This is a genomic window from Pseudomonas sp. SLFW (genome assembly GCF_009905615.1).
GTDB classification, from domain to species: domain Bacteria; phylum Pseudomonadota; class Gammaproteobacteria; order Pseudomonadales; family Pseudomonadaceae; genus Aquipseudomonas; species Aquipseudomonas bambusae.
Window position 1 is genome coordinate 1 of sequence record NZ_JAAAKW010000021.1, and the last position, 57671, is coordinate 57671.

The following is a 57671-nucleotide window of genomic DNA, read 5'->3' on the forward strand; positions in this document are numbered from 1 at the left end:
ACTTGAATCGCGAACGTGATCCTGTGAATAGACAGGCTGCTTGAGATCTGAAGCGACAACTACGTTGACACAGACCGAAAGAAAAGTGACCCGCTGTAAGAGCGGAACCAATATCAGCAACACCCGATTAAATGGATATGCACCTAAAACCCAACGCCCCCTAAATTTGCTGATCAACCCGGGGCAACCGCTGCGACAACTCATCCAGCAGTTTCTGCTCGCGCTTATCTTCCAGCGCCCTCGCCTCGTCGATGTACCGTTGCACCAACTTGCGCAACCCCTCGACCCGGGCATACGCCTTCTGCCACTCACCCCGGGCTTTATTCAGGTTGTTCTGGTGCCAGTTCAGACTCTGCCGCTGCTGACTCACCGCCGTCTCAAGCTGGTTGAGAAAGCGCTGGTAGTTCATCAGCCACTGGCCGGACACGCCATGGGCGCCTTTGTCGATCCATTGCTGTTGATAGTCGGAGCGAAACTTCTCCAGCTCGCCGAGTTTGCTCTCGGCCAGCCGAACCTGTCCTTGAAAATGCCCCAGACGCTGAACGGCGGTCTTTTCGGCCTTTTCGGCCATGTCCACCACCGGCGCCAGTCGGGCGGCGCGACTCTGGGCCATGGGCTATCAGCCCCCGGCCTGAGGATTGAAGATCCTCGCCAGCTGCGCTTCGCTGCTCTCCATGCTCTCGTTGTCGTGCAGCCCTTGACGCAGATAACGCACCAGTTGCGGCTGCAGATTGATCGCCGTGTCCGTCTCGCGATCCCCCCCGGCGACATAGGCACCGACGCTGATCAAGTCGCGACTCTGCTGGTAGCGCGACCACAATTGCTTGAAGTACTGGGCCTGAACCATGTGCTCGGGCGAGACCACGGACGGCATGACCCGGCTGATGGACGCTTCGATGTCGATGGCCGGGTAATGCCCCTCTTCCGCCAGGCGCCGCGACAGCACGATGTGGCCGTCCAGCACGCCCCGCGCCGAGTCGGCAATCGGGTCCTGTTGGTCGTCGCCTTCGGACAAAACGGTGTAGAACGCGGTGATCGAACCGCCGCCCTTCTCAGCGTTACCGGCGCGCTCCACCAGTTTCGGCAGTTTGGCGAACACTGACGGCGGATAGCCTTTGGTTGCGGGCGGTTCGCCGATCGCCAGGGCGATTTCCCGCTGGGCTTGGGCGAAACGGGTCAGGGAGTCCATCAGCAACAGGACGTTCTTGCCCTTGTCGCGGAAATATTCGGCGATCCGCGTGCAATACATCGCCGCCCGCAGACGCATCAGGGGCGCGTCGTCTGCAGGGGATGCGACGACTACAGAGCGCTTGAGGCCTTCTTCGCCGAGGATGTGTTCGATGAATTCCTTCACCTCACGGCCCCGTTCACCGATCAGCCCGACGACGATGATGTCGGCCTCGGTGAAGCGGGTCATCATCCCCAGCAGCACGGATTTACCCACGCCAGTCCCGGCGAACAGGCCCAGACGCTGGCCGCGACCCACCGTCAACAAACCGTTGATGCAGCGAATGCCGACATCCAGCGGCTGGCTGATCGGGTCGCGTTTGAGCGGGTTAATGGTCGGGCCGTCCAGCGGCACCCAGTCTTCGGCCTTCATGCCGCCCTTGCCGTCCAGCGGACGACCGGCGCCATCGAGCACACGACCGAGCATGGTCATGCCCATCGGCAAACGCCCGGTGTCAGGCAGCGGCACCACGCGTGCGCCCGGTGCAATGCCGGCGACGCTGCCCACGGGCATCAGGAACACCTTGCCACCGGCAAAGCCCATGACTTCGGCCTCGACTTCCACCGGTTGATGGCTGTCGTCGTTGATCACTACACAGCGGCTGCCCATCGCCGCACGCAGGCCTTCCGCCTCAAGCGTCAGGCCCACCATGCGCAGCAGGCGGCCTTCGACCACGGGCTGGACGGGCAAGCTGATGGCGTCAGGGTAGGCGCTCAGGCGTTTGCCGAAGCTGGTGCGCTCAAGACGCATCGGACGCGTCCGCGTTTTTCTGCATCAGGTCTTCGGCGCTTTTGATCGCGGCTTCCAGATCGACACTCACGTCCGGCACCGTCGGGTGCAGGGCTTGTTCGTGCAGCTGGTCGAACATCTTGGCGATGGCCACGCTCAAACGTGTCTCGATGGTCGCGTCGATGCGGCTGTGTTCGGTTTCGACCCGGCACCCGCCCGGCTGCAGGGTGTCGTCTTCGAGGATGCGCCAGTTTTCTTCGTGGCGTTCACGCAGCGCTTTGACCTGGGCGAAGTCCTGAGAATTGACCAGAATCCGCACGTTGGTGGCGCCCATGGGCAACAGCCGCAAGGCGTCCTGAAGCACTTTGCCGATCTGGCTGGAATCGGTTTTCAGCTCGCGCTGAATGACCTGCCGGGCGAGGTGCTCGACCAACTGGATCATGGATTTTTCGATCTGCGCGTCCTGCTCGGCGATGGGCTCAAGCAGGTGCGTCATCAGGGTTTCAAGGCTTTCCAACTTGGCCGTCAAAGCCACTTCGGCCTCTTGGCGAACCTTGAGCTGCGTGCTGTGGAAACCCTCTTTCTCGCCGATGGCGAAACCTTCGTTGTAGGCGTCCTGACGGATGCTTTCCAGCTCTTCCAGGGTCAGTGGCTGGACTTCCTCCAGCGGCACTTCTTCGCTTTCCTGAGGCTCCGGCTCAACCACCGGTTCCGGCTCGGGCTCTTCCACATGAGGATCGAAGCTGGGCAATGTCCAGACATCGATCCCACGCAGATCCTTGGCGCGGATAAGCTCGCTGGGTGCTTCTTTATCGGAGCTGAACATCGACTGCACCTACTGTTAAATCATTTCCTCGCCACCTTTGCCGCCGAGAACGATCTCCCCGGCCTCCGCCATACGACGGGCAATGGTGAGGATTTCTTTCTGCGCCGCTTCCACGTCGCTGACACGAACCGGGCCTTTGGCTTCCAGGTCGTCGCGCAACAGCTCGGCAGCACGTTTGGACATGTTCTTGAAAATCTTTTCTTTGATGGCGTCGTCCGAACCCTTGAGGGCCAGCACCAGCACATCGGAAGAGACTTCGCGCAACAGCGCCTGAATGCCACGGTCGTCGACGTCGGACAGGTTGTTGAAGACGAACATGAGGTCTTCGATCTGTGTCGACAAGTCTTCGTCCACTTCGCGGATGGAATCCATGAGCTGGCCTTCGATCGAGCTGTCGAGGAAGTTCATGATGTCCGCTGCACGCTTGATACCGCCCAGAGTGGTACGCGACGTGTTGGCGTTGCCCGAGAACTGCTTCTCAAGAATCTGGTTCAGCTCTTTCAGGGCCGCTGGCTGTACGGTGTTTAACGACGAAACGCGCAGAATGATGTCCAGACGCACTTTGTGGTCGAAATGGCTCAGCACTTCACCGGCCTGGTCGGCGTCGAGGTACGCGACGACGATGGCCTGAATCTGCGGGTGCTCGTAGCGAATGACGTCAGCAACGGCGCGCGGCTCCATCCACTTCAGGCTGTCCAGGCCGCTGGTGTTGCCGCCCAGCAGGATGCGGTCGATCAGGCCGTTGGCCTTGTCTTCGCCCAGCGCCTGCGTCAGCATTTTGCGAATGTAGCCGTCGGAGCCGATGCCCACGCCGGTCTGGTCGCCGATGACGTCGACGAACTCGCTCATCACCTGCTCGACCTGCTCGCGGTGCACGTTGCGCATCTGCGCCATGGCCACGCCCACACGCTGAACCTCTTTAGGGCCCATGTGGCGCAACACCTGAGCGGCGTCCGTCTCACCGAGGGTGAGGAGCAGGATCGCAGCCTTATCGACACGGGTCATTTTGACCGCAGCAGCACGACTATCACTCATCTGTGTTAATCCACTCTTTTACGACCTGAGCCACCCGAGCCGGGTCTTCAGCCACCAGGCTCTTGATTGCGTTGAGCTGCGCGTCATAACCCTCGGTCGGGCTCGGCAGCAGGATACTTTGCGGGCCACCCAGGCTCACGCGGTCATTGGCCAGCTCACCGTCCAGACCGACCATGCCGCCCAGTTCCACGTCACCGTCGGCATGCTTGCCCTTCGGATTGGTGATGTTGTTGAGCACCGGACGCAGCACGCCGAACACCAGCACCAGGATGAAGATCACGCCCATCGCCTGTTTGACGATGTCCCAGAACCAGGGCTGCTGATAGAACGCGATGTCAGGAATCACTTCGCCACGGTCGGTGGAGAACGGCACGTTGATCACGCTCACGCTGTCGCCACGGGCTGCGTCAAAGCCAACGGCGTCCTGCACCAGACGGGTGAAGCGCGCCAATTGATCGGCGGTCCACGGCACCATGGTGGTTTCGCCGTTGGCCGGGTTGAGCTTGACCTGATCGTCCACCACGACTGCGACAGAGAGGCGATTGATCTTGCCCTGCTGTTGCTTGGTGTGGCTGATGGAGCGGTCCAGCTCGAAGTTCTTGGTCGATTGATTACGTTTGTCGGCCGGGTACGGCGCGAGCATCGGCTGACCGGTGGCCGGGTCCATGATCTGCTGACCATTGGCGTCCAGCAACGGTTGGCCCGGGGCGATCGGACCGGCAGCGCCTGCGGCACCGGCGGTGGCGTTCTGTGGCGCAGTGGCCGGGCCCGGTGGCTGGTTGCTCAAGGCACCCGGCACGCCTTGCGGACCGCTGCCGCTGGAGCGTTGTTCGGTGGTGGTCTGCTCGCTGCGCAATGCAGGCTGATCAGGGTTGAAGCTCTCGGCGGTGGACTCGACCGCGCTGAAATCAACGTCGGCCGACACTTCTGCCTTGTAGCGGTCATTGCCCAGCACCGGCTGCAGGATGTTCTGGACACGCTGAGTCAGCATGGTTTCCATGCGCCGGGTGTAGTCGAATTGCTTGCCCGCCATGGTCAGTTCCGAGTTCTCACCCAGGTCCGACAGCAGGTTGCCTTTCTGGTCGACGACGGTGACCTGAGACTTGGTCAGCTCGGGAACACTGGTCGCCACCAGATTGACGATGGCGGTCACCTGACCTGGCTCCAGGCTGCGCCCGGCGTACATTTCAACCAGCACCGAAGCGGTCGGCTTGCGGTCGTCACGGACGAACACCGAGCTTTTCGGAATCGCCAGGTGAACGCGAGCGGCCTTGATGTTGTTAAGGCTGGAAATGGTGCGCGCCAGTTCGCCTTCCAGGCCACGACGATAACGGGTGGCTTCCATGAACTGGCTGGTGCCGAGGCCCTGATCCTTGTCGAGAATCTCGAAGCCGACGTTGCCATCGGTCTGCGCGATACCGGCACCGGCCAGCTTGATGCGGGCACGGGACAGGTCGTCGGACTTGACCAGCAAGGCACCGGAGTTCGGCTCGACGGTGTACGGAATGTCAGCCTGGGCCAGCGTGTCCATCACCTGCTTGGTGTCCATGCCCGACAGACTGCCGTAAAGCGGCTTGTAGTCTGGCTGTTGCGACCAAAGCACGACGGCAAAACCAATCGCCACGCTGGCGGCCAGACCGACCATGAGGCCGACCTGACGCAGCATGGTCATCTCGGAAAGATTTTGCAGGAACGCCAGCCCGAACACCGGGGGCTTGCTTCCTGTCGCACCCGCTTTTGCAGGTACGTTATCGGCGACGGCTTCAGCCATGACTTAAATCGTCCTCAAACCGGCATTTGCATGATGTCTTGGTACGCCTGAACCAGCTTGTTGCGTACCTGGGTCAGCGCTTGAAACGAAACGCTGGCTTTCTGCGAGGAAATCATCACGTCGGTGAGGTCCACGCCGCTCTTGCCCATCTCGAATGCGGTCGACAATTGGTTCGACGCCTGTTGGGTGTCGTTGACCTTGTTAACCGCCATGCCGAGCATGTCGGAAAAACGGGTCCCACTGGCCATTTCCGGGGCTTCAATGCCCTTCGGCTTGGCCATGGCGTCCATCTGCATGGAGCGCATGTCCAACATCAAGCGATTAAATTCAACACCTTGGCTCATGGACTTCTCTCTCAAAGGGGCCGCAAATTTTTGACACCGATTCAGCGGTTACCCATGTAGTAGCAACAACGGTGCCAGACCAATGGCGGCACTGTGCCAGCTTTTGTGAAAGTATTGGGAGGGTTACAGAACATCATGCGCGAGGGCTGCAGGAGCGTGGCTTGTCCCACGATCGGCGGGGAACCCGCCGCAAATCCATGCCACGCGGTGTGTCAAACGATCCGCATGAATACATATTGCTGCCGGTGCCCGGCAGATCGCGGGACAAGCCACGCTCCTACACAGGCCGGTGAAACTCAACTGGCGAACAGATACCCCTCGACGTCCATCCCCGCATCCCTCATCTGCGCCAGCTTGTAGCGCAATGTACGCGGGCTGATACCCAGGCGTTCGGCGGCCTCCTTGCGGCGGCCGCGCTCGGCGCGCAGGGTGTCGATGATCATCTGGAACTCGCGGCGACGCAGGTCTTCACCCAGCGCTCCGGCCAGTTCGCCGCCGATTGCGTCCGACGACGATTCCGTGACACTGGGCATTGTCGGCAGCGGCGGCAGAACCTGAAGCGCCGGCGCAGACGGAATGACCGACGCGAAGCTGATCGGGCCTGCGAGGCAGAAGTCCTCAGCCTGAATCACCCCGCCCTGCTGCAGAATCAACGCACGCTGCACGGCGTTGTCCAGCTCGCGAACATTGCCCGGCCAGCTGTAACCGACCAGGCACTTCTGCGCCTCGGCCGACAACCGCACCGGCGCGTGCTTCATTTTATTGACGTGCTTGGCCAGCAGACGCTCAGCCAACGGCAGAATATCGCCAGGACGCTGACGCAGCGGCTGCCACGCCAGTGGAAACACCGACAAGCGATAGAACAGGTCTTCACGGAAACGCCCCGCCGCCACTTCGCCCGCCAGATCGCGGTTGGTGGTGGCGAGCACGCGGATGTCCAGTTCGATAGGCTTGCGCGCACCGACGCGCTCCACTTCGCGTTCCTGCAAAACCCGCAGCAGCTTGGCCTGCAAGCCCATGGGCATCTCGGAAATCTCGTCGAGCAGAATCGTGCCGCCATCGGCTTGTTCAAATTTGCCCGCCTGGGCCGCGATGGCGCCAGTAAAGGAGCCCTTCTCGTGGCCAAACAGCGTGGCCTCCAGCATGTTGTCCGGAATGGCGGCGCAGTTGATGGCGATGAACGGCTTGCCCGCCCGGGGCGACTGCTGGTGAATGAAGCGCGCCAACACTTCCTTGCCGGTCCCGGACTCGCCGGAAATCAGCACGGTGGAATCACTCTTCGCCACGCGGCTCGCCAGGTTCAGCAATTGCGCACTGGCAGGCTCGACGGCAATCGGCCCCTCGCCATCGGCAGGCCCCAGACGGCCCAGCGCGTGGCGAGCGACCAGCGCCAGCAACGCCTTGGGCTCAAACGGCTTGACCAGGTAATCGGCGGCGCCTTGACGCATCGCTTCAACGGCCCGATCCACCGCGCCATGGGCGGTCATCAGCAGCACCGGCAATTGCGGGTAGCGGCTGCGCAACTGGGCGAGCAACTGGTGGCCGTCCATGCCCGGCATGTTGACGTCGCTGATCACCAGACTGAACGAACGCTCGGCCGCCGCCAGCAAGGCGTCTTCCGCCGAACCGACGGCATGGAAATCGTGGCCGGCCAGCTCCAGGGTTTCGCCCAGAGCTTCGCGGAGCGAATGATCGTCCTCGACCAGCAATACGTTGATCGTCATGAGTCGTTACCTGTGGCGCTGACGCCCGGAATCAGCGGCAAAGAAACGATGGCACAGGTACCGCGACCCGGACGCGAACGGAATTGCACCTGTCCCTGGTGAGCGCGAGCGACCGCCGTGACCACCGCCAGCCCCAAGCCAGTGCCCGTGGTCTTGGTGGTGAAGAACGGTTCGCCGATCCGCGCCAACGCAGCGGCATCGATGCCACTGCCGTTGTCGCTGATGCACAGCCGCAGCGTGTTACCCCGGTTGTACGCATGAATTTTGACGCGCGCGCCCGGACCACTGGCCTGCACGGCGTTTTCGACGAGGTTGAGCAGCGCCCCGACGAGGGTGTCACGGTTGCACAGCAATTCGCCGTCTGCGCTGTTGCACTGCCAACGCACAGACACATCACGCACGTGAGTCTGGGCCGCCGACTCCAGCGCCTCGACCAGGGCTTGCGGCGCCAAGCGGTCGGTCAGCGGCAGCTCGCCACGGGCAAACACCAGCATGTCCCGCACCTGATGCTCCAGCTCGTGCAGACGCTCTTTCAAGCGCCCCGCAAAACGCTGCTGAGTTTCGACGTTCAGGACCTGCTCGGTAAGATGACTGGCGTAAATCATCGCGGCGGACAGCGGGGTGCGAATCTGATGGGCCAGCGACGCGACCATTCGTCCCAGCGATGAAAGCCGTTCGTGGCGCGCCAACTGGCTTTGCAGGTGGCGGGTTTCAGTCAGGTCGTTGAGCAACACCAACTGACCCGGTTCGGCGTCCAGCGAGCGGGTGGCGATGGACAGGCGACGGCCATCTTTCAAGGAGATTTCGTGACCGTCGTCCTCGCGAGGCGCGAAGCAACGGGCGATGACGTGACGCCAGAGCATGCCGATCAGCGGCTCGCCCAACAAATCGATCGCCGCCGGGTTGGCCTCGCGCACGGTGCCAGTGCCATCGATGACGATAACGCCACCGGGCAGCAGGTCCAGCAGGTGTTGAAGGCGGTTCGCCAGACGCTCTTTCTCCGCCAGCTCCTCCATGCGCTGCGCACTGACCACCGCCAACTCACCCTTGAGTTCGGTGACCCGCGCTTCCAGCAGGCTGTAGGAGTCGGTCAGTTGCACCGACATCTGGTTGAACAGGGCGAACGCCTGCTCCAAACCCTGTCGACTTTCCACTTCCGGGGACGGCTGCACTTGCGAACCTGGCAAGACGGGTTCGGAAGACATCTGAGCGGCCTGGGGCATAGTTGATCTCTCGGTGGCGAACCGTCAGTAAACGGTATGTTGCGAGAGACTTAGCAATCCTCGTGCCGAAAAAAAACCGCTGAAAAATCAGCGGTCTTTTTGGCGGGCGTCAATCGAGCGTCAGTCGTCGAGCTGATCATCGCCTTCGCGACGGCTCATTCCGTACTTGCGCATTTTCTCCACCAACGTGGTGCGGCGGATGCGCAGACGTTCGGCGGCACGGGCGACAATGCCGTTGGCGTCGTCGAGCGCCTGCTGGATCAGGCCCTGTTCCAGACCACCGAGGTAGTCTTTCAGGTCCAGGCCTTCCGGCGGCAGCATCGCGCTGTTGGCGAAGTTCGGCGTATGCCCGTTGATGGCCACGCGTTCTTCGAGGTCGCTGCGCAGGCTGTCCACCAACTGCTCGTCTTCGTCGTCGACGTAGCGGAATTTCTTCGGCAGCTCAGCCACACCGATCACGCCGTACGGGTGCATGATCGCCATGCGCTCGACCAGGTTGGCCAGCTCGCGAACGTTGCCCGGCCAGCCGTGACGGCACAGCGACATGATCGCCGCCGAGTTGAAACGGATGGACCCACGCTTTTCGTGCTCCATGCGCGAGATCAGCTCGTTCATCAGCAGCGGGATGTCTTCCACGCGCTCACGCAACGGCGCCATCTCGATCGGGAACACGTTCAGGCGGTAGTACAAGTCTTCGCGGAAGCCACCGGTCTCGATCATGTCTTCGAGGTTCTTGTGGGTCGCCGCAATGATGCGCACATCGACGCTCTGGGTCTTGTTGCTGCCCACGCGCTCGAAGGTACGTTCCTGCAACACACGCAGCAGCTTGACCTGCATCGGCAGCGGCATGTCACCGATTTCATCGAGAAACAGCGTGCCGCCGTTGGCCAGTTCGAAGCGACCTGCCCGGCTGGTGATCGCACCGGTGAACGCGCCTTTCTCATGACCGAACAGTTCGCTTTCCAGCAGTTCGGCAGGGATGGCGCCACAATTCACGGGCACAAAAGGCGCGTCACGGCGTTTGGAATGGTAATGGAGGTTACGCGCGACCACTTCCTTGCCGGTGCCGGATTCGCCAAGGATCAGCACACTGGCGTCGGTGTCGGCCACTTGCTGCATCATCTGGCGCACGTGCTGGATCGCACGGCTGGTGCCGACGAGGCTGCGGAACAGATTGGGTTCGCGTTGACGGCCACGCTCACGGGCCTGGTCGTACATCTCGCGATACACCTGAGCGCGGTGCAGGGAATCCAGCAGCTTGCTGTAGCTCGGCGGCATTTCGACGGTGGACAACACGCGTCGACGCAGGTCTTCAGCCAGGTCAGCCGAAGAATTTTCGCCCATCAGCAAAACAGGAAGGAACTCATCCCATGCCGCGACGGTCTTAAGCAGCCCTTGAAGACTGCCCGGGGCATTTACGGTGCCGACCAATACGCACAGGACTTCCCGAGTGGATGCCAAAGAACCCACGACTTGCTGCCAGTCGGTACTGGAGCAGGACAGGTTCTCGTCGCCGAGAAAATTCAGAATCACCGCCATGTCACGGCGGCGCTGGCTATCGTCATCGATCAGCAGAATCTTGATTTCACGCCACATGCAATAGCAACTTCCCTAGTCAACTCGATGCCCATTCAGGGGCAAGCTTGGCCTGTGTATGGTCCGCAGAGACGTTTACAACAGCCAGAAATTAGTGAACATCACTAGTTAAGTCAAAAAACCGTACACAGTCAATTTTATGGCGCACATATTTTTTCGATCAACCCAGCGTCAACCGAACAGATGGTAAACCTTTGCCGCGGATTTCGCTCGCTGGATCTGCGACATTTCATCGACAATCGCTTGGCGTTCGCCCACGGCGATATCTATCAACTGCCGATAGACCCCCAACAACTCTTCCAGATTGCTGCGCAAGTCAGGCTCATCGTCATTCGCCTCACGGATCACGTCGTCGACACAGGCACGGCAGGCCAGGTCGAGCTTGCCGATCGTCTCCCAATCGCGTTCGGCGAGGGCGTCGACCAGGGCTTCGCGGGTTTCTTCGATTCGCTTGAGTGCAGCGCTCATGGTCGTCTCCTTCACAGCGCGGGTTGCTGATCGCCGATACCGTCCCAACCTTCCTTGACGGTGGTCAGCAAATCGCTGACTTCATCGAGGATTTTCGGGCTGGTCTTGATGTTGGCTTCGGCCAGACGCTTCATCATGTACACATACAGGTTGTCGACGTGAGCCAGGGCTTCAGCCTGCTTCTCCATGTCCAACCCCTCACGCAGACCACCGATGACCTCGATCGCCTTGCCAATCAATACACCTTTGGCCGCAATGTCTTTACGCTCGATGGCACCTTTGGCCTGAGCGATGCGGTCCAGGCCGGCTTCCATGAGCATTTGTACCAGACGGTGCGGCGTGGCCACGGCGGTCTGCGCCTGTGAGTTAACCTTCTGATACTGCCGAAGGGCTGCCATACGGTTCATGTTTTCTTACCTCGCACAACTCGAAGTTCGTATATTCAATGTATCGACACGGCCCTGGGAAACTTTAAGGCCAGATGCCAAAAACCCGGCACATGGGCCGGGTCATGGTTTAGAGCGCTAAGGATCAGCCTTTCGACGCGTTCAAAGAGTCGAAGAACGAGGTGATGCTCGTCGCCGACGCCTTCAGCTGTCCGACCAACAGGTCCATCGCGTTGTATTTCGCGGTGAGTGTGGCAGTCAGCGTGGTCACACGCAGGTCCAGCGCCGTCTGTTGATCCTGCAGGTCGCTCTGCTGCTTGTTCAGGCTGGTGGTCCGAGTGGCGAAAATACCGCCAGTCTGGGTGTACGGCGTGATGGCGTTGTTCATGCGCGCGATCAGGCCGTTGCTGCCGTCACCAGTTCCGCTGAACAGTGTCTGCACATCGCCCGCCAGACCTTTGCTCATGGCCGCATCGAACTTGGTGCTGTCCAGCGAAAGCGTACCGTCTGCCTGGGCCGTGGTGATGCCGAGCTGCGAAAGCACCGACAGGTCGCCGCCCGCGCCCGTGGTGACCAACTCGTTGCGCAGCGCCGACAGAATGGAGCGCGGCATCGAGTCACCGGTCAGGGCCGCCGGGGTCACGGTTGCGCCGGTGGTGGGGTCAGGCGTGGCGCTGACCGTGGCCTTGGTGACCGTGCTGACGGCTTTAACAACCGAGTTGTAGGAATCGACGAACGCTTGCAGCGACGCCTTGAGCCCGTCGGTGTTGGTGGCGACCGTCACGGTCACCGGCGCCGTCGATTTGTCACTCCCCGGCAGCAACGTCAGCGACACACCACCGAGGTTTTTATCGATGGTGTTGCTTTTGCTGGTGAAGTTGAAGCCGTCAATGGTGACGTCAGCATCGATCGGCTGGGCACCGATGTAACCGGCGGAAGACGCCGAGGTCGTGTTGACAGGAACACCCGCGTCGATCTGAAGGCCTGTGATACCACTGGTGGTAGTGATATCAGAGCCGGCACCTGTAGCGGTAGAGCCAAACACCAACCGGGAACCATTGGTATCGGTGATGATGTTGGCGCTGATACCCGTGGTTTTGGTATCAGCATTGATCTGTTTGGCAACGGAAGCCAATGTGTCGCCATCGGCAATCGTGTAAGTCTTGCCAATGCCATTCTGACTGACGGTCAGCGACCCCCCAGTCGGAATAGCACTGCTCTTGGCGTCACCGGCGAACGCCGCAGTTGCGACGCTGGAACTGGTTGCAACTTTGTTCACGACAACCGTGTGGGTGCCAGGCACGGCAGAGTTGTCGGAGGTTACGCTCACTTTGGTGGCGTCCGAGGAGGTCGCCGCATAGCCTGCGAATTGCAGTTTGCTGGTGGTGCCGGTTGGGGGTTTGAGCAATGTCTGAAACGCCGACAACGCCGATTGCAGCGTGCCGATGCCAGAAAGCTTGGTCGTGACCAGTTTGGTCTGGGTCGTGATCTGCGTTTGCTTCGCGAGCTTGTCAGAATTGACCAGTGCGGTAACGATATCGCCAATCGCCAGGCCAGATCCCAGGCCGGTTGATGGGGTAATTGGACTCGCCATGTGTGTCTCCTTTCAGGTTGAGTCGGTCTTTTGACTAATCACAGCTCAAAACAACCGCGTACACGTTTCATGCCACTCAGACTTTAGCGTCGAACAACAGGCTATGAGCGTTCTGAAGGCTGTCAGCGATTTTCAGCGCTTCGGCGGACGGCAACTGCCGCACCACTTCACCTGTTTCGCTGGCAATGACTTTCACAACGACCTTACCGGATGCCTCATCAATGGAGAATTCCAGATTACGCCGAACCGACTGAACGAATTTTTCGATCTGATCGACGGCGGCTTTCAAGGCTTGATCACCTTTGTCGGAATTTGAGTCTTTACTTTTGTTCGTGTCCGTATCAGAAGCCGACACGGGAACAGGAGCGGGAATGACCGGAGCAGGTACCGGGGTCTTGTCCGTGACCAATGGCGTCGTCTGCACAGCAGCATAAGACAGATTCAGCCGCGTACTTATGTCCATGTCTACTCACCTCTCAAAAGTAAAAAGCGGGAGAGTACGCAAGCACACTCCCCCGCCAAAACTCATTCCGATATTACTGAAGCAGTTTCAGTACAGCGGAAGGCAGTTGGTTAGCCTGGGCCAGAACAGCGGTGGAAGCTTGTTGCAGAGTTTGCTGTTTGGTCAGGTTAGCGGTTTCAGCTGCGAAGTCGGTGTCTTGAATACGGCCCAGTGCAGCGGTGGCGTTTTCGTTGACGTTTTGCAGGTTGGAAATGGTGCTGGTCAGACGGTTTTGCGAAGCACCGAGGTCAGCACGGGTGGAGTTGATCTTGGCCAGAGCCGCGTCGATCGAAGTGATCGCCTTGTCAATGTTGCCCGAAGCAGTGGCGCTGGTGCCGGAGATGGCAACCGAACCGCTGGCAACCGACAGGGAAGTTGCGTCGAACTTGCCGGTCAGGGTCAGGGTGATCTGGTTAGCCGAACCTACGTCCGAACCCACTTGCAGAGTCATGCTGCCGGCGGAGCCGTCGAGCAGGTTCTTGCCGTTGAGGTTGGTCGAAGCCGAGATACGGGTCAGTTCGTCCGACATCTGAGCGAATTCAGCGTTCAGAGCGGTACGGTCAGCCGAGCCGTTGGTGTCGTTTCGCGACTGAACAGCCAGTTCACGCATACGTTGCAGAATGTTGGTCGACTCTTGCAGAGCGCCTTCAGCCGTCTGAGCCATCGAGATACCGTCGTTGGCGTTCTTGATTGCTACGGTCTGGCCACGGATTTGCGAAGTTTCGCGAGTAGCGATCTGCAGGCCGGCTGCGTCGTCTTTAGCGCTGTTGATTTTCAGACCGGACGACAGACGAGTCATCGAAGTCGACAGTGCATCGGAAGCTTTGCCCAGGTTCTTCTGAACAGCCAAGGAAGCTACGTTAGTGTTTACGCCTAAAGCCATGATGAATTCCTCGTTGGTTGGGTACTGCGGCTTTCCGGCCCTGGCAAGCGCCGGGTGTGGCCTAGAGAACCTTCGTAATGTTTATCGTCGTGGTTGCCAGGAGCTTGAGGGCTTTTCGAAAATTTTTTGCCACCAGAGCGCCACCCCTGCTTTCGACGGGGGTTACACAGCGTTTCGGCGGGACCCTCGCAAGCTTTAATCAAGACGTCAAACCTATGATTGCCAACGGAATTCAAGACGGACACGTCGCCTGGACGTGCCCGGTTCAGCGGTTTACCTGAAAAGACCCGCCTTACTGAAGCAGCTTCAACACCGCCGCAGGCAGTTGGTTCGCTTGGGCGAGGATGGCGGTCGAGGCTTGTTGAAGGGTTTGTTGTTTGGTCAGCTCGGCGGTTTCGGCGGCGAAGTCGACGTCTTGAATGCGGCCGCGAGCAGCATCAGTGTTCTCACGCATGCTTTGGAGGTTGGCAACAGTCGAGGTCAGCCTGTTCTGAGCAGCACCCAAACCTGCCCGCGTCGAGGTCACAAGTGCCAACGCTGCATCAACTGCCGACATAGCTGCATCTGCATTAGCGTGAGCATCTGAGGTCGTGGCACCTGACAACGCTAGCGTCGAGGAAGCAACGCTTAAGGAAGCGGCATCAAATTTAGCACTCAGCTCCAAACTGATGCGGTCTGCGGCAGCAGTCCCAGTGCCCACCTGCAATTCCAAAACCCCAGCCGTTCCATCAAGAAGCGGTCGACCGTTAAGTTTCGAGCTTTCAGAAAGGCGCGTCAGTTCATCGCTCATCTTTGCGAATTCGCTATTCATTGCGACGCGTTGATCAGGCCCATTTGTGTCATCACGAGCCTGAACTGCTAACTCTTTCATCCTGATGAGGATCTGGGCCGTTTCATGAAGAGCTCCCACCGCCGCCTGAGCGATCGATAATCCATTACTGGCATTTCGAAGCGCCACAGTCTGCCCTCGGATTTCGCTGCTCATCATTGTTGCGAGCTGGAGGCCAGCGGCATCGTCCTTGGCACTGTTGATACGCAACCCCGAAGATAAGCGACTCATTGATGTGCTCAACGCATCGCTGGTGCGGTTGAGTTTGGTTTGGATAGACAACGACGCAATGTTGGTATTTACGGTTAAAGCCATCTTGAATTCCCTCGTTGATAGAAACGGCAGGTTTTCAAAAAGCGGGGAAGTCCATTTCTCCCGGAAAACCTACAACTTCGTTATCGCCTAAGAAAAAGCTGACTTTAGTAAAATATTGAGGTAACCCTCCTCAAAAAAGAATGCCATCACTACATGTGTAGGACAAAAAGAAATCCAACATAACGAATGGCAAAGGTTTTTTTTAAAACCATACCGCTCTCAAAAAATATCGCCACCAAGACTGATGGCATCCATTGTAGACACGCAAAAGAAAGTTCCTACATGTCAGTCGGAAATTTCAGCATTGATAATATTTTGCAGGAAGAGTTACGTGATCTTGCGTCACAGCAAAACCACAAATTAATAAATGCGAGATCATCATAATGAAAACAAAAAAAATCGTATCGACCTTAGCATCGAGCGCAATTTTCCTGGTGGCTCAAGCAGCCAACGCGACGGATGTCACGGTCACAATTCGCAATCTCTCAAGTGAAATGATGACAGGATCATCATCGGACTTTCCTACCCGCCTGGCACCAGGTGAAACAGCCACCGTAAAGCTTAATTTTTTCCACGATACAAGCTATGTGAATGTTAGCTACTCAACAGGCAGTAAGACTTGCCATTTCGCAGGTTCGCATCGAGTCTGGTCGGACACGAGGGTCGAATTCGAAAAGAGCGCTACCTCCAACGACGGAAGAAATAACTGCTACGCGCTGCAATCGGTATATCGCTGGTCATCTCCGTATGACTATGTCCTGACGTTCCAAATGACGGATTGACCGGACAAGAACAGATCAAATGAATGCGTTGGCCGACCAGAGTTTCTCTGTCGGCCAACCAAGCCCATTAATGGCTATAGGCTCTGCGGAAGGGCTTGGCCGACCAACCCCACAAACTCTACCTCCAACCAATCCGCCACCCCCAACCAGTCCTGCCGTTCCTGACACGTCAGAATCGCACTCAACACCCGCGTCCATTCAGCCTGCTCCGCAGCCGCCCGCGAGGCCATCAACGGCATCGCGGTGTCGATGAGGTCGACCATCTTCAGCGACGCTTCGATGTCGCGGCCCAGGCGGAACAGGCGCGCGCAGTGGCAGGCCGTGTCGATGAGGGTTGGGGAGGCGTCGTTCATGCCGGGGTCCAGTTCGGGTCGAAGTCGGTGCCGGCGATGAGTGCGCCGTCGCGGCTGGTGTTGAGGAACAGCACTTCAGGGTGCAGCGCGATGTAGCGTTCCAGTTCGATGAGGTAGCTGCGGAAGTTGAGCTGGGTCTTGACCTTGTCACCCCGGCCGTCGAGCACCCAGTGGCGTGCGATGTCGACGTTCGGGCCCAAATGGCCGTCGCCCCAGCCGGTGTGGGTCTTGCCGCCGGGGAAGGCGAAGTCGGCGCCGAACAGGGTGATGCGCGGCGCGCCCATTTTCACCGCGAGGTCGACGGCCGGGTGAATCACGCTGCCGCCCATGTGCAAGCTGCCACGGGGAATCGTTTCGCGGATCACCGAATAGATCGGGCTGCTGGAGTAGCCTCCATAGCGCGGCCCCTGCCAGGCCTTGAGGACGTCGGCGTCCTGACCGGGGAGGTAGACCAGCGCGATGCCGTCGGAATCGTCGGGCGGCAGGTGACGGGGGGCGATGCGATGGTCGATGCTGACCACCAGGTCGGGCTTGATGCCGTGTTGGCGCAATGACACGTAGGCGGTGTCCACGCATATGAACACGGGTCGCTCTGCGGTCTGGAACACTTGCGTCAGTCGCGGCAGGTGCTGTTGCAGGCTGGGGCCGGTCGCGATGACAAACACATCACGACCGCGCTGGCTGCCAAACAGGTCGGCCACGTCTGCGTCGTTCAGCAGCAGTGCCCTGCCCTGTTCCAGTCGCTGAGCGTTCTCGGGGTTGTCCGGAGCGAAATCCTGATTGGTGAAGCGCACGTGCACTTCGCTCACCAGCCGGTCACGAATGCGCGCGCTGCTGTCGTCGGCCAGCACCAGTTCGGCGGGCAACGCGAAGAAAGGCAGGCGAATTTCCGCAGCGGCGTCGGCATAGAGCAGGGCCACGCGTGGGTCGGACAGCCAGTCGTCGTGCTCCAGCAGTTGCAGGACCAGCGCGAACAGCGCGCCGTTGAGGATGTGGACGTGCAACGTCTGCAGGGTGTCGGTGGCCAGCAGCACACGTGGCAAATCGCCGAGGCCGGTGCCGTAGACATGAACATGAGGGCTGCCGGGGGGAAGGCTGTCGGCCTGCACTCGCGCTTCGGCGACGCGGTCATGGCGGCTGGTGAGCTGGACGCCGTTTACGCTGAGCGTCGAGCCCTGGCCTTCGAGCAGTTGCGCAGGCACCGCATCGGTGTTTTCAGCCAGCAGACGCCGGGCGACGTCGGGCCACCGCCGCTCGATCGCCGCCAGGTTGCGCTGGAGAATCTCGCTCATGACAACGTCCCTATCCCACGAGAAGAACAACAGAATGCAAAACGGCGACGTGAGGGTCAGCGTCGCCGTTTTGTACGTGACTATAGGTCAGGGACGATAAAGGATCGCCGAACCCCACGACAAGCCCACGCCGAAACCACTGATAGCCACGCGCTTCCAGGGCCCGGTGAGCATGTGCTTTTCCAGCAGCAGCGGGATGCTCGACGACACGGTATTGCCGGTTTCGAGCATGTCCTTGACGAACTTGTCGGCGGAGGCGCCCTCTTCGAAGCGGCGAGCCACGGCGTCAACGATAGCGGCGCTGCCCTGGTGGATGCAGAACGCGTCGATGTCCGACGCCTGGAGCTCGGAGTCGGTGAGCAATTCGTTGAGGTGTGCGGGCACCTTGACCAGTGCGAAATTGAACACCTGACGGCCGTTCATATAGAAATCGCCGTTGATGGTCTTGAGGAACTCCGCGCCACCGCCGTCGCTGCCGAATTTTGACTTGCCCAGGTGCCACGGCGCGTCTTCGCCCATCCAGGTCGCAGTGGCGGCGTCGCCGAACAGCATGGTGGTGTTGCGGTCTTCGGGGTCGACGATCTTCGAATACGGGTCAGCGGTGATCAGCAAGCCGTTCTTCAAACCCGTGGCTTCCATGAAGCCCTTGATCGCGTAGAGGCCATAAACGTAGCCCGAGCAGCCCAGCGAGATGTCGAACGTCGCCACGTTGGTCGACAGACCCAGCTTGTGCTGGACGATGGCGGAGGTGTGCGGCAAGCCTTCTTCGTCGCCGTTCTGAGTCACGACGATCAGCACGTCGATGGCGTCGCGGGACAAGTCGGGGTTGTTGGCGAACAGCTGGTTGGCAGCCTCGACACAGAGGTCGGAGGTTTCCTGAGCGTCGTCCTTGCGGGGCAGAAAAGCAGAACCGATCTTGCCGAGGATGAAGGTTTCATCCTTGCCGAATTTGGCGCCCTGCGCGTAATTGTCGACGCCAGCCTTAGGCACGTAACTCGCTATGCTTTTAATGCCAATCATCATGGCTTCCCAATCAAAATCTGCTGAACATCACCCATCGCTCGAAGGCGGGGCATTGAAATCCGGGGCTCGCAGCCGGAAAACCGGCGACGCAATGGCTCGGGCGACCAGAGAAAGTCTGTGAAATCAGCCTGATGCCATCCTCTTCTGCGAGCACGATACAGTGAAGATGCCCGTTATGACTCACAGGTCACCAAAAGTTTTACAAGCTTTTAGCTGACCGATGAGTGCTGCGCAAGGGTGGATCAGGGTTCAGACAGGGAATTGACATGAAGATGTCACGGCGGTGTGGGCGGGGTGTGTCAGTCAGAACCTATTCGCCACCGTCGTAACCTCCGGAAGCTCCCACAGGGTCTGCGTCGTGCCTGATAGCGGTGGGAGACGCCGGAGGTTACGACGGCAGCGAAAGCGATAAGTCAGCCCACCACATCCCAACTCAACGGCGTACCGCGTTTGACGGCCTGGCGTGCGGTGCGGCCGAGGATGCGGTCGATGTGTTTGGGTGCCAGGCCCAGGCCCGGGCGGATGGCGCGAACGTTGTCCTTGCTGAACGCCTCCCCTTCGGCCACGTCCTTGACCACGTAAAGCGACCGGCGGTAGACCAGCGACTTCTGTTCGGCCTGGCTCGCGCCGTATTGCACATGACCGAGCCCTTGCCAGGCGCGCTCGGTCTCCGTCACCAGACTGGCCATCTCGGCAGGTTCCAGCGAAAAACTGGCGTCCACGCCTCCGGCTGCCCGGTCGAGGGTGAAGTGTTTTTCGATGACCGTCGCGCCCATGGCCACCGCCGCCACCGACACGCCGACGCCCAAGGTGTGATCGGACAGCCCGACCTGACAGCCGAACAGCCCCGCCAAATGGGGAATGGTGCGAATGTGGCTGTTCTCGGGCGACGCCGGGTAGGTGCTGGTGCATTTGAGCAGCACCAGGTCCTGACACCCGGCCTCTCGGGCGGCGCGCACGGTTTCGTCGAGTTCGGCGATGCTGGCCATGCCGGTGGAAATGATCATCGGCTTGCCGGTGGCCGCCACTTTGCGGATCAGCGGAAGGTCGGTGTTTTCGAAGCTGGCGATTTTGTACGCCGGGACGTCAAGGCTTTCCAGAAAGTCCACAGCGGTTTCATCGAACGGCGTGGAGAACGCCAACAGCCCCAATTCCTTCGCCCGAGCGAAAATCGGCGCGTGCCATTCCCACGGCGTGTGGGCCTGTTCATACAACGCATACAACGAGGTTCCCGCCCACAGGCTGTTGGGGTCCTTGATGAAAAACTCGCCCTCGGCGATGTCCAGCGTCATGGTGTCAGCGGTGTAGGTCTGCAACTTCAGCGCATGGGCGCCAGCGTTCGCGGCGGCCTCGACGATGCGCAACGCCTGCTCCAGCGACTGGTTATGGTTGCCGCTCATCTCCGCGATGATGAAGGGCGGCGCGTCATGGCCAAGGGTTCTGGGGCCGATCTTGAAAGCCTTCATGGTCGTTCACTCACTGAAAAAGGGTCATGGCCCGACAGCGCCGATAAGCGCGTCCGCCAGCCGTTGCGCGCCGCAGCCGTCCACCAGCGCCCGTGAGCGTTCAGCAAACGCCCGACGTTGCGGCGCGTCGTCGCTCAGTCGGGCAATCGCCTCGACCAATCGCTGCGGTTCCAACTGCTCATGGGGGCCGAGGTAAAGGTGTATGCCCGCCTCGGCCAGCAGCTGTGCATTGAGCTGTTGATTGTTCGCCACCGAAATACAGATCGTCGGCAACCCCAGCGCGGCGCGCTCCCAGGTCGTGCCGCCGCCTGCGCCGATGAACAGGTCCGCCTGCTGCATCCGCGCGAAAAAATGGTCGACCAGCGTCTGCACATGCCAGTTCGGGTGCGCCTCCGCAAGCGCGCTCATCGCGGCCCACTCGGGGTTATGCAGCCCGGCGACGACATCCACGTGCAGATCATCGAAGCTCTGTAATGCCACCAACGTGGCGTACACCTGACGGGCCGCATCGAAGCCGCCAAAGTTGACCAGCACCCGCTTCACCTTCGGTTTGATCACGATGGGCTGGCACTGGAATTCGTCACGCAACAGGGCGAACCGGGGGCCGAGAAACGTCTGGCAATCGCGGTCCACCCACTGGGCGTAGGCCCCCGGCACGGCGTGAGCGGAAAAATTCTGGTCGAGCAAGAGGTCCACCGCGTGGGGCCGGTTGGCCAGGTCGTCGATGGCCATCAAGCGCCGGGCGAAACGCCGCGCCGCACGCTCCCACTGCGCATCCAGCCCGTAGTGATCGACGATCAGCCAATCGAAACGCGGCGCCTGCGCAACGGCATCGGCAAGGGCATTGACGTCGGCCTGCCACGGCAAACGCGCCTCGATGTCCGCGCCGCTCTGCTCGTGCGGATAACGCTCGGGTAAGCCGTGGGCGACGTAGCCTTGGTCGCGCAGTCGTTGCAGCAAATGGCCGGGCAACGCCCGGCAGGCAAACACCACCTCGGCGCCGGCTTTGCGCAGGACATTGGCCAGCGTCAGGCAGCGGGCGATGTGGCCGCTGCCGATGGCGACGGACGCGTCGGCACGAATCAGCACTCTCACGGCTCGATTTCCCCGCCCGCCTTGAGCGCTGCATAGAGGTACTCAGCGCGCAGCCAGTCTTCCTCGTCGTCGATGTCCTGGACCAGATGCCGAGGCAGGATCACCGGCAGGCTCAGGGGCGAAAACATCACGTCGCCTCGCAACCACGCCTCACTGCGCCCCCAGTAAAACTGACCGGCATCTTGATACGCCGCTGGCAAATCCTGGGAGCGTACGTGGCGAAACTCGGGGTGCATGGCGTCAACGCTGCCGTCTTCGTTGAGCTTCAGGGCGCGTTGAACGGGGAACCCGAAACTGCACACCGAAAATGCAAAGGCCTTGTCCGGCGCCGCCTGCAACGCCTCGAACCCTTGACGCAAAAAACGCGGCTGCAACAGCGGCGCCGTGGCGTAAATGCAGCAGGTGTAGTCGTAGCGCTGGTCCACCGTGCGGATCGCGTGTTGCACCACCGGCCCGGTGCCCGTGAACGCATCGGACAGCTCCGCCGGACGCAGGAACGGCACGTCAGCGCCGTGTTGACGCGCTACGTCGGCGATTTCTCCGTCGTCGGTGCTGACGATGACGCGGTCGAACAGGCCGCTTTTCAACGCAGCGCGAATCGAGCCGACGATCATCGGTTCGCCGTTGAACAGCTTCAGGTTCTTGCGCGGGATGCGCTGGCTGCCGCCCCGGGCAGGAATCACGGCGAGCGCGGTCATCGTTGCGGACCTTGACCGTCAGCGAGCAAACGCAGCAATTGATCGACCACGTAGTCCTGCTGCTCGTCGGTCATGGCCGGGTACATCGGCAGGCTGATGGCCTGGGCGTAATAAGCCTCGGCTTCGGGAAAATCACCGGGCTTGAAGCCGAGGTCGCGGTAATACGGCTGCAAGTGGACCGGGATGTAATGCACATTGACGCCGATGCCTGCTGCGCGCAGGCCTTCGAACATGTCGCGATGGCTGACGCTCAAGCCCTCGGTCTGCACCCGCACGACATACAGATGCCACGCTGATTCAGCGTCGGGCTGAAGGGTCGGCAAGGTCAGCGGCAGATCGGCGAGCAGGGTTTGATAGCGGGCCACCAGCGCACGACGGCGCGCAAGAAAACCCTCCAGCTTGTCCAGTTGCGAGAGGCCCAGCGCCGCCTGCATGTCGGTGATGCGGTAGTTGAACCCCAGTTCGACCTGCTGGTAATACCAAGGGCCGTGACTCGGTTCGTCCATCTGCGCCGGGTCGCGGGTCATGCCGTGGCTGCGCAGACGCCGCAAGCGCTCGGCCAGCTCGGGGCGGTTGGTCAGCACCAGCCCACCCTCGCCCGTGGTGACGATTTTCACCGGATGGAAGCTGAACACCGTCATGTCGGCGAATTCGCCGCAACCCACCGGGCGACCGGCGTAGTGGGCCCCGACCGCGTGAGACGCGTCTTCGATGACCACGAACCCATAGCGTCGCGACAGCTCGCGGATCGCCCGCATGTCACAGCTCTGTCCCGAAAACGCCACCGCCACCAGCACTTTCGGCAGCGTGCCTTCGCCTTCGGCGATCTTCAGTTTCTGCGCCAGCGCGTCGGCATCGAGGTTCCAGGTCAACGGGTCGATGTCGACGAAGTCCACATTAGCCCCGCAATAACGACCGCAGTTGGCCGACGCCAGAAAGGTGTTGGGGCTGGTCCAGAGCCAGTCGCCCTCCCCCAATCCCGCCGCCAGACAGGCGATGTGCAGGGCCGCCGTGGCATTGCACACCGCCACGCCAAAACCGGCCTCGCAGCGCACCGCCATCGCCGCTTCGAAGCGCTCGATGGTCGGACCCTGGGTCAGCCAGTCCGATTTGAGCACCTCGACCACGGCGTCAATGTCCGCCTGATCGAGGCTCTGACGGCCGTACGGAATCATGGCTGGATGTCGGCGTGCAGTTGGCTGATCTGTGCCACCGACATGAAGTCCGGATTGGTGTCGGAGCGGTATTCGAACTCATCGGCCACAGGGCGGCCCTTTTCACCGGTGGCGTCGGTGGTGAAATCGGTGTCCACGCTGTTGAAGCGAATCGACGGCACGATGGTGTAGTGGTCCTTGAACTCCAGCGTCATGCGGGCGTCGTCCTGGGGCACCATCAGTTCGTGCAGTTTTTCACCCGGACGAATGCCCACCAGCTTGTGCGGCAGATCGACGGCCATGGCCTTCGCGAGATCGACGATGTGCACCGACGGGATCTTCGGCACGAACACTTCGCCGCCGTGCATGCGCGCGAAGCTCTGCATCACGAAATCCACGCCGTGATCCAGGGTGATCCAGAAGCGGGTCATGCGCGGATCGGTGATCGGCAGTTCCGTGGCGCCCTCGGCGATCAGTTTCTTGAAGAACGGCACGATCGAGCCTCGGGACCCGGCAACATTGCCATAGCGCACCACGGAAAAACGCGTCTGCTCTTCACCGCCGATGTTGTTGGCGGCGACGAACAGTTTGTCCGAGAGCAACTTGGTGGCGCCGTACAGGTTGATCGGGCTGGCCGCCTTGTCGGTGGACAGCGCGATGACTTTTTTCACACCGTTGGCGATGGCCGCCGAGATGATGTTTTCCGCGCCATTGACGTTGGTGCGAATGAACTCGGTGGGGTTGTATTCCGCTGCGGGCACATGCTTGAGCGCTGCCGCATGAACCACGTAATCGATGCCGCGCATGCCTTGGTGCAAGCGCTCGGCATCGCGCACGTCGCCCAGGAAATAGCGCATGCAGGGCGCATTGAATTCCTGCTGCATTTCGTATTGCTTGAGCTCATCGCGGGAAAACACCACCACGCGCCGGGGCTGATAGCGCTCCAGCAGCGTGCGGATGAATACGCGACCGAACGAACCGGTCGCGCCCGAGATAAACACTGATTTGCCGTTGAACATGACGATGTCCTTTACGTGATGCCCTAAGCGAGCAACTGCGCCCAATTCACCGGGGTCGGCGCTGCCAGGGTAAACCCTTTACCCGTCAGGGACAGGTTGCGGTTGTAGGCAAGGTCATGGGCGAACGAAGCGGCCCATTTGTCTTTGAGCGCCGCCAATGCGCCGGGCGCATCAGGCACGGTGCCCGGATGAACGATCTGCACGTGAGGGGTCCACACGGTCAGGTAGCCCGCCTGGCCCACCTTCAGGCACAGGTCGACATCGGCAAAGCCTTGCGCGAACTGCTCTTCATCCAGACCACCGACGGCGTCGAACAGTTCTTTGCGCACCATCAGGCACGTCGCTGAAACGGCGCTGTAGTTCTGTTCCACCAGCAAGCGCTGCAAGTAGCCGTGGGCATCTTTCTCCTCGCCAACGAAGGGTGAACCCACGCCGCCGTTCATGCCCAGAATCAGTCCCGCCTGAGTCAGCTTGCCGGTGCTGTCGATCGATTTGGCGCCGACGATGCCCACCTCGGGCCGCAGGCCGCCGTTGAGCAACGTGCCCAGCCAGTTCGGGTTGACGATTTCGGCGTTGGCGGCCAGCAGCACCAGGTACTCGCCCTGGGCCTGACGGGCTGCCGCGTTGAGTTGCGCAGGCCCTGTGCGGTCGCCGTCGTCACGGATGACGCGCAGGCGGTTCGACGCTTTCTCGCGGCTGGAGAGCCAGTCCAGCATCGCGGCGCTGGTGCCTTGATGCACCGGCACCAACACTTCGTACGCGCTGTAGCGCGTGCGCTGCAGGATACTGGTGACCGAACGTTGCAAGGCGTCCAGGTCGTCAGCGCCATGCAGGATGATCGACACCTGCGGGCGTGCGCTGTGCTGATAATCGATCTGCAGCGTGCCGGCCTCACCGAAGGTGACCAGCGCCTTGTAGCCGCGCGCGCCCAGATGACGGACCAGCGCCATGCGCTCATGGGGGTTATCTGCCAGCTGCGGCGCGTCGCTGATCAGCAGCGGCTCGTCCAGATGGGCCAGACCGCCCAGGCCGCCCTGTTCGATGACTTTGAGCAGCAGGTCGAATTCCAGCGCGTTCTTGAAGTCGGCGGAATAGCCGCCCGCTTCGATGAACACCTCACGCCGGATCAGCCAGTGCCGGGCCATCCCGGTCGGCGACCCTTGCAGCAGGTCCAGGTTGACGCCCGGTCGGAACTGATGGATCAGCGCGCCGTTGGGCTGACGCAGGATTTCATCGGCGCACACCGCACGAATGCCGTCGGCGCCGAGCAATTCCAGGCCCGCACGCAACAGGCCGGAGGCGGTGAACTGATCGCCGACTTCAGCGAGCATGACCCAGTCGCTGGTCATCTGGCGCACGGCCTGATTGAGTTTGTCGACGTAGTTGCTGGCGCTGACCTTGACGAAATGCAGCGTGTTGCTGAAGGTCGTCGACGTTGGTGGCTCGGCGGTGGTGAACACGACCACGCGAAAGGCCTTGCTGTGCCCTTCGACCAGGCTGTCGAGCGTCACTTGCAGCTTGTCCATGTCGCCTTCCAGGTCCAGCAACAGCAGACCGAACACGGGCCCGCCATCTTTCTCGGCCAGGTACCGGCCAATCGCCGACGCTTCAGCGGCGTCAGGGTTACGGGCTGGGAGCCAGTTCAGAAGCTTGCCCGAGGGCATCGCCTCAAGCCGGCGAAGGCTGTCGTAGTCAGGGGCTGCCGCGAGCCGTTCGGCCCAGGCGTTCATCAACGGTGCCTCCTCGGCGTCCTGCTCGGTCAGCAGTTGCGCCAGGCGCTTGACCACACGCCGGTTGAACGCGTTCAGGTCCATCGCGGCCCACAGGCGGTTGATCACGGTTTCCGGCACATCGTTGGCGTGGGTCGCCAACAGCGCTTCCTGACGCACCCAGATGCCTTCGAGTTCGGCCAGTTGCACATACCCGGCAGGCATGGCGTGCAACAGGAATTCCTGAGCCGTCAGCTGATCGAAAAAGGCCTGGTTGTAGAACGGCATTTCTACGTATTGATGCGGGCCGAACAGACGCGTTGGCTGGCCTTTGAAGTCGGTCCACGTGGAATTGACAATATGCTCCGCCGTCAGCGAGTTCCGGCTGCGCAGGCTTTCGGCCAGGGTGTCGAAGCTGTCCAGCGTGAGCGCTCTCGCCTCCTGGGCAGGCACGCCGAACAGCGGCGCCGCGACGTCGGCCAGGAATCCGGCGAAGGCTTCCCGTTCGGCGACGGTTGCCGCGTCCACCCCGGCCAGCTTGGTGTAGATCTCGGTGTTGTGTTCGGAGCGGCCGATGTTGATTTCGCGCACAACATAGGGGATCGGCAGCACCCGCGCCTTGCCTCGGGCCAGCAGGTAATACACGTGACCGACTTCCTGCCACTCGAACGCCGTACCGGCGGGCATGGCGTCGTACCAGTCGCGGATCAACGAGGTGCGAGTCACGGCGTAGAACGGCGGCAGGTACTGGCTAAAGTAATCGTGGATACGGTCCTGGGCCTGCTCGCTGTCGTAATCCTCATGGACTTTCTTATCCCGGCGCAAGTAATGCACCTTGTTGCCGTGGGACGAATACATCAGGCAGTAGCCATGGCACATGCCGTAATCGGCGAAGGCTTCGAGGAAATTAACGCTGTCGGACAGCGCCTCATGTACGACGAAATCATCGTCCGCAGCGAAAACCATGTACGGCGTCGTCACCTGCCTCACGCCGAAGTCGAGCTTGGCCTGTATGCCCCAATAGCTGTACTCGGGCAGGTGCCGGTAATCGACGTGGGGGTAGTGGGTGTACTCGGTATCGAGCGCTTGCGCCGACGAATCCAGGACCAGGATCTTGCACGGCAGGCTGCCGTAATAGTGCAAGGCACGGCGCAGGAACGCCGGGCGCCCGTGGGTCATCAAGACCATGGTCAACAGGGCGTCAAGCGGTGCTGCTGCTTCGAAATGTTTATCGCCTTTCATGTTTCTTTCCTACTACCGGCGGCTCATATGGCGTGATGGATCGGATTCGGTTCAGCGTACGCGACGCAGGTAGCCATCAGGTGCCACGGTGATCAACAGCTTGTGATCGACGGCAGAGTCGATCTGGAAATCGTCGTTTTCCTTCAGGTAGGCCCACACAGCGGTTTTCGGGTTGTCGCCCTTGCCCCACGGGCGGTCCGGAAAGGCATCGGCCGGCATGTCTTCGACCACGGTGTCCATCACCACGCAGTAGCTGCCGACCGCCACCAGGGGCGCGTACAGGCGAAGTTCTTCGAGGACGTGTTCATGGGTGTGGTTGGAGTCCAGCACCACCAGCACTTTCTTGCCGGCGACGCGACGACGGACCTGCTCGACAATGGCAGCGTCGATACTGGAACCTTGAATCATCCTAACCCGGCGGCTCATAGGGTGAGCCTCGATGGCATCGCGGTTATGGGCTCGAATATCGATATCGATACCGATCACTTCACCATGCCCCATTAACTCCATCATTGAGGCGTAAAACAGAATCGATCCGCCGTGAGCGATGCCGGTCTCAACGATCACGTCGGGACGCACCGTCCAGATGATCTCCTGCATCGCGATGATGTCTTGCGGATATTGGATGATCGGACGCCCCATCCAAGAGAAGTGATAGCAGTATTTAAATTTAGCCGTTTCGTTGAAGAATTCGCGCGACACACGGGCCAGGCTCTCATCCTTCCCCTGGATCGTAATTTCAGCATGGCATTCTTCTTCAAAAATTTGCGCAGGTGTTTTTGACATGTGCATCACCTCGATCAAAGCCAGAACTCGGCGCAACATGCGACCGAGTAAAAAATAGTGGGTTACTTCATCCATCAGTTGCATTCAGAACACTGATATTCAACGCAGTCGTTTCACTTCAAATGAGTGATCATGACACCAGCCCTCACCGCAAAACCAGCACAGCAGCCCTCTCATCTCGCCACTACGCCGAGGCTATGTGAAATCGGATTCACTCGGATCACTCGGGCTGGATTTCCCACCACTACTGAGTAATCGGGTACGTCGCGGGTCACCACGGCACCTGCGCCAACAACAGCCCAACGACCAATTTTCAACCGGGGCAAAACCGTCGAATTGATCCCTAGAAAAACACCATCAGCGATACTTACACAGCCCGCAACGCTGACGCCGGGCGCAAAAAACACCGAATTACCAATGCAAGTTTCGTGACCGATCACGCAGCCAGCACTCAGGCTGGAGTTATCCCCGATACTCACTTGCGCCTGAAGGATCACCCCTTCTTGTACGTAGTTGCCTAATCCCATGCTGACCATGGTCAAGTTGCATGTCGGATGAATAAAGTTCGTCAATTGACCACCCGCCTCCAAAAGCTGGCGAGTAGTTTCAAAGCGCGTCAGACAGTCGCGGGTGATCAGATTGACGAAGCGCACGTCATCACCCGTCAATTGCGGTACCAGCTCAACTCCCCCCAGAACCGGAATGCCGAAAAATGAGATACCTTTTTTGGCAGGATCATTATCAAGAAACGCGAATTCCCCATCAGGAGATGCTTGCTTGACCGCGCCGATCATACGGACGGCCTCGGGGTTGTTGGCACCGAGGAGATAGATCTTCATGCCTGCTCCTTCGCCTTGATCAACTCTCGGACTACCGCTATGACTCGCTGCTGATCTTCGTGAGTCATGTCGTGATAGCTCGGTAAGTTAATCGCACGCTCACACAACGAAAACGAGATTGGGGTATCGCCGGGGTTACCCTCAAACATGGGCAGAGACGACAGCGGCCAAAAGAACACCCGAGCATCGATTTCCTGAGCTTTGAACGCGTCGATCAATACGTCGCGCGTAATGCCCAGTGACGCGTCGAAGACGACCGTGGGCATCCAGTAGCCGTTGCGTGAGTCCCCCGGCTGAGGATTCATCGAAACGCCGGCGAGGCCTTGCAGCCCTTGAGCGTATCGATTAAAAATCGCGCGTTTGCGCTCGATCAACTCATCGATGCGTTCAACTTGAGCGCAACCTATGGCCGCTTGCAGGTTGCTCATCTTGTATTTGAAACCGATGAAATCCGGCCAGAACTGGCGCGTACTGCCCGCCACACGTCCGTGGTTCGAGAGCGTCAGGACGCGTTCGTACAGCGCACGGTCTGAGGTGACGAACATGCCGCCCTCGCCCGTTGTCATTGTCTTCGTGCCATGAAACGAAAACGCGCCGAAAGCCCCCATCGAACCGGCGGCCTTGCCTTGCCATTGCGAACCGATGGCTTCGGCAGCGTCTTCGATCACCGGAATGCCGAACTCGGCGCCGATGGCCAGCAACGCGTCCATATCGCACAGGTTGCCGTACAAATGCACCGCGAGAATGGCCTTCGTTTTGGGCGTAATGGCTGCCCGGACCTGCCGCGGGTCCAGGCACCAACTGTCTTCAAGCACGTCGACGAAAACAGGACGGGCCCCGAGGTAATCGATGGGCGCCGCCGAAGCAATCCAGTTGGTGTTACCCAGAATGACTTCATCGTCCGCGCCGACGCCCAGTGCCGCCATGCCCATGTGCAAGGCACCGGTACAACTGGAGGTGGCAATGGCGTAAGTCGCGCCCAAATGTTCGGCAAATGTTTTTTCGAAGCGAGTGATGTACTCGTAGCAACGTTCTCCCCAGCCATGCGTCACGGCATCGAGCACGTATTGGGCTTCAAGTTCGCCCACACTGGGCTTGGTGTAGTGAATTTTTTTCATCGTACGGTCAACTCCGGCACGGCCACGACGAAGCGCCCGCCCCAACGGCTTATGACAGCATATTGCTCAGTGATTTCGTTGATCAGATTCCACGGCAGCACCAGCACGTAATCGGGCTGCTCTTCGATCAGGCGATCCGGTGACACCACCGGGATGCGGCTGCCCGGCAGGAATTTGCCCTGCTTGTGGGGGTTGGCGTCGGCGACCCAGGCGAGCAGGTCGGCCTTGACCCCGGCGTAGTTGAGCAAGGTGTTGCCCTTGGCCGCCGCACCGTAGCCGACGACACGTTTGCCTTCAGCTTTCGCTTTGAGCAAAAAGTCCAGGAGCTGAAATTTGATGCGTTCGGCGGCAGGCGCCAGCGTGGCGTAGTAATCGCGCGTCTTGACGCCCGCGCTCAGCTCTTTTTCCAGCTGCTGCGCAACGGCAGGCGTACGGGGTTGCGGGCCGTCGATACGCTGCACGAACACACGCAGCGAACCGCCGTGGGTCGGCAGCTCGGAGACGTCGAACACCTGAAGTCCATTGCGCGCACACAGGCCTTCAACAGCGGTCAGCGACAGGTACGAATAGTGTTCGTGGTACAGGGTGTCGAATTGACCGCCCGCCATCAGCGTCAGCAGTTGCGGGAATTCGAACGTGACAACGCCCGACGGCTTGAGCAGGGTCGCGAAACCCGCGAGGAAATCGTTGATGTCCGGCACGTGGGCCAGCACGTTATTGGCGGCCATCAGGTCGGCCGCCCAGCCTTCGTCGCGCAACGCCGTGGCGCTGTCCTTGCCGAAAAACACCTCGCGAATCTCCAGCCCTTTTGCTCGCGCGGCCTCGGCGGTGCTGCGGGTCGGCTCGACACCCAGGCAGGCGATACCGCGCGCTTTGACGTACTGCAGCAGGTAGCCGTCGTTGGCGGCGATTTCCACCACGCGGCTGTCGGCGTTCAAACCGAAGCGCTCGACCATCTGCGCAACGTAGCGCTGTGCGTGGGTCAACCACGAGCTGGAATACGAGCTGAAATAGGCATAGTCGGCGTCGAAGAGGCTGTGCGCGCTGGTGTAATCGTTGGTCTGCACCAGCCAGCAGGCTTCGCAGACTTCCACCTTCAACGGCACCCACTGCTCGGCCTGGGTCAATTGCTCGGCACGCAGGTAGGCGTTGGACGGGGGCGACGTGCCCAGGTCGATCAGTGGCAGGCTCAAATGAGCGCCGCAGCCACGGCAGTTCATACACGCACTCCGGCAAAGGATGGGGTCAGAAAAGAATGGGATTCGTCGCGGGCTGACAGATTCTTGACAGGCAACGGCCATTGGATAGCCAGCCGTGGGTCGTGCACCGACAACCCGGCTTCATGCTCGGGGGTGTAGTCGGCGCTGTGCAGATACAGCAGCTGCGCGTCATCGCTCAGCGCCTGAAAACCGTGGGCGAATCCGGCGGGAATCAGCAGGCTACGCCCGTCACCGGCCACCAGGTGTTCGGCGTGCCAGTGCAGGAAAGTGGCCGAGTCAGGGTTCAGGTCGACGGCCACGTCCCACACTTCACCGTGCAGGCAGGTGATCAGCTTGGCCTCCAACTGCGCAGCGGTCTGGTAATGGAGCCCGCGCACGCTGCCCCGCTCCGCCGTGCAGGAATGGTTGATCTGACGAACGTGAAACGGACGGCCAAACGCACTCAGGCTGCCTTCGCAAAACAGACGACTGAACTGCCCACGGGCGTCGGCATGACGGCGATGATCAAGACTGAACAGGCCCGCCAGCGGCAACGGGACTAACTGCATTTCGCTCACGCCGCCTCCGTGTACAACGCCAGTTGGCGTTGAGTGAAGTCGTGCATGTCGTCGCCGCGTTTCCAGGCCAGGTGCCAGTCCACGGTGTGCTTCAGGCACTGTTCGAGGGACCAGCGGGGTTTCCATTGCAAGCGCTGCCGGGCGCGGGCGCTGTCCAGTCGCAGCAAACCGGCCTCATGCATGTCGCTCGGCTCGACGCGCAAGCCTGGCGCCTGCGGCCAGTGTCTGGCGAGGGTCGCGACCACATCGCCGACGGAACACATGTCGTCGTCGCTCGGTCCGAAATTCCAGGCACCGCCGTATTCCGGGCCGTGTTGATACAGCCGCTCAGCCAACAGCAGATATCCCGCCAGCGGCTCCAGCGCGTGTTGCCACGGTCGCACAGCGTGGGGGTAGCGCAGGGTCACGGGGTCGTGGGCTGACCAGGCTCTAAGCACGTCGGGGATCAGGCGCTCAGGGGCGAAATCGCCACCGCCCAGCACATTGCCCGCCCGCGCCGTCGCCAGCGCCAGACCGTGTTCGGCGTAGCCTTCGGCGGGGAAGAACGACGCGGCGTAGGATTGCGCCAACAGTTCGCAGCACGCCTTGCTGCTGCTGTAAGGGTCGTGACCGCCGAGGGGTTCGTTTTCCCGGTACGGCCACAGCCACTCCTGATTCGCGTACACCTTGTCGGTGGTGACCAGCACGCACGCGCGCACGCCGCCCACCTGGCGAATCGCGTCCAGCAAATTGAGCGTGCCCATGACGTTGGTGGAATAGGTGCCCAGCGGATCACGGTAGCCTTCACGCACCAACGGCTGCGCGGCCAGGTGCAGGACGATTTCCGGCTGGGTGCGGGCGATCAGATCAAGCAAGGCGCCCAGGTCGCGCAGGTCGCCGCGCTGGTCGCTCAGGCCTTGGTCGACACGGGCCAGTTCGAACAGGCTGGGCTCGGTGCCGGGGTCCAGCGCAAAGCCGGTCACCTGCGCGCCCATGCGGGCGAGCCACAGCGACAGCCAGCTGCCCTTGAACCCGGTGTGGCCGGTCAGCAGCACACGCTTGCCTTGCCAAAAGCTGGCGTTCACGCCCAGCTTTTCCATGGAGCCTCCCCACGCTGCCACAGGTCTTCGAGGTGGTTCTTGTCGCGCAAGGTGTCCATTGGGTGCCAGAAGCCCTGGTGCTCGAATGCCTTGAGCTCGCCCCCGGACGCCAGGCGCGTCAACGGTTCGGCTTCCCACGGCGTCATATCGTGTTCGATGTACGGAATGACCTTGGGCGACAGCACGAAGAAGCCGCCATTGATCCAGCCGCCGTCCCCCGGTGGTTTCTCGGTGAAACCGGTGACGCTGTCGCCCACGCAATTGAGCGCACCGTAGCGGCCAGGGGGTTGCACGGCGGTGACCGTGGCCAGCTTGCCGTGCTGCAGATGGAAATCGACCAACGCGCCGATGTTCAGGTCGGAAACGCCGTCGCCATAGGTGAAACAGAACGCTTCGTCGTCTTCCACGTACTTTCGTACGCGCTTGAGGCGGCCACCGGTGAGGGTGTCTTCGCCGGTGTCGACCAGCGTCACGCGCCAGGGCTCGCTGTAGTTTTCGTGGACGTCCATGCGGTTATTGCGCATGTCGAACGTCACGTCGGAGGTGTGCAGAAAGTAGTTGGCGAAGAAATCCTTGATCGCGTAACCCTTGTAGCCCAGGCAAATCACAAAGTCGTGGATACCGTGAGCGGAGTACTGCTTCATGATGTGCCAGAGAATTGGCTTTCCGCCGATCTCGATCATCGGTTTCGGCTTGAGATGGGATTCCTCGCTGATCCGAGTCCCCAGTCCACCCGCCAGAATAATTGCCTTCACCTGCCTACTCCTCCTGTCCCGACAGCGCGCCGCCGCGCTAGCGCGAAGGGTGTGCCCCGAACGTCAAACGACTGAACCGACCTTCGCTTTGATTCGCACAAACGACACACGCAACGCACGATTTATGGCGATATCCAGAGGACTTGCACGAACCGCGCCAGTTTTTCAGGGGTGGAAAAACGCCAGGTTGGACGTGAATGCAGGCACTTGCCGGCGGCGTCTTTCGGGAGTTGAGTGTTGTGCTTTGGCAACGTCGGCGCGCGGCGATTCCGAGGCAACGCCAAACACGTTTGAGAGGGTTCCACTGTAGGAGCGAATTCATTCGCGAAAAACGGTTCAGTCGATGGAGATGTGTCGGCTGCACCGGCCCCTCGCGAATAAATTCGCTCCTACAGGGGTTCTGCGTTGGCAATGTCCTGGCTCGCCGCGATGCCTGTGGGAGACGCCGGAGGGACGACGGCAGCGAAGGGGGTGTTACAGGCGCTTTAGGGTGAACATCAATCCGCCAACCACCCATGCACCCAATGCTGCAGGTTGTCTTCGCGCAGCATGAAGTCGCGCTTGACCACTTCGCGCAGTGCATCGCCCTGGCGGTAGCTGGCGTCCGGGTCGGACAGGTGGCCGCGAATCGCGTCCAGCCATTCTTCGGTGCTGTTGGTCAAAATCCGGGTGCGTGGCAGGTAGCCCTGATACGCCGCCGTTTCCGTGCAGATGACCGGGTAGCCGCATGCGCCGTATTCCAGAAGGCGCAGGTTGCTCTTGCAGTCGTTGAAGATGTGCTTCTCCAGCGGCGCCAATGCCAGGTCCAGGTTCAGGCTGGCCAGTTTCGCCGGGTACATGTCCAGCGGGATGACCGGGTGAAACTCGTGAACGTAAGGCCGCAGCGCAGGCGGGCACATGCCGAAGAACACCCAGTCGACCTCATCCGCCAAGGTGCGCACCACCTCGGCGATGATCTCCAGGTCACCGGTGTGGCTGGTGCCTCCGCCCCAGCCCACGCGCGGTTTGCGGCTGGTGCGCCGCTGGCTGCGCAGACTGTCCCACAGGGTCGGGGTCAGCATGTTCGGCACCACGCGTATGTCGTGGTGCATCGACGACAGCGCGTCCGCCAGCGGTTGCGTTGACACCACGACCCGGTCGCACAACGAAATACCCTGGCGCACCAGACGCTCCATCTCCTGCTCGTCCGGCATGCCCCGCACGTGTTCGTTTTTCTTCGGCACGTGGATCACGTAATCGTCGAGTTCGAAGATGCGTCGCGCGTTGGAATAGGTTTTCAGTTCGACGATCTCATCCACCCGTGTCTGGCTGTAGCGGCCTTGCAGGACCATGATGTCCGGGGAATGACGCTCGACCTCGATCAGGTCGGGTTGCGCATAGCTGATCACCCCCGTCGCCCGGCCTGCCGACTCAAGGGCAATCAAAGGCTCGGTGACGCGGTAGTGACCGATGGCCGAGGCGTTGATCGGCAACGCCAGCACCTTCGGCAGGTGAGCCGCGGAAAAAGGCGTCCAGCCGCTGTTCAAGCCGGGGTCCAGGCCAAAGCTTGCGGCCCCCAGGCTCTTCAGCGACAGGTTCGGATTGTAGGCGGGATCACGAGCGACCCACGGCAGCCAGCGCAGGTAAAACCGCCGGTTTTCTTCATGCTGCCGCTTGGCCAGCTCGGCATCATAAGGAACGTCGGGCTGGGCGCCACGCGCCAGCAGCGCTTGCGGTGTCCACACCACCAGATGACCGGACTCACGCACCCGAAGACAGAAATCCACATGACTCAGGCTGCACCCGAAGTCAGCCGCGTTCAGCCCCTCCAGCCCCTCGAACAGCGACCTGCGCACCATCAGGCAATCTGCGCCGACCGCACTCAAGTCATGCACCACTTGCAGACGCTGCATGTAGCCGCCCGCCTGCAGCGTCTCGCCGCGAAACGGCATGCCGGCCGGGCCGTGCAAGCCGAGAATCATCCCGGCGTGCACCACACTGCCATCCGGACCGAACAGTTTCGGCCCCACCACGCCCACGTCGGGACGACGGGCCTGATCGAGCATTTCGTTGAGCCAGTTGCCGTGAGTCACCACCGAATACGGACTGAGCAGCAGCAGGTAGTCGCCCCGTGCCTCCCCGGCGGCAGCGTTATACAGCGCTGCATGATCAGTGTCGTCCGCGAACGTCAGCACTTGCAGGCGAGACGGGTCCAGCTGGCCCATTTCTCCCAGCCAGTCAAGGGTGTTGGACTGCACGCTGCCGTTGTCGAGGATGAGCAGTTCATAGCGGCCATAAGCGGTCAGGTTCAGCAGGCTTTCCACACAGCGCTGCAACGGCGCGAGCTGATCCTTGATGACAATCATGATCGACACCAGCGGCTCGTCGTCATGCAGGTAGCGAATACGGTTGAGCAGCGGCAGGTTGACGTCCCGTTCGACGGTGCTGGCAATCGCGCAGCGTTGAAGATGGGCCTCAACCACGCCGAGGTTGTGTTCCCCCACCTCGGGCAGCGCCAACCACCTGGACAGTGGGAAGCGGGACTCCACGGTCAGTTCACTCAGGTGCCCGATGGCATCGGCCCCGCCCTCCTCGACCAGGCGCCAGAGCAGGTCGTGGGGCGCCAGTTCGCCGAAGCGGGCATCCAGGCCGCCATGCTGGAGCAGCGCGTCGCGCTGGAATGCCAGGCACCGGCCCACATAGGGGTAACTGCGCAGCAGATCAAGGTTGAAAGAAGGCTTGAACACCGGCTCCGCAGACTCACCATCAATCAACGCGCCCTCATCGCAATAGAGACAGCGAAGGCGGTCGTTCATGGCAATGCGCTCGGCCAACATCAGCAATGCCGGCTTGACCAAACGGTCGCCCGCCCGCAGCAGGTAGACCCACTGCGCGCCGTCCAGTTGCGGCAACAGCGTGTTGAGCTGAGTCCAGGGATCATCCTGCAACGGCATCGTGAAGATGCGGCCCTCAAGCGACGAAGACGTGCAGTCCTTGGACAGCACCAGTGTCAGCTCCGGCGCATAAAGCTGCTCGTTCAGGCTCTCCAGGGTCGTGTCCAGGCTGGCGCGGCTGCCGGTGTCATCGAGGATCACCGGAACGATCTTCGGCCGCGACGGCCAATGCATCAGGAGGTTCGGCAGTTGCTGGCGCTGCACGTCGCGCAAGGTCCGGCAGGCGAGCCACTGCTCATACAGTTCGGCGAAGCTTTCGCTGCTGGTGCCCACCCGCAAACCCTGGGTGGTCTGCAGCGTGCCCAGTGAGCGAGACAACGCGTGCTCCTGCCAATCGCGCTCGGCGCCCATGTCGTCGGTGAAGGGCATGTACCGCACCCAGCCTTTGCCCAGGTAGGGCTCACCGGTGCGGGCCTTGATCATCTCAAGGAGCCACGATTGCTCGGTTTCAATCGAAGACTGCATGGCCTGCTGGCGGCTGAGGCGTTCCGCATGCAGGCGCTCGACGCCGAGCACGTTGTTCAGGACTGCCACATTGCCGTGGTGCATCATGCAGACATACAGCGCCAGGTCCAGCAGCCCGGCGAAGCTCTGGCCCGGCACGGTCAGGCCTGGCAGATAATTCAACACGTCTTCGCGGCGGAACAGCGCACTGCTCAGGCCACCCAGGAAATTCAGCGGGTAGATTTCGACGATGTTCAGCAGGTCTTCGCCCTTGAAGATCGCGCTGGTGGGCGACAACGGGGAGTTCTCCAGACGCGACGGCAACTGAATGTCGTCGGCGTCCCAGAACAACCGTTGCGACAGCACCAGGCTCACGTCGGCATGCTTGACCAGTTGCTCGACCTGCATCCCCACCGATTGCGGGAAAATCTGGTCGTCGTCGCACAGAAACTTGATGAATTCACCCTTGGCTTCGGCAAGGCACGCGTGCAGGTTGCCAATGAAGCCCAGGCGTTGGGGGTTGCGCACGTAACGCGCCGACACGGCGGAATCCTGCGTCAGGGCGTCGAACACGGTGCGGATCTCGCCCCCCCGGGAATCGTCGCAGACAATGACTTCCACAGCGCCATAGTGCTGAATCAGCGCGCCCTGCAGCGCCCGCTGGAAGAAACGTGTGTGGTAGGCGGGAATGACGATGCTGACGAGAGGCGCTGAATTCACGGGAAAGACTCACAGGCGGCAAGCAGAATGGGTCTGTCCTGCTGAACCGCTGACAATAACGGTTGACGTCCTGCGCTGGCAGGGCCGATTGATCGTCGGCCCTGCCAGAGGTCAGGCGATTACAGCTTGCTGAACAGGTTCAGCGAGGAAAGCTGAGTGAACACCAGTTGCGAGGCCTGCAACATGGTTTTTTGCAGGGTCAGCCGCGAAATGGCGTCGACCGGGTCGGAGGCCGTGATGGTCCCGGCTTCGGTGGTGCCGTTGTCCAGCAGGTTCTGGTTGGTGACGCGTTGATCGGTCGCGGTGGCTGAACGGGCGCCGCCATCGCTGACCGCGTCGCTGACCTGGTTGGCCTGGCTTTTCAGGTTGCCGATGGTCGAGTTCAGGGTGGCTTGCAGTTTCTGCGTGGCCACCGGATCGCCGTCCACTTTGCCGTTGAGCGCCGTGATCACGGTCGACAGGGTGTTGAGGATGTTCTCGGTCTGCCGGGTCGACGAGTTGGCGGTGAACTGGTCGCCATCCGCCAACGCAGGCGGGGAGCCGCTGAAGGTGAACGTCACACCCGCCGCAACGGCCTGGTTGGCCACGGGCGTGCCGGTCAACGAGCCACCGGTGACCACTGGGGTGCTGGCCGGGTCATACGGTGCGGCATACAAATCGAAGGTGTTGGCCCCGGTAAAGCGCAGAATCGCACCGCCATTCGGGAAAATCTTGTCGAAAGTCGCCTGATCGGTGACCTGAGACGAGGTGATCACCGTGCTGGCCGACGAGTTGGTCGGCAGGCGCGCGGTGCTGACCGAGCTTGGGGTCACGCCCAAGGTGAAGGTGTGATTGCTCACGGCGGCGTCTGCCGTTGTGGTCGTGGCTTTCTGTGCGTCGGTCAGATTGATGTTCAGCGTCAGTTCCAGCCCGCGGAAACCAATGGTCTGCCCTGCAGCGGAGGACGAGTCGAACTTGCCGACCGAGGTCGCTTCGGCGGTGACGTCTGTATTGTTCTTGTCCAGGATCTGGTACTGGGTGCTGCTGGTGAAGCTGATCTTGTACGGCTGACCCGCCGTGAACTTGCTGTCGTAGGTGGCGTCGTTGGCGACAACGCCGCCGGACAGGGAAATCACGCCGTCATCGGCACCCGCAGTCAGGGTTGACGAGGTACGGGTCGTATTGACCGCCTGCTCGAACGCATCCCAGCCAGTGGTATTGCTCGCCATGGAAATGCCGCTGCCGATCGCCAGCATGTTGCGTGTCTGGTCGCCTTGATAGCTGTAGGTGCCATCAGGGTTGACCACATACGGCGGCGTGGTGGATTTCGAGCCGGAGAACAGGTACGAGCCGTTGGCGTCCTTGCTGTTCATCAGGCCCAGAATCTGGCTTTGCAGGGAGCTGAGTTCCGCAGCGTTGGCCTGACGGTCCTTGTCGGTAAAGGTGGCGCTGCCCGCCTGAAGCACCAGGTCTTGGGCACGCTGGATGGCCGACGTGATCGACGTCAATGCCGTCTCGGTCTGGACCACACCGGTGTTGATGTTGTCGATGTTGGATTTGTACTGGTTCAGCATCGTGCCCATTTGCTGCAATTGCAGCACACGGGCCGCGCCCACCGGGTCATCACCTGCGGTGTTGAGCTTGACCTGGCTGGCCACTTCGTCGCCGGTCTTGACAACGTTAGCGTAAGTACGCGAGTAGTTCGACGCGCTGGTTTCGTAAAACTGGGTCGTTGAGATACGCATGAATTACGACTCCTTAAAGACTGTTGATCAGCGTGCTGAAGATGGCTTGAGCCGCTTTGATGATCTGCGACGACGCGGTGTAGTACTGCTGGTACTTGACGAGGTTGGCCGCTTCTTCATCGAGGGACACGCCAGACACGCTGTCGCGAGCGCTCTTGGCCTGGGTCAGCACGGCGGTGGTCGCCGTGGCGTCGTCCTTGGCCTGGCTGGCCTTGGAGCCGACAGCGGTGATCATGTTGCTGTTGGCGCCACTGATACTGGTGCCGGTGCCGTTGTTCGCACTGTTGCCAATGGTCTGCTTGGTTTGCAGGCCCAGAGTGGACTCGGCGTTGCGGTTGTCCGAAGAACCAGCGCCGGTCAGCGCGATGCTGAAGGTGTCGCCTGCCTTTGGCGAGCCCGAAATCGACAGGCCGATCGTGAACGACTGCGCACTTGGAGCGCTGTCGGTGTAGCCCACGTTCAGGGTGATGTCGTTTTTCGTACCCGGCACAATATTGCCGGTGATGGCGACGCCGTTTTTGTCCTTGACTGCGTTCCCGTTTGCATCCACCAGCGAGTAGGCCTGGGCGCCATTGGTGACGGCCCCCATCAACAGTCGCATCGGTGTGGCACCGGTAATCGCATTACGCAGATCGGCGGTCGCGGTCGGGTTGTAGATGTCCGCGTGATTGACCAGCGTCGGTTGGGTGAAACTGGCGGACTGATCGTTGCTCGCGCCTGCAGTACCCGTCAGGGGGGCGGCGACCGCGATGGCTTTCGGGTCCGTGAGAACGGTCTTGATGCCATCGGCCCCCGTCTTGGTCGGACTGACCTGGAAGCTATCGCCCACCTTGAACGTGCCCGGCGGGGTCGTGCCGTTGCTCGAATTATTGAACGCCAGGGAGAATCCCAAGCCCTTGGTCAGCGCGTCAGGCGCCGGATCGGCAATGTTGTAGGGGCCCAGGCTGGAGCCGTCGGCCGCCCTCACGGTGTAGGTTGTGGCGGGAGTACCTGCAGCGCCGGGACCAAAGGTCACCGAATAATTACCGGTACTGAGCACACCCGTGTTGGTGATGTTAACGGCCAGGATGCCGGAGCTCTGGTCGTTATTCTTGTTACCAATCGAGCGCTGGATAGTCAGGCTCGGGTCGTTGATGTCCTTGAAGAGGTTGGCGCCGAACTGGCCGTTGGCGTCCACACCCTGATTCAGTTGCTGGTTGACCTGATCGGTCACCACCACGGCCATGCGGCCCAGTTCGCTGGCCGCCGGTTGCAGCACGTCACTGCGATAGCGGAGCAAGCCACCGAGCGTACCGCCGCTCACGACGCTGGAGACATCGACGTTGCTGTTCTGGTAGTTGAGCTTGAGCGCGTACGCGGTCGGATCGGTGTCGCTGGGCACCGCGCTCAGGGTGTTGGCCTGGGTGCCGGTGACCAGAGGCTGACCGGTGCCGATGTAAACGTCGTAGTTGCCGTTGGTCTCGACGACCTTGGCGCCCACCAGACCGTTGAGCTGACGCACCGCTTCGTTACGGGCATCCAGCAGCGTGTTCGGCTGACCGCCCAGGGCTTGCGTCTGAGTGATCTGCTTGTTCATGTCGGCGATCGAGGCCGCCAGCGAGTTCACCTGACCGGCCACGGCGGACATCTGGGTGTTGATGTTCGCGTTCTGGTCCTTCATCTGCGACGAGATCGAATTGAACTGCGCAGACAACGCCGAGGCGCTGGTCAGGAAATTGGTACGCGCCGCCGAGTCGGTCGGTTTGTTCGACAGCGCCTGCAGGTTATTGAAGAAGGTGCTCAACACCGAGCTGATGCCGGTGGAGCTGCTCGACAACAGCGAGTCCAGCTTGCTGGCCTGGCCAAGGTACGCCTGCGCATCGGAGTCGAGCGACGTACTGGTCTGCAATTGGGTGTCGAGGTAGCTGTTGTAGATCCGACGCACGTCGGACAGCGTGGTACCGGTGCCGATGAAACCGACCCCGATATTCTGCTGCGCGCTGGCCGTGGTCATCACTTGCTGGCGCGAATAGCCCAGCGTATCGACGTTGGCAGTGTTGTTGCCGATGGTGGTCATCGCTGCACTGCTGGCGTTCAGCCCTGAAAGCCCGATTGAGATCAGTGACATGGTTCAAACCTTATAAAGTCGTGGAAGAGCCCGATGCGGCTGCGTAATTCTGGTAACTCTTCATCTGTTTCGCGATTTGAGAAATCTTGCTGGCGTAGCCCGGGTCCGTGGCGTAACCGGCCTTTTGCAGCTCTTTCACAAACTGTTCCGGGTTATCGGCCGATTTGAGCGTGGCTTGATAGCGATTGTTGTTCTGCAGGAAGCTCACCAGGTCGTGGAAACTGTCTGCGTACGAATCGTAGGAACGGAAGTCCGCCGTTTCCTTGACCATCTTGCCGTCACGGAACTCGCTGGTGATGGCGCGGGCTTCAGGCCCTTGCCAACCGCTCTGCGCCTTGATGCCGAACAGGTTGTGACTGCTGCTGCCATCGGACTGGCGCATGATCGATTTGCCCCAGCCGGTTTCCAGCGCGGCCTGGGCCACCAGCACGGTCGGATCGACGCCAATGCGGGCGGCGGCATCCTTTGCCAGCGGCAGCATGGTGTTGACGAAATCGTCGGCGTTGGCGAACGCGGCCTTGGCCGGCGCCAGCGGGGTCTGCACCCGACTGCGTACGTAGGCGTCGGATTGAGCGGTGTATTCCGGGCCGATGGTCCAGTCGCCATTGCTGCCAGCCTTTTTGGCGGCGGCGACGGCATTGGACACGGCAATTCGGTTTTTCAGGGTGGTCGCGCTGGCGGCGGCATCCTGGGTTCCGGCGGTGTTCGGGACGATGCCCGCCAGAATCCGGTCGGACAGTTTGCTCGGCAAGGCCAGACGACGGGCATTCAGCGCGGCCACGTCATTGTGCGGCGTGCCCTCGGCAGACGTGTCTGCCTTGGCCACCGAGCGGGTGGCCCACAGCGGGCGCTGGGCAATGTGGGTCGCCAGGCCGGTCTGCGCAGGCGCCGCGTCTGCCTTGGCGGAGGTCGCATCGGTGCCTGCAGGCGGCACGGTGCCGGACTTGATTTTCGACAGCTGACGCATCAGCACGTCTTGCAGACCGATACCGCCGCCCTCCCGCGACATGCTCACGGCCAACTGCTGGTCGTACATGTCCTGGTACTGCCGCGTCGCCGCGGTGTTCATCGGGTTGTCCTTGGCCAACACTTCGTTGGCCGAACGCATGGCTTTGAGCATCTGGCTGACGAACAGCGACTCGAACTCCTGCGCCACCTTCTTGAGGTTCGCTTCGCTGTCACGGTCGCCGTGCTTCATGGCGGTCAGACGATTGAGGTCGGTGTACGCCCCGGAATCGACATTGCTCGTACCGCCGCTGGGAATACTCATGCCTGCTCCCTTAAATCACGATCAGGTCGGCTTGCAGAGCGCCAGCCTGTTTCAGGGCTTCGAGAATCGCCATCAAGTCGCCGGGGGCCGCGCCCACCTGGTTGACCGCGCGTACGATCTCGTCAAGCGTGGTGCCAGGACCAAACTTGAACATCGGGTGCAGCTCTTGCTGCGCGTTGATCTTCGAGCGCGGCACCACGGCGGTCTGGCCGTTGGAGAACGCACCCGGCTGGCTGACCACCGGGTCTTCGGTGATGGTCACGGTCAGACTGCCGTGGGTCACGGCGGCAGGCGACACTTTCACGTTCTGGCCGATGACGATGGTGCCGGTTCGCGAGTTGATGATGACTTTGGCCGAGGTCTGGCCCGGATCGATTTCCAAGTTTTCCAGCACCGACAGGTAATCGACGCGTTGGTTGGGGTCCAGCGGCGCCGTGACACGCACGGAACCGCCGTCCACGGCCTGAGCGACACCAGGGCCGAGCATGTCGTTGATCTTGTCGACGATGCGCTTGGCCGTGGTGAAGTCGTTGCGGTTCAGGTTCAGGGTCAGCGAATTGCCCTGATTGAAACCGCTCGGCACCGCACGTTCCACCGACGCACCGCCAGGAATACGACCCGAGGACGGAACGTTGACGGTGATCTTCGAACCGTCGCGGCCTTCGGCGTCAAAACCGCCCACCACCAGGTTGCCTTGGGCGATGCCATACACGTTGCCGTCGATACCCTTGAGCGGGGTCATCAACAGGCTGCCGCCGCGCAGGCTTTTCGAGTTACCGATAGAGGACACGGTGATGTCGATTTGCTGCCCGGGCTTGGCAAACGGCGGCAGGTCGGCATACACCGCCACGGCCGCGACGTTTTTGAGCTGCACGGTGCCTGATCCCGGCGGCACCTTGATGCCGAACTGGGACAGCATGTTGTTGAAGGTCTGCAAGGTGAACGGCGTCTGGGTGGTCTGGTCACCCGTGCCGTTCAACCCCACCACCAGGCCGTAACCGATCAATTGGTTGGTCCGCACGCCAGAAATGCTGGCGATGTCCTTCAGACGCTCGGCCTGTACGGCACCCACCGCCGTGACGGAGAGTAACGCGGCCGCTATCAGTTGCTTGAACGTGATCATGGCTATCCCGCTATCAGAAAGGGAACAACGGGCTGAGGAAGAATCGGTCGAACCAGCCTGGCTGACTGGAATCGGCAAACGCACCTGTACCGGCATATGTGATCCGTGCATCGGCCACGCGTGTGGACGAAACGGTGTTGTCAGTGGCGATGTCGTCGGCGCGGATCAGGCCGGCAATGCGCACCAGCTCGTCACCGGTGTTGAGCGTCATCCACTTCTCGCCGCGCACCGACAGAATGCCGTTGGGCAGTACGTCGGCCACGGTCACGGTAATCGAACCGGTCAGGCTGTTGCTCTGTGCGGCCTTGCCGTCGCCCTTGGTGGCACGGTCACCTTCATAACCGGCGTCCAGGCTGAGGCTGCCCCCACCCACCGGGTTGTTGGTGCTGACACCGGCGCCAAACAGGGAGGTCAGGCCCAGGCTGGTCTTGCTGGTCTTGCTGATACCGGAACTGGCCGCCTTGCTGGCTGCCGTGCGCTCGGACAGGGTGATGGTGATGATGTCACCGACCCGGTAAGCCTTGCGGTCGCCGTACATGTTTTGCTCGAAACCGGCCTGATAGATCGAGCCGTTGTTCGCCGCCGAAGGCAGCGGCGTTCGTGGCAACACCGGCGCGTAGTAAGGGTCATTGGGTTTGGCCGAAGGCGCAACGCAACCGGTCAACAGCGCGATACCGCAAAGCGGTGCTGCCAACAGGGAAAGCCGCAATACAAAAAGCCGTTTCATGACACTTAAAACCTCGCGGTGTAGCAGGCGTTTTTCAGGCGCCCCATCGGATTGATCAGGTGTTTCGTCGCAGGACATCAGGTGGTTCAGATTCCGTTCAAAAAGCCAGTTACAGGTTCTGCGTCACGTACTGCAGCATCGAGTCGGCGGTCGAGATCACTTTGGAGTTCATCTCGTAGGCGCGCTGAGTGGTAATCATGTTCACCAGCTCTTCAACGGTGCTGACGTTGGAGTTTTCCAGGGTGTTCTGCTTGACCACGCCCAGACCGTTCAGGCCTGGCGTACCGACTTGTGGCGCGCCGCTGGAAGCGGTTTCCAGGTACAGGTTGCCGCCCTGGGACTGCAAGCCAGCCGGGTTGATGAAGTCGGCGGTCTGGATGTTGCCGATGATCTGCGGCGTCGCCGTGTTGGCCGAGGTCGTGATCGACACGGTGCCGTCTTCGCCGACGGTAAAGGTCTGCGAATCCTGTGGAACGACGATCGCAGGCTCCAGGGCATAGCCGTTAGAGGTCACGATCTGGCCGTTCTGGTCCAGGTGGAAAGTACCGTCGCGGGTGTACGCCACGGTGCCGTCGGGCTGGCGAATCTGGAAGAAACCACGGCCATTGACCGCCATGTCCAGCGGCTGGTCAGTGGTTTGCAAGCTACCGGCGGTGAAATTCTTCTGCGTACCGACGATGCGCACACCCGTACCCAATTGCAGGCCCGATGGCAGTTCGCTGTCCTGAGTGGACTGCGCGCCTGGCTGACGCTTGATCTGATAGAGCAGATCCTGGAATTCGGCGCGATCACTTTTGAAGCCCGTGGTCGAGACGTTGGCCAGGTTGTTCGAAATGGTCGTCAGGTTGGTGTCCTGGGCGGCCAGACCGGTTTTCGCTACGTAGAGTGCCGGAAGCATTCGTTTATCTCCTCAAGCGCCTGATTGTCGGCGCAAGCTGTCAGTCATTAGCCCATTTGCAAGACGCGAGCCATCGACTCGTCGTCCTGCTCGGCGGTCTTCATCATTTTGATGTGCAGTTCGAACTGACGGGACAGCGCCAGGACCGAGGTCATTTCCTCGACGGCGTTGACGTTGCTCGACTGCAGAAATCCGGATTCCACTTGCACATCGGCATCGACCTGCGCCGGTTTGCCGTCTTTGGTGTGCATCAGGCCATCGGGGCCTTTTTCCATGTTGGCCAGGTCCGGCTTCACCAACTTGATGCGGTCGATCTGCGCCATGACTTGCGGGCTTTCACCCAGCGAGCGGACGCTGATCGTGCCGTCGGCGCCGATTTCGATCTGTTGCTGAGGCGGCACGGCAATCGGCCCGCTGTTGCCCATGACCGGCAAACCATTGCCATCACGCAGCACGCCGAGGGCGTCGATGTTCATGCTGGAGGTGCGGGTGTAGGCTTCGCCGCCGTCGGCGGTCTGAACAGCCATCCAGCCATTGCCTTTGACGGCAACGTCGAGTTCGCGACCGGTGTCGATCATCGAACCCTGACTGAAGTCGGTGCCCGGACGCTCGCTCATCGCATAGGCGCGCGACGGGTTCACCTCGCCAAACACCGGCATCGAGCGCGCCTGTTCGAGGTCGCGCTGAAACCCGTTGGTCGAGACGTTCGCCAGGTTGTTGGCATGGGCCTTTTGCGCGATGGCGTTTTCAGACGCTCCGCTCATGGCCACGTAAAGCAACTTGTCCACAGTCTTCCTCCTCCGACAGACGCTTGCCGCCTGTAGCTGTACTGATGAGGTCATAGCAATAATCGAACCAGTTTTTCAGGCGTGATACAAAGTGCTGATTCACCAATGGTTATTGGCCGCGAGCGGACTTTGGCCAAGGCTCAGATTTTCACCGCGACGGTGGACCGCCACTTTCGATGCAAACCTGCCCGGACGCCGCCAAAAAAATTTCGCGACCGGAGCGATAATTGCAGCGACTTGCCCCATCGGCCTTTTGCCCACAGGAATCTGTCATGCGCCTGCGCTTCGCCCTCCTCCTTACCCTCGCCTCCCTTTCGGCCGCAGCCATTGCGGCCCCGGCGTCTTATTACTGGTGGCAGGGGAAACACACGACGATCTGCGCCCAGACCAGCCCCGGCAAGGGCTGGACCCGGATCAGTGGCGCGTTCGTGAAGGCGGATTGTTCGATGTGAACCCTGGACCTGACACACCGTAGAACCTGTGTGAATGGCGGCCGGTCGACACATACCGTCACGTCGCAAATCCAGCGGCAACTCTCACTCACGTCGCCCTGATCAACGTCTGCATCAACTCCGCCTCGGTGGAAAGGGTCTTGGAGTTGGCCTGATACGCCGTCTGCGCCTGAATCAATTCCACGAGTTGATCGGTGAGATTGACGTTTGACCCTTCCAGCAACTGATTGACGATCCCTCCCAGATTCCCCGCGCCCGGCGCATCGTAATTGGCGACGCCGGACGCATGGCTTTCCGTCCATCGCGTGTTGCTGATCGGGGTCAGGCCTTGAACGTTCGCGAAGCTGGCGAGCATCACCTGACCGATCTTGCGGTGTTGGCCGTTGCTGAAATTCATGCTGATGACGCCGCTCTTGTCGACGGACAGTTGGTTCGCCTCTCCCGCCGCATAACCGTTCACCACCAGATTGGCGCTGGCCGACGCGGTCTGATGCTGAGTCAGTTTGCCCAGGTCGATCACGATGCCACTTGCATCGGCCGTCGCCCCGTTTGCACCCCAGCGCCCTCCCGGTTTTCCGGCGTCCAGCGGCCTGCCAGGCACCCAGCCGCTGAGCGTCAGTTTATGGTCGGCGACCGTCAGACCGTTCCCGGCCACCAGCGAACGCATCTCACCGTTACTGCCGAACAGCACGCTGGCCGTCAGGGGATCGGTGCGTGCCGGGTCCTGCGGATTGCGACCATCGATGAGGAGGTGGGTTTTCCAGCTGTTGTTGCCGTCCTTGACGAAGTATTGAGTCAGGAGGTGCTGATTGCCGAGGCTGTCGAAAATGCCCGCCGTCCAGGCCTTGTTGTAGGTCGTGGGGTCCGCAGGGTCGAACGTCGGCACCGGACGCGCCATCGCCCCATCGGCCGGGTTGAGCATCGGGCCAGTGGCGTCCGTCAGCGGCAAAGCGACCGGCCCGCCGCTGGCGGCCTGGCTCGGCACCCAACTGCCGTTGACCTGAATCGCCGGCCGCCAGCCCTGCAGCGACAACTCGGTGTCGCTGGTCACGCTCACCGCAGCACTGGCGCCGGTCATCGACAACCGGCCGAGGGACGACTGATGCAACCCCACCTCCAGCGGCGCAAAGCTGGACGGGTCCAGAGGGTTCACGCCATCGATGAGCAGATACGAGGTCCAGGTGTTGTCGTCGAGCTTCACGAAATACTGGTTGAGCGCATGGTCCTGCGGCGGGATCGCTGGCTGCGCGTGGGTGATGATGAGGTCGTTGCCATTCGCGTCCTTGCCCTTCACCTCCTTGACCTCGGGCACGCCAGCGTCCTGGATGGTTCGGGTGGTCATGCGCGTGTAGGTCGTCGGATCATTGGCATCGAACGTGCGAATTGCCGCCAGGGACGCTTCGGCAGCGTCCAGATTCAACGTGCGCTCAATGCGGCTCGTCGCTTTGGGCGCAATGCTGCCGCCCTCGATTCTCAGATCGCCGCGCACACCGCTGATGACGGTGCCATCGGCGTTCACCGCATACCCCTGCAAGCGGCTGCCATGGGCATCGATGACGTAGTTTTCGGCATCGGCATGGAAGGCGCCGGAGCGGGTGTAGCTGACGGCGCCGTTGTCGCTCATGACGAAAAAGCCCTTGCCCTGGATGCGCATGTCCAGCGGCTTGCCTGTGCCGGAAAGCGCGCCGCCTTCGGCGAAGTCCTGGCTGACGTTGGCCAGCTGCACACCGTCGCCGACCGCGGTACGGCTGCCGCCAAATGCAGAGGATGAGTAGAGGGCGGAAAATTCCGCTCGGGATGATTTGAAGCCAGTGGTGCCGACGTTGGCGATGTTGTTGCCGGCGACTTCCATTCGTTTGTGCGCGGCGTTCAATCCGGAGATCGCGATGTTGAATGACATGAACTCTCCCTGAGTCGTTTTTCACGACACGTTCGTCAATGCATTGGGTTTCGCGGGCAAATGAATGCAATCGAACGGCTCCGGTTCAATGGCATTGATTTGCGGGCGAATTCGATTCTCCCATTGACGAACGTAGGAAATTTCCAGTTATGGAGTGGGACAGCTCTTGATGTTTTCGGAATGGGACGGACAAAAAAAAAGCCCCTCCGAAGAGGGGCTGTTTAAGGATTCGACTGTCGCCGAATCAGTTAACCATTTGAATCGTGGTTTGCAGGATGGTGCTCTCAGTCGAGATGGTCTTCGCGTTCGCCTGGTAGTTGCTCTGCGCCTTGATCAGCTGAACCAGTTCGCCGGTCAGGTCGACGTTGGATTCTTCCAGCGCAGAACCGGTAATGTTGCCCAGCGTACCCGATTCCGGCGCGCCGGTGACCGGGATGCCCGACGCGTAGGTTTCACGCCACATGGTGCCGCCCGCCGGGGCCAGGCCCTGGACGTTGGCGAAGGTGGTCAGCGCCACCTGGCCGATCACTTTGGACTGGCCGTTGGTGTAGCTGGCGAACAGGTTGCCGGTGGCGTCGACGCTCATGGCGCTGATCTGGCCGGTGTAGTTACCGTCCTGGGTCTTGGAGATCGGACCGCCCACAGCGTTGGTCTGGGTAGTCGCCAGCATGTTCAGCTTCATCGTGGCGTTACCGGTGGCCTTGCTCTCTACCCACACCGTCTTGCCGGTGCTGTCGAGCGTGCTCTGGCCTGGCTTCCAGCCGTTGATGACCAAGGTGTTGTCGGTCGCGTTCACTGTCACGTTCGGGCCGGACGTGGTGATCGGCTGAAGGTTGCCGCTGCCGTCGAACGACAGTTTGGTGACGTCCGCAACGGGCGGAGTCGCCGCCGGGTCATTGATGCTTCGACCATCGATCAGGCTGTACATGGTCCATTCGTTCGCAGCGTCTTTGCGGAAATACTGGGACAGGGTGTGCTCGTTACCCTGGTCGTCGTAAATCGGCGTGCTGAACGTCGACGTGTAGGTGCTGGTGTCAGCCGGGTCGAACGCCGCGCCGGTGTTGATAGGCTTGGACGAATCAAGGTTGGACGCGATGGAAATCGCCGAGGTGGCCTTCGGCGCCATGTTCGAGTTGTCGATCTTCAGGTCGGTCAGCACGCCGGTCATGACGTTGCCGTTGCCGTCAGTGGCATAGCCCTGCAGACGGTTGCCGTTGTTGTCGATGATGTTGCCGGACGTATCGGTGTGGAAGTTGCCTGCACGGGTGTACAGCTTCTCACCGTTGTTGCTCATCATGAAGAAACCGTTGCCGTTGATGGCAAGGTCCAGGTCACGGCCGGTGCCGGTGGTCAGCGAACCCTGGGTGAACTGCTGGGTCACCGCTGCGGTACGCACGCCGCTGCCCACGTCGGTGCCACCGGAGGTGCCACGGATGGATTGCGCGTATTGGTCAGCGAATTCGGCACGGGAAGCCTTGAAGCCAACCGTTGCGACGTTGGCGATGTTGTTACCCGCCACGTCCAGACTTTTGTTCGCTGCGTAGAGCCCACTCAGACCGATATTGAAAGACATGTATCACTCCTGCGCCGTCGAGTCGGCTCTAGATTCCGATTTGTTGAACTTTGGTCAAGGCAATGTTGGTGCCGTTGGCCAGATTGAGAGTCAGCGGGCTGCCTGCCGTGCCCATGGTCACGCTGTTGACGGTCGCGGGCAGGTAGGTAGTCAGGCCGGTGTTCTTGCCATCCAGCGAACCGGTCGCCTCGAAGCTGAAGTTGCCGGAAGGCACGGTTTCGCCCGCGTCGTTCTTGCCGTCCCACGTGAAGTTGGTGGTGCCGGCCTTCTGCTCGCCCAGATCCAGGGTGCGCACAACGGTGCCGGTGCTGTCCTTGATCTTGATGGAGGTCAAGGTACTGGTCGAAGGCAACACCGCCTGACCGGTCATGCCTTTGGTGGTGTCGACGGAGGTCGAGGTGCCGTCGATGATCACCGAGCGACCCACCAGAGAAGACGCCTGCAACGCTTGCGACGACTGATACATGCCACCGATGGCATCGACGGAGGTGCTCAGGTTTTGCAGGCTTTCCACGCTGCTGAACTGCGCCAACTGAGCCACGAACTGGCTGTTGTCCTGCGGGTCCAGCGGGTTCTGGTTCTGCAGTTGCGTCACCAGCAGTTTCAGAAAGGAATCCTTGCCGAGGGTGCTCGCCCCGGTGGAAGAGTCGCCAACCTTGCCCGAGGTCGCCGTCTGCAGCGACTTGAGGTAGTCGCTCGATGTGTCGTTATTTACAGCCGTCATGGCGTTCGCCCCTTATCACTGACCGAGGGTCAGGACTTTTTGCATCATTGTTTTTGCGGTGTTCATGACTTCCGCGTTGGTCTGGAACGAACGGCTGGCCGAGATCATGTCTGCCATCTCGTTGACGACGTTGACGTTCGGGTAATACACGTAACCGTTCTTGTCAGCAGCCGGATGGTTGGGCTCGTAACGCGCTTCCAGGTTGGACGCGTCTTCGACGATGCCGGAAACCTGCACGCCGGTGCCCGCCTGGCCCTGGTCTTCGAACAACGAAGCGCTGCCTCCCGACTCCTGCCCCTGAAACACGGTGGCAAACACCGGGTGACGGGCACGGTAGGTCTTGTCCATGCTGGACGAGACGGTTTCGGCGTTGGCGATGTTACTGGCCACGGTGTTCAGGCGAGTGTTCTGGGCACTCATGCCGCTACCGGCAATATTGAAAACACTGGATAGAGACATGAATTACTCTCCGCGCAGGGCTGAAACCAGCCCTTTGAACTTGCTGTTGAGCAGCGTGAAGCTGGCCTGGAAGCCAATGGCGTTTTCCGCGTAATTGGCGTTCTCGACCTGAGTGTCGACGGTGTTCTGGTCAAGCGACGGCTGCGACGGCGTGCGGTACAGCAGGCTCGCTTCGCCGGCGTCCATACCACTGGCTTCGATGTGGTGGCTGTTCGTGGTGTTCAAGGCGAACGTGCCGTTCTTGGCCTTGTCACTCTCAGCCGCCAGCACCTTGGAAAAATCCAGGTCGCGCGCCTTGTAGTTAGGCGTGTCGGCGTTGGTGATGTTGTTGGCCAGCACTTCGGCACGTTGGGCGCGGAAGTTCAGCGCTTTCTCGTGAATGCCCAGTGCGTTTTCGAAGCTGATGCTCATGTCGGGAACCTTTATCGGTTGACCAGATGTTCGTGACAGAGAGTTAGCAAGCGGCGTGCCACTTTCCAAAACACCCGTATTCACGGGGTTTCAAAGGACTTGCACCGTGGCAATGCCAGAAAAGCGGCAAGTGATTTCCGCTGTCGGGGAGGAAAGCGGCAAGGGGGGTGTCGTTTTTTTGCCGGTGGGGCGCCGCACAAGTTCGACTGTGGGAGCGAATTCATTCGCGAAAGGCCCGCACAGGCAACACATCTCTGTCGCCCTTCAATCTTTCGCGAATGAATTCGCTCCCACAGGGGAATGGCGACAGGCCCAGAAAAAGAAAAACCCCGCCGAAGCAGGGTTTCAAGACCATCACCCAACCCACCATCACTTGGCCTGGTAAATGATCCCCGGGCTGCACTGCACCATCTGGTAATGATCCGGCAAACCGTTCAATGCCTCCGACGCCCCGAGGAACAGATACCCACCCGGCTTCAGCGTCGCATGAATGCGCAGCAGGATGTCCTTCTTCACCTCGGCGGAAAAGTAGATCAACACGTTCCGGCAAAACACGATGTCGAACTTGCCCAGCGCCGCATAGCTGTCCAGCAGGTTGAACGAACGGAACTCGACCCGGCTCTTGATCGGCGTCTTGACGGTCCAGCGGCCGGGGGTTTTCTGATCGAAATAGCGTTGCAGGCGATCGGGCGAGAGCCCACGGCCAATCGCCAGGCTGTCGTACTCGCCCGTCTTGCAATTGTTCAACATGCTGCCCGACAGGTCCGTCGCGACGATCTGCGCACCGGCCTTCAACTGCCCCGGATTGCTGCGCTCGAACTCATCGATCGACATCGACAACGAATACGGCTCCTGCCCCGACGAACAGGCCGCCGACCAGATGCGTGGACGCAAGCCAGGGCTGGCCTTGATCTGCTCCGGCAAGACCTTGCTCTTGAGCACCTCGAACGGATAGGTGTCGCGAAACCACAACGTTTCGTTGGTGGTCATCGCGTCCACCACCTGCTCACGCAAACCGCTGCGGGGCTGGCTCTGGATACGCTGAATCAACTCACCCAGCGACTTGATGCCCTGCTGCTCCATCAGCTTGTTCAGGCGGCTGGACACCAGATACTGCTTATTTTCACCCAGCAAAATGCCACAGGCTTTTTCCAGGAAGACCCGGAACTGTTCAAAATCCAAATTACCTGTAGACATGCCGCCTCTCAAATCATGTGAACAGCCAGGAGGGAACGCCCCTCCTCAACTGATATCTGCCGCCTTGATACGCTCTACCACTCTAGCTGCCAGATCGTCCGGCCGGAACTTGGCCAGGAAATCATCGGCGCCCACCTTCTTCACCATCGCCTGGTTGAATACGCCAGACAGCGAAGTATGCAAGATGATGTGCAGCTTCTGCATGCGCGGATCGTTGCGTATCTCGGCAGTCAAGGTGTAGCCGTCCATCTCCGGCATTTCAATGTCGGAGATCATCATCAGAAATTCTTCTTCGGGCTTCTTGCCCTCGTTCACCAGGTTGCGCAGGAACTCCAGCGCCTGGCGACCGTCGTTCAACGCTGTGACTTCAACGCCAACGGTCTGCAGGCAACGCGTGACCTGCTTGCGCGCCACCGATGAGTCATCGACCGTCAGCACTCGCAGGGAAATGGCCTTGTGCTGGACTTCCGCACTGACCACACCCGCCGAAATGTTTTCCGACACGGGCGCCACTTCGGCGAGGATTTTCTCCACGTCGATGATTTCCACCAACTGGTTGTCCAGACGCGTCACGGCCGTGAGGTAGTGATCGCGACCGGTGCCCTTGGGTGGCGGATGAATGTCTTCCCAGTTCATGTTCACGATGCGTTCGACCGAATGCACCAGGAAGCCCTGAATCTTGGTGTTGTATTCGGTAATGATGACGAACGCATTGTCAACGCTGCCCAACGGGGCCGCACCCGTTGCCATTGCCAGATCGAGGATCGGAATGGTCCCGCCACGAATATTTGCCACTCCGCGCACAATCGGACTGGATTTGGGCATATGGGTAAGTTTTGGGCACTGAAGCACCTCTTTTACCTTGAACACGTTGATCCCATACAACTGCTTGCCATCCAGACGGAACAGCAGCAGTTCAAGGCGGTTCTGCCCTACCAGTTGAGTGCGCTGGTTCACTGAATCCAAAACACCAGCCATGCCCCACTCCTTCCCAAAACGACCAATTGCGCACTGCCCCATCGGCAAGCGGCACGGGCCTTGCTATTTACCTGTCATGAACACACAAACGACAGTATCCCGACACCCGGCCTCCGCCCTTCGCAGTCTTTTCAGCCTGCTCATGGCGGCGTGTCTGCTCTGTGCCGCCGGGATCAGCCGTGCGGACAATGTGACCTTGCCTGAACAACTTATCGGCGTCACCCAGGGCTTTCTTGAATTCACCGTGGAAGACTATTTGGCCACCAGCCAGACCGCCGGTCGCTACGAGATCGAGGTCAAGCAGCTCGACCCTCGCTTGCGCATGGCGCATTGCGACAAGGATTTGACAGCGTCACTGGAAAGCCCCGCCCAACCCATTGGCCGGGTCACCGTCAAAGTGCGCTGTGAAGGCAGTGCTCCATGGACGGTGTTCGTGCCCGCCCAGGTACATCTGTTTCGCAATGTCGTGACGGTGGTCCGGCCAATGAAGCGGGATGCCATCGTTTCTGAAGGCGACGTGGCGCTGCGTGAACGCGACGTAGGGCAGCTGGGGCAAGGCTTCCTTGATTCCCTCGATCAGGCGGTCGGGCAGAAAGTGGTCCGACCAACGGTCATCGATCAGATTCTGACGCCCGTCCACCTTGAACAGCCGCAAATGGTGCACAAAGGCGATCAGGTGGTCATCAGTGCTCGCAGCGGCTCGATGAGTGTGCGCATGCCCGGCGAGGCCCTCTCGGATGGTGGCTTCAACGAACAGATACGGGTGAAAAACCTGAATTCGAAACGCGTGATCAAGGCCAATATCGTGGCCCCTGGTCAGGTCGAGGTGCCTATGTAAACGCTGATGTCCTCTGGCGCTACGCTTGCGCTTTTCCTACACTCGGAACCCATACGCCTGATACGCAGTCCATTTGAGACTGTTTTCGTATAGGCCCTAAAGTTATTCCGGGTTTGGCCGAAACCAAGGCAAGCGTCCTAGAACCCAGAGGTTTTCAATCATGGTCATCGACTTCAGTCGTTTGAATAGTTCCACCACCGTTGGAGGTACAACACGTACTCCTAACGCCAAGGAAACCAGCAAAACCGACGCCGCGGCGACGGTCAGGACTTCCGAAAGCGTCAGCGGCAGTGGCGAGACAGTACATTTGAGCAGCGAAGCTCAACAGTTGCAGAAGATCACTGATTCGTTGCGTGATCAGCCCGTCGTCAACAGCAGCCGTGTCGCTGAGTTGAAGCAGGCTATCGCCGACGGCAGCTACAAGGTCGACAGCAACCGTGTTGCGAGCAAAATGCTTAATTTTGAAGCCCAGCGCTAGCCCCCGGTCCGCGCAGGGGCTTCTGGACGCTTAAATCCCAGGGCATGCGATGCAAGACACTACTTTGCTTCAACTGATCACGGACGATATTGCGCCAGCCCAGCATCTGCTGGAGATCCTGAAGGCCGAGTCATTGGCGCTGCATGGTCGCAATATGGTCGAAATGGAACACATCCTGGCGCAGAAACAGGCGTTGGTGATCGTGCTCGAACAGCACGGACGCAGACGCTCGCAACTGTTGTCGAGTCTTGGCCTGCCCGCCAGTCGAGCGGGACTTGAGGAAGTGGCTAAACACTCGTCAGTGGGTGAAGCGTTATTGACAGCGGGCGATGAACTGAGTGCACTGATAGCCGAGTGCCAAGCGGCCAATGAACAGAACGGCGGCCTGATTCAGTTACAGCAACTGACCACGGCACAGCAACTCAGAATCCTCAACGGTGGCGACACTCCAACGCTCTATGACAGCCGGGGTTCGACATCAGGCAGGGCCAGACCACGTCCGCTCAGCCAGGCGTAAGTTCTTGTATCAAGGCGTGCAACATGATGGCAAAATGCCTCGGCCGCACGCTGTCGTTTTTTGCCTGGAGATGGATAAACCGTGAATGCCTCAAGCGCGGAAGATGTTCCGCAGCCCCCGAAGGTACTTACCACGCCTTTGGAAATTGCCGCCAACATGCGGTTGCTGATGGAAAGTCATGATCCGCTGATCATCACTTTTCACGAGCGCAGTCAGCGCTTCCAGAGCTATGTCATCGACGTTGATCGCGACAGCAACGAGATCGCGCTCGACGAAATGATTCCCCGCGACGGTGAACGGTATCTGGCCAATGGCGAGCCGTTTCGCGTCGAAGGCTTCCACGACGGCGTGCGAATCGCCTGGGAAGTGAAGGCACAGATGACCATCATCGAGGAGCCGCACAGCTACCGTGGCCCTCTGCCTGAAGAAGTCGTTTACCACCAACGCCGCAATGCCTTTCGCGCTGCATTGAAGCTGGCCTCGCTGGTGGACATCGAAATCGGTGGTGACAAGCTCAAGTCGCCGTTGCGCGGCAAGCTTCTGGACGTCTCGGCCACCGGCTGCAAATTGCGCTTTGAAGGCGACGTCTCCGAACGCATGCAACTGGGCCAGGTCTACGAACGCTTTATCGCCTCCCTGCCCTTCGGCAGCATGAGCACCTCGGTAGAGCTGCGATACCTGCACTTCGAAGAAAAGATCAACACCACCTTCGCCGGTGTTCGCTTCCACAACATCAGTGGGTTGGTGCAACGCCAGGTCGAACGGTTCGTGTACCAATTGCAGCGCGAAGCCCGTCGCTTCGACAAAGACGACGACTTCTGATAACGGCCCTTCGGGGCCGTTTCATCTTCCACCTCCCCCTTTTTTCGGCATCCCACACAAGCCAGTGTCGCCTCGAAGTTTGGCGGCTGGCGCAGGTTCAACAATGGGAGCGAACTCATTCGCGAAGGGGGCGGTACAGCCGATACATTTCCAGCGGCTGGTCAATCTTCGCGAATGAATTCGCTCCCACAGAAGTTCAGCGTTGCCTTCGAGACCGAGGCCTGACTCGACCTCAACCTGTGGGAGCGAATTCATTCGCGAAGGGCCGGTACAGCCCACACGTCTCCGTCGCCTGATCCTTCTTTCGCGAATGAATTCGCTCCCACAGAAGTACAGCGTCGCCTCCGAATCCAAGGCCGGGCGCGACCTCAACCTGTGGGAGCGAATTTATTCGCGAAGGGGGCGGTACAGCCGATACATTTCCAGCGGCTGGTCAATCTTCGCGAATAAATTCGCTCCCACAGAAGTTCAGCGTCGCCGGGACGGCTGGTGGCCCCCACAGGGTGAGGCCGTGCACAGATACGCGCCGTGTAGCACGTTAGAACGCGTCCACCACGGGGCCAAAACTGCGTCGCAGCGATTGGGGTGACTGCCCGTAGACGCGGATGAACGCCCGACGCATGCGTTCCCGATCCCCGAATCCCGTTTCTGTGGCCACAACTTCCAGCGAGTGACGCCCCTGCTCCATCATCAGTCGGGCCGTTTCCAGCCGCAGGTTCTCCACGGCCTTGGCGGGCGACATGCCGGTTTCCGCCCGAAATGACCGGCTGAACTGGCGCGGGCTGAGGCAGGCGGCGTCGGCCAGCTCTTCCACCGACAACTCCCGCCGCAGGTGCTTGCGGGCGTACTCCAGCGACAGCTGGATGCGGTCGGAGCTGGGGCTCATCTCCAACATCGCCGAATGCTGCGACTGTCCGCCGGCGCGACGATGATAGAGCACCAGATGCT

The 57671-nt window shown here is 60.5% G+C and carries 53 protein-coding genes (1 of these 53 running past the window's edge); 6 read left to right on the top strand and 47 right to left on the bottom strand.

Annotated elements, in window-relative coordinates:
- Positions 1–160 precede the first annotated feature (160 nt).
- From fliJ to GVN17_RS25235, 15 genes are all read right to left on the bottom strand, one after another.
- Positions 161–613 carry a flagellar export protein FliJ gene (fliJ, locus tag GVN17_RS25165; protein ID WP_166597992.1) on the bottom strand — a complete coding sequence of 151 codons (453 nt, stop codon included), beginning with the start codon at positions 611–613 and terminating at the stop codon, positions 161–163.
- A 6-nt stretch (positions 614–619) separates the two neighbouring features.
- On the bottom strand, positions 620–1978 hold the full coding sequence (gene fliI / locus GVN17_RS25170) for a flagellar protein export ATPase FliI (protein WP_166597993.1): 1359 nt from the start codon (positions 1976–1978) through the stop codon (positions 620–622).
- On the bottom strand, positions 1968–2783 hold the full coding sequence (gene fliH, locus GVN17_RS25175) for a flagellar assembly protein FliH (protein ID WP_166597994.1): 816 nt from the start codon (positions 2781–2783) through the stop codon (positions 1968–1970). The genes fliI and fliH overlap by 11 nt, the downstream gene beginning before the upstream one ends.
- A gap of 15 nt (positions 2784–2798) precedes the next feature.
- Complete coding sequence (gene fliG, locus GVN17_RS25180) at positions 2799–3818, bottom strand: flagellar motor switch protein FliG (RefSeq protein ID WP_074758780.1); 1020 nt, start codon at positions 3816–3818, stop codon at positions 2799–2801.
- The gene (gene fliF / locus GVN17_RS25185; RefSeq protein ID WP_166597995.1) at positions 3811–5589 is read right to left on the bottom strand and encodes a flagellar basal-body MS-ring/collar protein FliF; all 1779 of its coding nucleotides are present in this window, start codon (positions 5587–5589) and stop codon (positions 3811–3813) included. Before fliF ends, fliG begins: the two co-directional genes overlap by 8 nt.
- Before the next feature lie 14 nt (positions 5590–5603).
- On the bottom strand, positions 5604–5933 hold the full coding sequence (gene fliE, locus GVN17_RS25190) for a flagellar hook-basal body complex protein FliE (protein ID WP_166597996.1): 330 nt from the start codon (positions 5931–5933) through the stop codon (positions 5604–5606).
- A gap of 296 nt (positions 5934–6229) precedes the next feature.
- Positions 6230–7657, bottom strand: a complete 1428-nt coding sequence (locus GVN17_RS25195; protein ID WP_166597997.1) for a sigma-54 dependent transcriptional regulator — start codon at positions 7655–7657, stop codon at positions 6230–6232.
- Positions 7654–8862, bottom strand: coding sequence for a PAS domain-containing sensor histidine kinase (locus GVN17_RS25200; protein WP_256665378.1), 1209 nt, complete (start codon positions 8860–8862; stop codon positions 7654–7656). Before GVN17_RS25200 ends, GVN17_RS25195 begins: the two co-directional genes overlap by 4 nt.
- A 138-nt stretch (positions 8863–9000) precedes the next feature.
- On the bottom strand, positions 9001–10476 hold the full coding sequence (gene fleQ, locus GVN17_RS25205) for a transcriptional regulator FleQ (RefSeq protein WP_166597999.1): 1476 nt from the start codon (positions 10474–10476) through the stop codon (positions 9001–9003).
- A gap of 171 nt (positions 10477–10647) precedes the next feature.
- Positions 10648–10944, bottom strand: coding sequence for a flagellar protein FliT (gene fliT / locus GVN17_RS25210; protein ID WP_166598000.1), 297 nt, complete (start codon positions 10942–10944; stop codon positions 10648–10650).
- Between the two features lie 11 nt (positions 10945–10955).
- A complete protein-coding gene (fliS, locus tag GVN17_RS25215; protein ID WP_166598001.1) occupies positions 10956–11351 on the bottom strand; it encodes a flagellar export chaperone FliS in 396 nt (131 codons plus the stop codon).
- A 124-nt stretch (positions 11352–11475) separates the two neighbouring features.
- Positions 11476–12924, bottom strand: a complete 1449-nt coding sequence (gene fliD, locus GVN17_RS25220) for a flagellar filament capping protein FliD (RefSeq protein ID WP_166598002.1) — start codon at positions 12922–12924, stop codon at positions 11476–11478.
- Positions 12925–13000: 76 nt separating this feature from the next.
- Complete coding sequence (locus GVN17_RS25225) at positions 13001–13387, bottom strand: flagellar protein FlaG (RefSeq protein WP_166598003.1); 387 nt, start codon at positions 13385–13387, stop codon at positions 13001–13003.
- A gap of 73 nt (positions 13388–13460) precedes the next feature.
- A complete protein-coding gene (locus tag GVN17_RS25230) occupies positions 13461–14309 on the bottom strand; it encodes a flagellin domain-containing protein (RefSeq protein ID WP_166598004.1) in 849 nt (282 codons plus the stop codon).
- Between the two features lie 292 nt (positions 14310–14601).
- The gene (locus GVN17_RS25235) at positions 14602–15453 is read right to left on the bottom strand and encodes a flagellin domain-containing protein (RefSeq protein ID WP_166598005.1); all 852 of its coding nucleotides are present in this window, start codon (positions 15451–15453) and stop codon (positions 14602–14604) included.
- A 383-nt stretch (positions 15454–15836) separates the two neighbouring features.
- Here GVN17_RS25235 and GVN17_RS25240 point away from each other — a divergent pair, with 383 nt between their 5' ends.
- A complete protein-coding gene (locus GVN17_RS25240; RefSeq protein ID WP_166598006.1) occupies positions 15837–16235 on the top strand; it encodes a hypothetical protein in 399 nt (132 codons plus the stop codon).
- A 74-nt stretch (positions 16236–16309) separates the two neighbouring features.
- Here GVN17_RS25240 and GVN17_RS25245 read toward each other — a convergent pair whose 3' ends face one another.
- The 24 genes from GVN17_RS25245 to GVN17_RS25360 form a co-directional block, all read right to left on the bottom strand.
- On the bottom strand, positions 16310–16588 hold the full coding sequence (locus tag GVN17_RS25245; protein ID WP_166598007.1) for a hypothetical protein: 279 nt from the start codon (positions 16586–16588) through the stop codon (positions 16310–16312).
- Positions 16585–17880: a motility associated factor glycosyltransferase family protein gene (locus GVN17_RS25250; protein ID WP_166598008.1), complete on the bottom strand. Its 1296-nt coding sequence runs from the start codon at positions 17878–17880 to the stop codon at positions 16585–16587. The genes GVN17_RS25245 and GVN17_RS25250 overlap by 4 nt, the downstream gene beginning before the upstream one ends.
- 87 nt (positions 17881–17967) lie before the next feature.
- Positions 17968–18900: a ketoacyl-ACP synthase III gene (locus GVN17_RS25255; RefSeq protein WP_166598009.1), complete on the bottom strand. Its 933-nt coding sequence runs from the start codon at positions 18898–18900 to the stop codon at positions 17968–17970.
- Positions 18901–19316: 416 nt separating this feature from the next.
- Positions 19317–20369 carry a pseudaminic acid synthase gene (gene pseI / locus GVN17_RS25260; RefSeq protein WP_166598010.1) on the bottom strand — a complete coding sequence of 351 codons (1053 nt, stop codon included), beginning with the start codon at positions 20367–20369 and terminating at the stop codon, positions 19317–19319.
- A gap of 24 nt (positions 20370–20393) precedes the next feature.
- Entirely contained in the window at positions 20394–21464 is a 1071-nt protein-coding gene (gene pseG, locus GVN17_RS25265; protein WP_166598011.1) for a UDP-2,4-diacetamido-2,4,6-trideoxy-beta-L-altropyranose hydrolase, read from the bottom strand.
- A complete protein-coding gene (gene pseF, locus GVN17_RS25270) occupies positions 21461–22162 on the bottom strand; it encodes a pseudaminic acid cytidylyltransferase (protein WP_166598012.1) in 702 nt (233 codons plus the stop codon). The genes pseG and pseF overlap by 4 nt, the downstream gene beginning before the upstream one ends.
- Positions 22159–23337 carry a UDP-4-amino-4,6-dideoxy-N-acetyl-beta-L-altrosamine transaminase gene (pseC, locus tag GVN17_RS25275; RefSeq protein WP_166598013.1) on the bottom strand — a complete coding sequence of 393 codons (1179 nt, stop codon included), beginning with the start codon at positions 23335–23337 and terminating at the stop codon, positions 22159–22161. The genes pseF and pseC overlap by 4 nt, the downstream gene beginning before the upstream one ends.
- Positions 23334–24335, bottom strand: coding sequence for a UDP-N-acetylglucosamine 4,6-dehydratase (inverting) (gene pseB / locus GVN17_RS25280; protein WP_166598014.1), 1002 nt, complete (start codon positions 24333–24335; stop codon positions 23334–23336). The genes pseC and pseB overlap by 4 nt, the downstream gene beginning before the upstream one ends.
- Positions 24336–24358: 23 nt before the next feature.
- Positions 24359–27286, bottom strand: a complete 2928-nt coding sequence (locus GVN17_RS25285; RefSeq protein WP_166598015.1) for a TIGR00180 family glycosyltransferase — start codon at positions 27284–27286, stop codon at positions 24359–24361.
- A gap of 51 nt (positions 27287–27337) precedes the next feature.
- Positions 27338–28072, bottom strand: coding sequence for a cephalosporin hydroxylase family protein (locus tag GVN17_RS25290; RefSeq protein WP_166598053.1), 735 nt, complete (start codon positions 28070–28072; stop codon positions 27338–27340).
- 173 nt (positions 28073–28245) lie between these two features.
- Entirely contained in the window at positions 28246–28911 is a 666-nt protein-coding gene (locus tag GVN17_RS25295) for an acetyltransferase (protein ID WP_166598016.1), read from the bottom strand.
- On the bottom strand, positions 28908–30029 hold the full coding sequence (locus tag GVN17_RS25300) for a DegT/DnrJ/EryC1/StrS aminotransferase family protein (RefSeq protein ID WP_166598017.1): 1122 nt from the start codon (positions 30027–30029) through the stop codon (positions 28908–28910). The genes GVN17_RS25295 and GVN17_RS25300 overlap by 4 nt, the downstream gene beginning before the upstream one ends.
- The gene (locus tag GVN17_RS25305; RefSeq protein ID WP_166598018.1) at positions 30026–31249 is read right to left on the bottom strand and encodes a class I SAM-dependent methyltransferase; all 1224 of its coding nucleotides are present in this window, start codon (positions 31247–31249) and stop codon (positions 30026–30028) included. Before GVN17_RS25305 ends, GVN17_RS25300 begins: the two co-directional genes overlap by 4 nt.
- Entirely contained in the window at positions 31246–31806 is a 561-nt protein-coding gene (locus GVN17_RS25310; protein WP_166598019.1) for a dTDP-4-dehydrorhamnose 3,5-epimerase family protein, read from the bottom strand. Before GVN17_RS25310 ends, GVN17_RS25305 begins: the two co-directional genes overlap by 4 nt.
- On the bottom strand, positions 31803–32885 hold the full coding sequence (gene rfbG / locus GVN17_RS25315; protein WP_166598020.1) for a CDP-glucose 4,6-dehydratase: 1083 nt from the start codon (positions 32883–32885) through the stop codon (positions 31803–31805). The genes GVN17_RS25310 and rfbG overlap by 4 nt, the downstream gene beginning before the upstream one ends.
- Positions 32867–33640: a glucose-1-phosphate cytidylyltransferase gene (gene rfbF, locus GVN17_RS25320; RefSeq protein WP_166598021.1), complete on the bottom strand. Its 774-nt coding sequence runs from the start codon at positions 33638–33640 to the stop codon at positions 32867–32869. Before rfbF ends, rfbG begins: the two co-directional genes overlap by 19 nt.
- A 497-nt stretch (positions 33641–34137) precedes the next feature.
- Positions 34138–37737 carry a glycosyltransferase gene (locus GVN17_RS25325; RefSeq protein ID WP_166598022.1) on the bottom strand — a complete coding sequence of 1200 codons (3600 nt, stop codon included), beginning with the start codon at positions 37735–37737 and terminating at the stop codon, positions 34138–34140.
- A 119-nt stretch (positions 37738–37856) separates the two neighbouring features.
- A complete protein-coding gene (locus GVN17_RS25330) occupies positions 37857–39461 on the bottom strand; it encodes a flagellar hook-associated protein 3 (RefSeq protein ID WP_166598023.1) in 1605 nt (534 codons plus the stop codon).
- A gap of 13 nt (positions 39462–39474) precedes the next feature.
- Positions 39475–41568, bottom strand: coding sequence for a flagellar hook-associated protein FlgK (flgK, locus tag GVN17_RS25335; RefSeq protein WP_166598024.1), 2094 nt, complete (start codon positions 41566–41568; stop codon positions 39475–39477).
- 10 nt (positions 41569–41578) lie between these two features.
- On the bottom strand, positions 41579–42838 hold the full coding sequence (gene flgJ / locus GVN17_RS25340) for a flagellar assembly peptidoglycan hydrolase FlgJ (RefSeq protein WP_166598025.1): 1260 nt from the start codon (positions 42836–42838) through the stop codon (positions 41579–41581).
- Between the two features lie 10 nt (positions 42839–42848).
- Entirely contained in the window at positions 42849–43961 is a 1113-nt protein-coding gene (locus tag GVN17_RS25345) for a flagellar basal body P-ring protein FlgI (protein WP_166598026.1), read from the bottom strand.
- 13 nt (positions 43962–43974) lie between these two features.
- Entirely contained in the window at positions 43975–44688 is a 714-nt protein-coding gene (gene flgH, locus GVN17_RS25350) for a flagellar basal body L-ring protein FlgH (RefSeq protein WP_166598027.1), read from the bottom strand.
- A 109-nt stretch (positions 44689–44797) separates the two neighbouring features.
- Positions 44798–45586: a flagellar basal-body rod protein FlgG gene (gene flgG, locus GVN17_RS25355; protein ID WP_166598028.1), complete on the bottom strand. Its 789-nt coding sequence runs from the start codon at positions 45584–45586 to the stop codon at positions 44798–44800.
- Between the two features lie 47 nt (positions 45587–45633).
- A complete protein-coding gene (locus tag GVN17_RS25360; protein WP_166598029.1) occupies positions 45634–46374 on the bottom strand; it encodes a flagellar basal body rod protein FlgF in 741 nt (246 codons plus the stop codon).
- A gap of 272 nt (positions 46375–46646) precedes the next feature.
- Between GVN17_RS25360 and GVN17_RS25365 the strand changes: the two genes are divergently transcribed.
- Positions 46647–46826, top strand: coding sequence for a hypothetical protein (locus GVN17_RS25365; protein WP_166598030.1), 180 nt, complete (start codon positions 46647–46649; stop codon positions 46824–46826).
- Positions 46827–46914: 88 nt separating this feature from the next.
- Here GVN17_RS25365 and GVN17_RS25370 read toward each other — a convergent pair whose 3' ends face one another.
- The 7 genes from GVN17_RS25370 to GVN17_RS25400 all read right to left on the bottom strand — a co-directional run bounded on the left by GVN17_RS25370 (position 46915) and on the right by GVN17_RS25400 (position 54068).
- Positions 46915–48726: a flagellar hook protein FlgE gene (locus GVN17_RS25370; protein ID WP_166598031.1), complete on the bottom strand. Its 1812-nt coding sequence runs from the start codon at positions 48724–48726 to the stop codon at positions 46915–46917.
- A gap of 244 nt (positions 48727–48970) precedes the next feature.
- Complete coding sequence (flgE, locus tag GVN17_RS25375; RefSeq protein WP_166598032.1) at positions 48971–50299, bottom strand: flagellar hook protein FlgE; 1329 nt, start codon at positions 50297–50299, stop codon at positions 48971–48973.
- 28 nt (positions 50300–50327) lie between these two features.
- Positions 50328–51023 carry a flagellar hook assembly protein FlgD gene (flgD, locus tag GVN17_RS25380; protein ID WP_166598033.1) on the bottom strand — a complete coding sequence of 232 codons (696 nt, stop codon included), beginning with the start codon at positions 51021–51023 and terminating at the stop codon, positions 50328–50330.
- A gap of 15 nt (positions 51024–51038) precedes the next feature.
- Positions 51039–51482 (bottom strand): flagellar basal body rod protein FlgC, encoded by a 444-nt coding sequence (gene flgC / locus GVN17_RS25385; RefSeq protein ID WP_166598034.1) that lies wholly within the window; start codon positions 51480–51482, stop codon positions 51039–51041.
- Between the two features lie 3 nt (positions 51483–51485).
- Complete coding sequence (gene flgB, locus GVN17_RS25390; protein ID WP_166598035.1) at positions 51486–51893, bottom strand: flagellar basal body rod protein FlgB; 408 nt, start codon at positions 51891–51893, stop codon at positions 51486–51488.
- A 369-nt stretch (positions 51894–52262) separates the two neighbouring features.
- Complete coding sequence (gene cheR / locus GVN17_RS25395; RefSeq protein ID WP_166598036.1) at positions 52263–53090, bottom strand: protein-glutamate O-methyltransferase CheR; 828 nt, start codon at positions 53088–53090, stop codon at positions 52263–52265.
- A 45-nt stretch (positions 53091–53135) separates the two neighbouring features.
- Positions 53136–54068: a chemotaxis protein CheV gene (locus GVN17_RS25400; protein ID WP_166598037.1), complete on the bottom strand. Its 933-nt coding sequence runs from the start codon at positions 54066–54068 to the stop codon at positions 53136–53138.
- Positions 54069–54144: 76 nt separating this feature from the next.
- On the opposite strand from GVN17_RS25400, the gene flgA reads away from it, so the two are divergent.
- The 4 genes from flgA (at position 54145) to GVN17_RS25420 (ending at position 56723) form a co-directional block, all read left to right on the top strand.
- Positions 54145–54906 carry a flagellar basal body P-ring formation chaperone FlgA gene (gene flgA / locus GVN17_RS25405; protein WP_166598038.1) on the top strand — a complete coding sequence of 254 codons (762 nt, stop codon included), beginning with the start codon at positions 54145–54147 and terminating at the stop codon, positions 54904–54906.
- A gap of 160 nt (positions 54907–55066) precedes the next feature.
- The gene (flgM, locus tag GVN17_RS25410) at positions 55067–55384 is read left to right on the top strand and encodes a flagellar biosynthesis anti-sigma factor FlgM (protein WP_166598039.1); all 318 of its coding nucleotides are present in this window, start codon (positions 55067–55069) and stop codon (positions 55382–55384) included.
- A 49-nt stretch (positions 55385–55433) separates the two neighbouring features.
- Positions 55434–55901: a flagella synthesis protein FlgN gene (locus GVN17_RS25415; RefSeq protein WP_166598040.1), complete on the top strand. Its 468-nt coding sequence runs from the start codon at positions 55434–55436 to the stop codon at positions 55899–55901.
- An 81-nt stretch (positions 55902–55982) separates the two neighbouring features.
- Complete coding sequence (locus GVN17_RS25420; protein ID WP_166598041.1) at positions 55983–56723, top strand: flagellar brake protein; 741 nt, start codon at positions 55983–55985, stop codon at positions 56721–56723.
- 538 nt (positions 56724–57261) lie between these two features.
- Here the strand turns inward: GVN17_RS25420 and GVN17_RS25425 are convergent.
- Positions 57262–57671, bottom strand: the end of a protein-coding gene (locus GVN17_RS25425; RefSeq protein WP_166598042.1) for a GlxA family transcriptional regulator. 541 nt of this gene lie beyond the right edge of the window; only the last 410 of its 951 coding nucleotides appear in the window; its start codon lies beyond the right edge, outside the window — the gene reads right to left on this strand; it ends in the stop codon at positions 57262–57264.

Coding starts and splice junctions, on each gene's coding strand:
- fliJ (WP_166597992.1), bottom strand. CDS start 613: ATGGCCCAGAGTCGCGCCGCCCGACTGGCGCCGGTGGTGGACATGGCC.
- fliI (WP_166597993.1), bottom strand. CDS start 1,978: ATGCGTCTTGAGCGCACCAGCTTCGGCAAACGCCTGAGCGCCTACCCT.
- fliH (WP_166597994.1), bottom strand. CDS start 2,783: ATGTTCAGCTCCGATAAAGAAGCACCCAGCGAGCTTATCCGCGCCAAG.
- fliG (WP_074758780.1), bottom strand. CDS start 3,818: ATGAGTGATAGTCGTGCTGCTGCGGTCAAAATGACCCGTGTCGATAAG.
- fliF (WP_166597995.1), bottom strand. CDS start 5,589: ATGGCTGAAGCCGTCGCCGATAACGTACCTGCAAAAGCGGGTGCGACA.
- fliE (WP_166597996.1), bottom strand. CDS start 5,933: ATGAGCCAAGGTGTTGAATTTAATCGCTTGATGTTGGACATGCGCTCC.
- GVN17_RS25195 (WP_166597997.1), bottom strand. CDS start 7,657: ATGACGATCAACGTATTGCTGGTCGAGGACGATCATTCGCTCCGCGAA.
- GVN17_RS25200 (WP_256665378.1), bottom strand. CDS start 8,862: ATGTCTTCCGAACCCGTCTTGCCAGGTTCGCAAGTGCAGCCGTCCCCG.
- fleQ (WP_166597999.1), bottom strand. CDS start 10,476: ATGTGGCGTGAAATCAAGATTCTGCTGATCGATGACGATAGCCAGCGC.
- fliT (WP_166598000.1), bottom strand. CDS start 10,944: ATGAGCGCTGCACTCAAGCGAATCGAAGAAACCCGCGAAGCCCTGGTC.
- fliS (WP_166598001.1), bottom strand. CDS start 11,351: ATGAACCGTATGGCAGCCCTTCGGCAGTATCAGAAGGTTAACTCACAG.
- fliD (WP_166598002.1), bottom strand. CDS start 12,924: ATGGCGAGTCCAATTACCCCATCAACCGGCCTGGGATCTGGCCTGGCG.
- GVN17_RS25225 (WP_166598003.1), bottom strand. CDS start 13,387: ATGGACATAAGTACGCGGCTGAATCTGTCTTATGCTGCTGTGCAGACG.
- GVN17_RS25230 (WP_166598004.1), bottom strand. CDS start 14,309: ATGGCTTTAGGCGTAAACACTAACGTAGCTTCCTTGGCTGTTCAGAAG.
- GVN17_RS25235 (WP_166598005.1), bottom strand. CDS start 15,453: ATGGCTTTAACCGTAAATACCAACATTGCGTCGTTGTCTATCCAAACC.
- GVN17_RS25240 (WP_166598006.1), top strand. CDS start 15,837: ATGAAAACAAAAAAAATCGTATCGACCTTAGCATCGAGCGCAATTTTC.
- GVN17_RS25245 (WP_166598007.1), bottom strand. CDS start 16,588: ATGAACGACGCCTCCCCAACCCTCATCGACACGGCCTGCCACTGCGCG.
- GVN17_RS25250 (WP_166598008.1), bottom strand. CDS start 17,880: ATGAGCGAGATTCTCCAGCGCAACCTGGCGGCGATCGAGCGGCGGTGG.
- GVN17_RS25255 (WP_166598009.1), bottom strand. CDS start 18,900: ATGATTGGCATTAAAAGCATAGCGAGTTACGTGCCTAAGGCTGGCGTC.
- pseI (WP_166598010.1), bottom strand. CDS start 20,369: ATGAAGGCTTTCAAGATCGGCCCCAGAACCCTTGGCCATGACGCGCCG.
- pseF (WP_166598012.1), bottom strand. CDS start 22,162: ATGACCGCGCTCGCCGTGATTCCTGCCCGGGGCGGCAGCCAGCGCATC.
- pseC (WP_166598013.1), bottom strand. CDS start 23,337: ATGATTCCGTACGGCCGTCAGAGCCTCGATCAGGCGGACATTGACGCC.
- pseB (WP_166598014.1), bottom strand. CDS start 24,335: ATGTTCAACGGCAAATCAGTGTTTATCTCGGGCGCGACCGGTTCGTTC.
- GVN17_RS25285 (WP_166598015.1), bottom strand. CDS start 27,286: ATGAAAGGCGATAAACATTTCGAAGCAGCAGCACCGCTTGACGCCCTG.
- GVN17_RS25290 (WP_166598053.1), bottom strand. CDS start 28,072: ATGTCAAAAACACCTGCGCAAATTTTTGAAGAAGAATGCCATGCTGAA.
- GVN17_RS25295 (WP_166598016.1), bottom strand. CDS start 28,911: ATGAAGATCTATCTCCTCGGTGCCAACAACCCCGAGGCCGTCCGTATG.
- GVN17_RS25300 (WP_166598017.1), bottom strand. CDS start 30,029: ATGAAAAAAATTCACTACACCAAGCCCAGTGTGGGCGAACTTGAAGCC.
- GVN17_RS25305 (WP_166598018.1), bottom strand. CDS start 31,249: ATGAACTGCCGTGGCTGCGGCGCTCATTTGAGCCTGCCACTGATCGAC.
- rfbG (WP_166598020.1), bottom strand. CDS start 32,885: ATGGAAAAGCTGGGCGTGAACGCCAGCTTTTGGCAAGGCAAGCGTGTG.
- GVN17_RS25330 (WP_166598023.1), bottom strand. CDS start 39,461: ATGCGTATCTCAACGACCCAGTTTTACGAAACCAGCGCGTCGAACTAC.
- flgK (WP_166598024.1), bottom strand. CDS start 41,568: ATGTCACTGATCTCAATCGGGCTTTCAGGGCTGAACGCCAGCAGTGCA.
- flgJ (WP_166598025.1), bottom strand. CDS start 42,838: ATGAGTATTCCCAGCGGCGGTACGAGCAATGTCGATTCCGGGGCGTAC.
- GVN17_RS25345 (WP_166598026.1), bottom strand. CDS start 43,961: ATGATCACGTTCAAGCAACTGATAGCGGCCGCGTTACTCTCCGTCACG.
- flgH (WP_166598027.1), bottom strand. CDS start 44,688: ATGAAACGGCTTTTTGTATTGCGGCTTTCCCTGTTGGCAGCACCGCTT.
- flgG (WP_166598028.1), bottom strand. CDS start 45,586: ATGCTTCCGGCACTCTACGTAGCGAAAACCGGTCTGGCCGCCCAGGAC.
- GVN17_RS25365 (WP_166598030.1), top strand. CDS start 46,647: ATGCGCCTGCGCTTCGCCCTCCTCCTTACCCTCGCCTCCCTTTCGGCC.
- GVN17_RS25370 (WP_166598031.1), bottom strand. CDS start 48,726: ATGTCATTCAACATCGCGATCTCCGGATTGAACGCCGCGCACAAACGA.
- flgE (WP_166598032.1), bottom strand. CDS start 50,299: ATGTCTTTCAATATCGGTCTGAGTGGGCTCTACGCAGCGAACAAAAGT.
- flgD (WP_166598033.1), bottom strand. CDS start 51,023: ATGACGGCTGTAAATAACGACACATCGAGCGACTACCTCAAGTCGCTG.
- flgC (WP_166598034.1), bottom strand. CDS start 51,482: ATGTCTCTATCCAGTGTTTTCAATATTGCCGGTAGCGGCATGAGTGCC.
- flgB (WP_166598035.1), bottom strand. CDS start 51,893: ATGAGCATCAGCTTCGAAAACGCACTGGGCATTCACGAGAAAGCGCTG.
- cheR (WP_166598036.1), bottom strand. CDS start 53,090: ATGTCTACAGGTAATTTGGATTTTGAACAGTTCCGGGTCTTCCTGGAA.
- GVN17_RS25400 (WP_166598037.1), bottom strand. CDS start 54,068: ATGGCTGGTGTTTTGGATTCAGTGAACCAGCGCACTCAACTGGTAGGG.
- flgA (WP_166598038.1), top strand. CDS start 54,145: ATGAACACACAAACGACAGTATCCCGACACCCGGCCTCCGCCCTTCGC.
- flgM (WP_166598039.1), top strand. CDS start 55,067: ATGGTCATCGACTTCAGTCGTTTGAATAGTTCCACCACCGTTGGAGGT.
- GVN17_RS25415 (WP_166598040.1), top strand. CDS start 55,434: ATGCAAGACACTACTTTGCTTCAACTGATCACGGACGATATTGCGCCA.